The organism is Micromonospora sp. WMMA1363 (assembly GCF_030345795.1).
Taxonomy (GTDB): domain Bacteria; phylum Actinomycetota; class Actinomycetes; order Mycobacteriales; family Micromonosporaceae; genus Micromonospora.
Window position 1 is genome coordinate 5,404,975 of record NZ_JAUALB010000001.1, and the last position, 53,952, is coordinate 5,458,926.

The 53,952-nt window shown below is 68.5% G+C and carries 61 protein-coding genes, 1 tRNA gene and 3 pseudogenes (1 of these 65 only partly in view); 14 read left to right on the forward strand and 51 right to left on the reverse strand.

Annotated elements, in window-relative coordinates:
- The 5 genes in view from QTQ03_RS25310 to QTQ03_RS25330 are tightly spaced (each overlapping or abutting the next) and all read right to left on the reverse strand, a layout consistent with a single transcriptional unit that may run on beyond the window.
- On the reverse strand, positions 1-804 hold the 5' portion of the coding sequence (locus QTQ03_RS25310) for a hypothetical protein (protein ID WP_289280233.1). 93 nt of this gene lie to the left of the window's left edge; the window shows 804 of its 897 coding nt (coding positions 1-804); its start codon is at positions 802-804; the stop codon falls past the left edge of the window.
- Complete coding sequence (locus tag QTQ03_RS25315) at positions 801-1,388, reverse strand: DUF4082 domain-containing protein (protein WP_289280234.1); 588 nt, start codon at positions 1,386-1,388, stop codon at positions 801-803. The genes QTQ03_RS25310 and QTQ03_RS25315 overlap by 4 nt, the downstream gene beginning before the upstream one ends.
- On the reverse strand, positions 1,381-2,250 hold the full coding sequence (locus tag QTQ03_RS25320; protein ID WP_289280235.1) for an NAD-dependent epimerase/dehydratase family protein: 870 nt from the start codon (positions 2,248-2,250) through the stop codon (positions 1,381-1,383). The genes QTQ03_RS25315 and QTQ03_RS25320 overlap by 8 nt, the downstream gene beginning before the upstream one ends.
- Positions 2,247-2,915 (reverse strand): sulfotransferase family protein, encoded by a 669-nt coding sequence (locus QTQ03_RS25325; RefSeq protein ID WP_289280236.1) that lies wholly within the window; start codon positions 2,913-2,915, stop codon positions 2,247-2,249. The genes QTQ03_RS25320 and QTQ03_RS25325 overlap by 4 nt, the downstream gene beginning before the upstream one ends.
- Positions 2,906-3,418 (reverse strand): class I SAM-dependent methyltransferase, encoded by a 513-nt coding sequence (locus tag QTQ03_RS25330; RefSeq protein WP_289280237.1) that lies wholly within the window; start codon positions 3,416-3,418, stop codon positions 2,906-2,908. The genes QTQ03_RS25325 and QTQ03_RS25330 overlap by 10 nt, the downstream gene beginning before the upstream one ends.
- Before the next feature lie 128 nt (positions 3,419-3,546).
- On the opposite strand from QTQ03_RS25330, the gene QTQ03_RS25335 reads away from it, so the two are divergent.
- Positions 3,547-4,965, forward strand: coding sequence for an IS1380 family transposase (locus QTQ03_RS25335; protein WP_502889681.1), 1,419 nt, complete (start codon positions 3,547-3,549; stop codon positions 4,963-4,965).
- Between the two features lie 190 nt (positions 4,966-5,155).
- Here the strand turns inward: QTQ03_RS25335 and QTQ03_RS25340 are convergent, their stop codons facing one another.
- The 32 genes from QTQ03_RS25340 to QTQ03_RS25495 form a co-directional block, all read right to left on the reverse strand.
- Complete coding sequence (locus QTQ03_RS25340) at positions 5,156-5,746, reverse strand: methyltransferase domain-containing protein (protein WP_289280238.1); 591 nt, start codon at positions 5,744-5,746, stop codon at positions 5,156-5,158.
- Positions 5,733-6,431: a hypothetical protein gene (locus tag QTQ03_RS25345; RefSeq protein ID WP_289280239.1), complete on the reverse strand. Its 699-nt coding sequence runs from the start codon at positions 6,429-6,431 to the stop codon at positions 5,733-5,735. The genes QTQ03_RS25340 and QTQ03_RS25345 overlap by 14 nt, the downstream gene beginning before the upstream one ends.
- Positions 6,424-6,648 carry a hypothetical protein gene (locus tag QTQ03_RS25350; protein WP_289280240.1) on the reverse strand — a complete coding sequence of 75 codons (225 nt, stop codon included), beginning with the start codon at positions 6,646-6,648 and terminating at the stop codon, positions 6,424-6,426. The genes QTQ03_RS25345 and QTQ03_RS25350 overlap by 8 nt, the downstream gene beginning before the upstream one ends.
- Positions 6,645-7,394 carry a glycosyltransferase family 2 protein gene (locus QTQ03_RS25355; protein ID WP_289280241.1) on the reverse strand — a complete coding sequence of 250 codons (750 nt, stop codon included), beginning with the start codon at positions 7,392-7,394 and terminating at the stop codon, positions 6,645-6,647. The genes QTQ03_RS25350 and QTQ03_RS25355 overlap by 4 nt, the downstream gene beginning before the upstream one ends.
- 86 nt (positions 7,395-7,480) lie before the next feature.
- Positions 7,481-7,672, reverse strand: coding sequence for a hypothetical protein (locus QTQ03_RS25360; RefSeq protein ID WP_289280242.1), 192 nt, complete (start codon positions 7,670-7,672; stop codon positions 7,481-7,483).
- Positions 7,665-8,195: an endonuclease VII domain-containing protein gene (locus QTQ03_RS25365; RefSeq protein ID WP_289280243.1), complete on the reverse strand. Its 531-nt coding sequence runs from the start codon at positions 8,193-8,195 to the stop codon at positions 7,665-7,667. Before QTQ03_RS25365 ends, QTQ03_RS25360 begins: the two co-directional genes overlap by 8 nt.
- Positions 8,196-8,391: 196 nt before the next feature.
- The gene (locus QTQ03_RS25370; RefSeq protein WP_289280244.1) at positions 8,392-9,852 is read right to left on the reverse strand and encodes a phage major capsid protein; all 1,461 of its coding nucleotides are present in this window, start codon (positions 9,850-9,852) and stop codon (positions 8,392-8,394) included.
- A gap of 3 nt (positions 9,853-9,855) precedes the next feature.
- Positions 9,856-10,590: an HK97 family phage prohead protease gene (locus QTQ03_RS25375; RefSeq protein WP_289280245.1), complete on the reverse strand. Its 735-nt coding sequence runs from the start codon at positions 10,588-10,590 to the stop codon at positions 9,856-9,858.
- Complete coding sequence (locus tag QTQ03_RS25380; protein ID WP_289280246.1) at positions 10,587-11,927, reverse strand: phage portal protein; 1,341 nt, start codon at positions 11,925-11,927, stop codon at positions 10,587-10,589. Before QTQ03_RS25380 ends, QTQ03_RS25375 begins: the two co-directional genes overlap by 4 nt.
- A 17-nt stretch (positions 11,928-11,944) precedes the next feature.
- Positions 11,945-13,369, reverse strand: coding sequence for a terminase large subunit domain-containing protein (locus QTQ03_RS25385; protein WP_289280247.1), 1,425 nt, complete (start codon positions 13,367-13,369; stop codon positions 11,945-11,947).
- Between the two features lie 109 nt (positions 13,370-13,478).
- On the reverse strand, positions 13,479-13,901 hold the full coding sequence (locus QTQ03_RS25390) for a terminase small subunit (protein ID WP_502889822.1): 423 nt from the start codon (positions 13,899-13,901) through the stop codon (positions 13,479-13,481).
- Positions 13,902-14,770: 869 nt separating this feature from the next.
- Positions 14,771-15,094 (reverse strand): hypothetical protein, encoded by a 324-nt coding sequence (locus QTQ03_RS25395; protein WP_289278846.1) that lies wholly within the window; start codon positions 15,092-15,094, stop codon positions 14,771-14,773.
- A 156-nt stretch (positions 15,095-15,250) separates the two neighbouring features.
- The gene (locus tag QTQ03_RS25400) at positions 15,251-15,886 is read right to left on the reverse strand and encodes a hypothetical protein (RefSeq protein WP_289280249.1); all 636 of its coding nucleotides are present in this window, start codon (positions 15,884-15,886) and stop codon (positions 15,251-15,253) included.
- A 122-nt stretch (positions 15,887-16,008) separates the two neighbouring features.
- A complete protein-coding gene (locus QTQ03_RS25405; protein ID WP_289280250.1) occupies positions 16,009-20,667 on the reverse strand; it encodes a DNA polymerase in 4,659 nt (1,552 codons plus the stop codon).
- Positions 20,664-20,891, reverse strand: a complete 228-nt coding sequence (locus tag QTQ03_RS25410; RefSeq protein ID WP_289280251.1) for a DNA cytosine methyltransferase — start codon at positions 20,889-20,891, stop codon at positions 20,664-20,666. The genes QTQ03_RS25405 and QTQ03_RS25410 overlap by 4 nt, the downstream gene beginning before the upstream one ends.
- On the reverse strand, positions 20,888-21,385 hold the full coding sequence (locus QTQ03_RS25415) for a hypothetical protein (protein ID WP_289280252.1): 498 nt from the start codon (positions 21,383-21,385) through the stop codon (positions 20,888-20,890). The genes QTQ03_RS25410 and QTQ03_RS25415 overlap by 4 nt, the downstream gene beginning before the upstream one ends.
- Entirely contained in the window at positions 21,385-23,163 is a 1,779-nt protein-coding gene (locus QTQ03_RS25420; RefSeq protein WP_289280253.1) for a DEAD/DEAH box helicase, read from the reverse strand. The genes QTQ03_RS25415 and QTQ03_RS25420 overlap by 1 nt, the downstream gene beginning before the upstream one ends.
- 92 nt (positions 23,164-23,255) lie before the next feature.
- Positions 23,256-24,020 (reverse strand): hypothetical protein, encoded by a 765-nt coding sequence (locus tag QTQ03_RS25425; protein ID WP_289280254.1) that lies wholly within the window; start codon positions 24,018-24,020, stop codon positions 23,256-23,258.
- A 15-nt stretch (positions 24,021-24,035) separates the two neighbouring features.
- A complete protein-coding gene (locus QTQ03_RS25430; RefSeq protein ID WP_289280255.1) occupies positions 24,036-24,815 on the reverse strand; it encodes a hypothetical protein in 780 nt (259 codons plus the stop codon).
- Positions 24,816-24,968: 153 nt separating this feature from the next.
- Positions 24,969-25,259: a WhiB family transcriptional regulator gene (locus QTQ03_RS25435; protein ID WP_289280983.1), complete on the reverse strand. Its 291-nt coding sequence runs from the start codon at positions 25,257-25,259 to the stop codon at positions 24,969-24,971.
- A 7-nt stretch (positions 25,260-25,266) separates the two neighbouring features.
- On the reverse strand, positions 25,267-25,593 hold the full coding sequence (locus QTQ03_RS25440) for a hypothetical protein (protein WP_289280256.1): 327 nt from the start codon (positions 25,591-25,593) through the stop codon (positions 25,267-25,269).
- Positions 25,590-25,937, reverse strand: coding sequence for a hypothetical protein (locus tag QTQ03_RS25445; RefSeq protein WP_289280257.1), 348 nt, complete (start codon positions 25,935-25,937; stop codon positions 25,590-25,592). Before QTQ03_RS25445 ends, QTQ03_RS25440 begins: the two co-directional genes overlap by 4 nt.
- Positions 25,934-26,659, reverse strand: a complete 726-nt coding sequence (locus tag QTQ03_RS25450; protein ID WP_289280258.1) for a hypothetical protein — start codon at positions 26,657-26,659, stop codon at positions 25,934-25,936. Before QTQ03_RS25450 ends, QTQ03_RS25445 begins: the two co-directional genes overlap by 4 nt.
- Positions 26,656-26,892 (reverse strand): hypothetical protein, encoded by a 237-nt coding sequence (locus tag QTQ03_RS25455; RefSeq protein ID WP_289278830.1) that lies wholly within the window; start codon positions 26,890-26,892, stop codon positions 26,656-26,658. The genes QTQ03_RS25450 and QTQ03_RS25455 overlap by 4 nt, the downstream gene beginning before the upstream one ends.
- Positions 26,889-27,122, reverse strand: coding sequence for a hypothetical protein (locus tag QTQ03_RS25460; protein ID WP_289278829.1), 234 nt, complete (start codon positions 27,120-27,122; stop codon positions 26,889-26,891). The genes QTQ03_RS25455 and QTQ03_RS25460 overlap by 4 nt, the downstream gene beginning before the upstream one ends.
- Complete coding sequence (locus QTQ03_RS25465) at positions 27,122-27,331, reverse strand: hypothetical protein (RefSeq protein ID WP_289278828.1); 210 nt, start codon at positions 27,329-27,331, stop codon at positions 27,122-27,124. The genes QTQ03_RS25460 and QTQ03_RS25465 overlap by 1 nt, the downstream gene beginning before the upstream one ends.
- Complete coding sequence (locus QTQ03_RS25470) at positions 27,328-27,576, reverse strand: hypothetical protein (protein ID WP_289278827.1); 249 nt, start codon at positions 27,574-27,576, stop codon at positions 27,328-27,330. Before QTQ03_RS25470 ends, QTQ03_RS25465 begins: the two co-directional genes overlap by 4 nt.
- Entirely contained in the window at positions 27,573-27,767 is a 195-nt protein-coding gene (locus QTQ03_RS25475) for a hypothetical protein (protein ID WP_289280259.1), read from the reverse strand. The genes QTQ03_RS25470 and QTQ03_RS25475 overlap by 4 nt, the downstream gene beginning before the upstream one ends.
- Entirely contained in the window at positions 27,764-28,282 is a 519-nt protein-coding gene (locus QTQ03_RS25480; protein WP_289280260.1) for a hypothetical protein, read from the reverse strand. The genes QTQ03_RS25475 and QTQ03_RS25480 overlap by 4 nt, the downstream gene beginning before the upstream one ends.
- Before the next feature lie 74 nt (positions 28,283-28,356).
- Positions 28,357-29,100, reverse strand: coding sequence for a phage antirepressor N-terminal domain-containing protein (locus QTQ03_RS25485; RefSeq protein WP_289280261.1), 744 nt, complete (start codon positions 29,098-29,100; stop codon positions 28,357-28,359).
- Between the two features lie 15 nt (positions 29,101-29,115).
- The gene (locus QTQ03_RS25490; RefSeq protein WP_289280262.1) at positions 29,116-29,334 is read right to left on the reverse strand and encodes a hypothetical protein; all 219 of its coding nucleotides are present in this window, start codon (positions 29,332-29,334) and stop codon (positions 29,116-29,118) included.
- Complete coding sequence (locus QTQ03_RS25495) at positions 29,331-29,573, reverse strand: helix-turn-helix domain-containing protein (RefSeq protein WP_289280263.1); 243 nt, start codon at positions 29,571-29,573, stop codon at positions 29,331-29,333. Before QTQ03_RS25495 ends, QTQ03_RS25490 begins: the two co-directional genes overlap by 4 nt.
- Before the next feature lie 146 nt (positions 29,574-29,719).
- Between QTQ03_RS25495 and QTQ03_RS25500 the strand changes: the two genes are divergently transcribed.
- Positions 29,720-30,130, forward strand: a complete 411-nt coding sequence (locus tag QTQ03_RS25500; RefSeq protein ID WP_289280264.1) for a helix-turn-helix domain-containing protein — start codon at positions 29,720-29,722, stop codon at positions 30,128-30,130.
- 9 nt (positions 30,131-30,139) lie between these two features.
- On the forward strand, positions 30,140-31,351 hold the full coding sequence (locus QTQ03_RS25505) for a tyrosine-type recombinase/integrase (protein WP_289280265.1): 1,212 nt from the start codon (positions 30,140-30,142) through the stop codon (positions 31,349-31,351).
- A 436-nt stretch (positions 31,352-31,787) separates the two neighbouring features.
- Here the strand turns inward: QTQ03_RS25505 and QTQ03_RS25510 are convergent, their stop codons facing one another.
- Both QTQ03_RS25510 and QTQ03_RS25515 read right to left on the reverse strand, forming a co-directional pair.
- Positions 31,788-33,062: a L,D-transpeptidase gene (locus QTQ03_RS25510; RefSeq protein ID WP_289280266.1), complete on the reverse strand. Its 1,275-nt coding sequence runs from the start codon at positions 33,060-33,062 to the stop codon at positions 31,788-31,790.
- Positions 33,063-33,211: 149 nt separating this feature from the next.
- Entirely contained in the window at positions 33,212-34,459 is a 1,248-nt protein-coding gene (locus tag QTQ03_RS25515; RefSeq protein ID WP_289280267.1) for a L,D-transpeptidase, read from the reverse strand.
- Between the two features lie 186 nt (positions 34,460-34,645).
- Between QTQ03_RS25515 and QTQ03_RS25520 the strand changes: the two genes are divergently transcribed.
- The 3 genes from QTQ03_RS25520 to QTQ03_RS25530 all read left to right on the forward strand — a co-directional run bounded on the left by QTQ03_RS25520 (position 34,646) and on the right by QTQ03_RS25530 (position 36,378).
- Positions 34,646-34,721: transfer RNA gene (locus tag QTQ03_RS25520), tRNA-Lys, on the forward strand.
- 424 nt (positions 34,722-35,145) lie between these two features.
- Positions 35,146-35,955 carry a MarR family transcriptional regulator gene (locus QTQ03_RS25525; protein ID WP_289280268.1) on the forward strand — a complete coding sequence of 270 codons (810 nt, stop codon included), beginning with the start codon at positions 35,146-35,148 and terminating at the stop codon, positions 35,953-35,955.
- A gap of 75 nt (positions 35,956-36,030) precedes the next feature.
- A complete protein-coding gene (locus QTQ03_RS25530) occupies positions 36,031-36,378 on the forward strand; it encodes a hypothetical protein (protein WP_289280269.1) in 348 nt (115 codons plus the stop codon).
- A gap of 175 nt (positions 36,379-36,553) precedes the next feature.
- On the opposite strand, the gene QTQ03_RS25535 is transcribed toward QTQ03_RS25530, so the two are convergent.
- Positions 36,554-37,987 (reverse strand): ISKra4 family transposase, encoded by a 1,434-nt coding sequence (locus QTQ03_RS25535; protein WP_289280660.1) that lies wholly within the window; start codon positions 37,985-37,987, stop codon positions 36,554-36,556.
- A gap of 275 nt (positions 37,988-38,262) precedes the next feature.
- Here QTQ03_RS25535 and QTQ03_RS25540 point away from each other — a divergent pair, with 275 nt between their 5' ends.
- The gene (locus QTQ03_RS25540; RefSeq protein WP_289280270.1) at positions 38,263-38,703 is read left to right on the forward strand and encodes an NUDIX hydrolase; all 441 of its coding nucleotides are present in this window, start codon (positions 38,263-38,265) and stop codon (positions 38,701-38,703) included.
- On the opposite strand, the gene QTQ03_RS30435 is transcribed toward QTQ03_RS25540, so the two are convergent.
- The 8 genes from QTQ03_RS30435 to amcA (QTQ03_RS25575) all read right to left on the reverse strand — a co-directional run bounded on the left by QTQ03_RS30435 (position 38,666) and on the right by amcA (QTQ03_RS25575) (position 45,827).
- On the reverse strand, positions 38,666-39,262 hold the full coding sequence (locus QTQ03_RS30435) for a histidine phosphatase family protein (RefSeq protein WP_353890647.1): 597 nt from the start codon (positions 39,260-39,262) through the stop codon (positions 38,666-38,668). The two genes, QTQ03_RS25540 and QTQ03_RS30435, sit on opposite strands and share 38 nt — an antisense overlap.
- A 17-nt stretch (positions 39,263-39,279) precedes the next feature.
- Complete coding sequence (locus QTQ03_RS25545) at positions 39,280-40,026, reverse strand: SDR family NAD(P)-dependent oxidoreductase (protein WP_289280271.1); 747 nt, start codon at positions 40,024-40,026, stop codon at positions 39,280-39,282.
- Positions 40,016-41,152 carry a hypothetical protein gene (locus QTQ03_RS25550; RefSeq protein ID WP_289280272.1) on the reverse strand — a complete coding sequence of 379 codons (1,137 nt, stop codon included), beginning with the start codon at positions 41,150-41,152 and terminating at the stop codon, positions 40,016-40,018. Before QTQ03_RS25550 ends, QTQ03_RS25545 begins: the two co-directional genes overlap by 11 nt.
- Positions 41,149-42,090, reverse strand: coding sequence for a glycosyltransferase family 9 protein (locus tag QTQ03_RS25555; RefSeq protein ID WP_289280273.1), 942 nt, complete (start codon positions 42,088-42,090; stop codon positions 41,149-41,151). Before QTQ03_RS25555 ends, QTQ03_RS25550 begins: the two co-directional genes overlap by 4 nt.
- Positions 42,091-42,224: 134 nt before the next feature.
- Entirely contained in the window at positions 42,225-42,779 is a 555-nt protein-coding gene (locus tag QTQ03_RS25560) for a phosphoribosyltransferase (protein WP_289280274.1), read from the reverse strand.
- Positions 42,776-44,680, reverse strand: coding sequence for a nucleotidyltransferase domain-containing protein (locus QTQ03_RS25565; RefSeq protein ID WP_289280275.1), 1,905 nt, complete (start codon positions 44,678-44,680; stop codon positions 42,776-42,778). Before QTQ03_RS25565 ends, QTQ03_RS25560 begins: the two co-directional genes overlap by 4 nt.
- Positions 44,677-45,279: a DUF4254 domain-containing protein gene (locus tag QTQ03_RS25570; protein WP_353890615.1), complete on the reverse strand. Its 603-nt coding sequence runs from the start codon at positions 45,277-45,279 to the stop codon at positions 44,677-44,679. Before QTQ03_RS25570 ends, QTQ03_RS25565 begins: the two co-directional genes overlap by 4 nt.
- Positions 45,280-45,647: 368 nt before the next feature.
- On the reverse strand, positions 45,648-45,827 hold the full coding sequence (gene amcA, locus QTQ03_RS25575; RefSeq protein ID WP_289280276.1) for a multiple cyclophane-containing RiPP AmcA: 180 nt from the start codon (positions 45,825-45,827) through the stop codon (positions 45,648-45,650).
- Between the two features lie 442 nt (positions 45,828-46,269).
- Here amcA (QTQ03_RS25575) and QTQ03_RS25580 point away from each other — a divergent pair, with 442 nt between their 5' ends.
- The gene (locus QTQ03_RS25580) at positions 46,270-47,601 is read left to right on the forward strand and encodes a helix-turn-helix domain-containing protein (RefSeq protein WP_289280277.1); all 1,332 of its coding nucleotides are present in this window, start codon (positions 46,270-46,272) and stop codon (positions 47,599-47,601) included.
- On the opposite strand, the gene QTQ03_RS25585 is transcribed toward QTQ03_RS25580, so the two are convergent.
- Positions 47,598-48,254 (reverse strand): HAD family hydrolase, encoded by a 657-nt coding sequence (locus QTQ03_RS25585; RefSeq protein ID WP_289280278.1) that lies wholly within the window; start codon positions 48,252-48,254, stop codon positions 47,598-47,600. The genes QTQ03_RS25580 and QTQ03_RS25585 overlap by 4 nt on opposite strands.
- Before the next feature lie 139 nt (positions 48,255-48,393).
- Positions 48,394-48,741, reverse strand: a complete 348-nt coding sequence (locus QTQ03_RS25590; protein WP_289280279.1) for an NUDIX domain-containing protein — start codon at positions 48,739-48,741, stop codon at positions 48,394-48,396.
- A gap of 186 nt (positions 48,742-48,927) precedes the next feature.
- On the opposite strand from QTQ03_RS25590, the pseudogene QTQ03_RS25595 reads away from it, so the two are divergent.
- Positions 48,928-49,692 (forward strand): annotated as a pseudogene (locus QTQ03_RS25595) (transposase); the annotation flags it as partial.
- A gap of 173 nt (positions 49,693-49,865) precedes the next feature.
- Positions 49,866-50,321 carry an NUDIX hydrolase gene (locus tag QTQ03_RS25600; RefSeq protein WP_289280280.1) on the forward strand — a complete coding sequence of 152 codons (456 nt, stop codon included), beginning with the start codon at positions 49,866-49,868 and terminating at the stop codon, positions 50,319-50,321.
- Positions 50,322-50,463: 142 nt separating this feature from the next.
- Here the strand turns inward: QTQ03_RS25600 and QTQ03_RS25605 are convergent.
- A pseudogene (locus tag QTQ03_RS25605) lies at positions 50,464-51,120 on the reverse strand (helix-turn-helix domain-containing protein); the annotation flags it as partial.
- Between the two features lie 425 nt (positions 51,121-51,545).
- Here QTQ03_RS25605 and amcA (QTQ03_RS25610) point away from each other — a divergent pair.
- From amcA (QTQ03_RS25610) to QTQ03_RS25625, 4 genes and pseudogenes are all read left to right on the forward strand, one after another.
- On the forward strand, positions 51,546-51,710 hold the full coding sequence (amcA, locus tag QTQ03_RS25610; protein ID WP_289280281.1) for a multiple cyclophane-containing RiPP AmcA: 165 nt from the start codon (positions 51,546-51,548) through the stop codon (positions 51,708-51,710).
- A gap of 17 nt (positions 51,711-51,727) precedes the next feature.
- On the forward strand, positions 51,728-52,054 hold the full coding sequence (locus QTQ03_RS25615) for a hypothetical protein (protein ID WP_502889887.1): 327 nt from the start codon (positions 51,728-51,730) through the stop codon (positions 52,052-52,054).
- Positions 52,055-52,211: 157 nt separating this feature from the next.
- Positions 52,212-52,792: pseudogene (locus tag QTQ03_RS25620) on the forward strand (kinase); the annotation flags it as partial.
- A 37-nt stretch (positions 52,793-52,829) separates the two neighbouring features.
- Entirely contained in the window at positions 52,830-53,717 is an 888-nt protein-coding gene (locus tag QTQ03_RS25625; protein WP_289280282.1) for an arginase family protein, read from the forward strand.
- The last annotated feature ends 235 nt before the right edge of the window (positions 53,718-53,952 follow it).

Consider the following 53,952-nt stretch of genomic DNA (forward strand, 5'->3'; position numbering starts at 1 on the left):
GACGACCCCTTCCGGGGAGTCCTTCCGCCGGTACAACCGGGCTGCCTGCAACAGACATGCCTGCGTGACAACGTCCGGGACCGCCGGCCACCCCCACCGGGCGGTTACCCGCACCCGAGTGATGCTGCTGGTGTGCCACCGTGCGTTGACCCGCAGCAGATCGGTGACCGGCTCCAGCTTCGCCAACGCGTTGGCTGGTCCGGTCTCCCAGCCGCTGGACCCGACGGACGTCCACGTCGTCGACCCGGCCACCCCCACCTCCACCGTCAACCCGGTCGTGGAGGCGATGTCGTCGACCATCAGCCGTTCGCCGTCCTGGTCGCAGACCACCCGGCCGCGCAGCGGGTAGACGCGCGCCGTCGCGGCAGTGTCCGCCCAGTACCGGCGGCCGGTGTACGCGTCGATACTCCGTGACGCTGACGCGATGGCGCTGGACAGCAGGGCGTCCCGGCCGACGTCCATCGCCAGGCTGGTTGTCGACCCCGCCGCCCGACCAGCCAAAGCGAGTTTCAGGGTGTCGAGGTCGACGTAGAGGGTGGGGGCGGTCGCAGCCGCGGTGACATGGCCGTACGCCACATCCTGGACAGCGCCTGTGACCGTCCACGTCCACCGCCACAGGCCCGCCTCGTCGAGGTCGATCGTGTGCCGGTAGACGCCCGTCGACGGGTTGGTCGGCGTCGGCGTCGCCGCGTTGCCCGACGGGTCAGTCACAGTCAGGACCACTGTGGCGGCCGTCAACACACCATCGGGGTCCCGCGACTGGTACTCGATCGGGTAGCCGTCGCCGACATCGCGGACCGTCACGGCGACCTCCCTAACGACGTCTGATGCACATGACGGCCCGCCGTCCGCGCCGACGTGTCCCGGCCCGGGGCGGAGCGGGATACTCTGCGCGGACCCACACCGTCACCGTCACCAGACGGGATGTCCACGACCGGTGACACGTGGTAGTTGGCGGCGTTACCGGATTCGACCCCGGGGAACGCGAGTTCGGTGGCGAGCCATCCGTTGTCGGCGCCGGCGACCAGCGGGTCATCCGTATGCGGCCAGTCGAAGTTCGTGGTGGCGACATACCGGTTGGGGGTGTAGACACCAGCCCGGTAGTTAGTCCCCGCGACCACGGTAACGGCGGCGTCGAAGGAGACGGTCAGCAGCGCCCCACCAACACCTACCGTGAACGTTTTCGACGCCAGCAGCACCTGATCAGACACCCGCCACAGGGCAGCCGTGCACGTCCCGGTCGGCGCCGTATCCGGCACCCTCCACTGCACCCCAACACACGGCAGCGACAAATTCGTCGCAAAGTCGACCGCGAGGGTGTAGTCCTGACCCGGGTCCTCCAGATCCGGCAGCGCCGGTCCGCCGAAGATAAACGCGAACTCAGCCACCTGACAGCGCCCGATCCACGCCATCGGCGAGCGTCACCGCAGGTTTGTAGTACTGGTACAGCCGGGACGGGTCGCCGACCCTGTACGCCACCCCCGCCGGCCTGTCCAGCCGGAACTCGAACTCCGGCTCATAGCCGACCTGCTCGCAGGCCATGCCAGCCAGGTCGAGCATCGACGTGCCGATACCGGTGCACAGGTTGACCGGCTCCTCGGTGCCGGACTCGACGACCGCCAGCGCCCCGGCGATCACGTCGTCGATGTGGATCCAGTCGCGGACCTGCTGGCCGTCACCCCAGATCGTGTACGGGTCCTCACGCCGGCGGGCCCGCTCAACCAACGCCCGGAACGGGAAATCCTCCGTCTGGTCGGCGCCGTAGCCGCTAAACGGGCGGACCACGGTTACCGGCAGCCCCGCCTTCCTGGCGGCGGCGGCGAGCCGCTCACCGGTCACCTTCGCCCACCCGTACACCGCATCGGGCTCCCGCACAGCAGCGAGGGCGATAGCGTCCTCGACCAGAGATCCCCACTTCGGGTCCGTTTGCAGATCCAGCGGGTAGGCCGCCGAGCTGGACAGGTACAGCACCCGCCCCTGCCCGGTGCGCACCGCCCAGTCGAACATGGCCGCATCAAGCTGTACGTTGCGGGCGAAGTGCACCGGCTGGCTGTCGATCGCCGCCCGATGCGGCGATGACGCGGCGGCGTGCACAACCAGATCGAAGCGGTCACGCTCGAAGGTGAACACGTGCAGCGCGTCCAGGCCGTCAACGATGTCGCAGCACTGGACGTCCCAGCCGCGGCGCCGCAGTTCGACCACCATGTGCCGGCCCACGAAACCCGCCGAGCCGGTGACCAGCGCCCTCACGGCGTCTCCCCGTAGCCGAGCGTCCACGCGAGATCTCGTGCCGCCCCAACCAGCTCCCGGTCCTCGAAATCCGCCCAGCCGACCTCATGCCGGCGGCCAGTCGCGTCACGCAGGTTCGGAAAATCGTTCGCCACGTAACCCACCTCCCGCAGCACGTCCGGCGCCCGCGACACATCGTCGACGCCGGCCCACCGCAGCAACCGTGTGAACTGCGCGACACCGAACCGCTCGACCCGGAACAACAGCTCGGCGTGCCGCAGCGCACCCCGGTTCAGCGCCAGCCAGGTGTACAGCGCCGCGTCCTGCTCGCTCGCCTGCTCGTACACCTCCGGCGCGAACCCCCGCAACGTGGCGTGCACAGGGTTCGCCGCCCCAACAACATCGTCGAAAAACCCCAACCCGAGGAGGCTGTTCACCACCCGCAGTGGATGCCGGACAACCAGCACCGTCGGATGCGGGAACCGCTCCAGGAGCGGCACGGCCTGCCACGACGAATCCGCCTGGTAGTGCCGCCAATCGGGGCCGCCGGTAGCGGCAATCGTGTCCTCGGTACGAAAATCAAAAACGGACTCATGCCCGCACGGAATCCCGGCGACGGTGAGCAGCCGCGACAGGTAGGTGGTCCCACAGCGGCCCGACCCGGTGACCACGAACCTCATCGACACGCCCAGATCTGGAAGTTGTACTGGCCGCCGGCGAGACGCATGTCCAGCGACGCGAACACGTCCGGCACGAATCCCGCGGAACGCAGCATCTGGTCCACCGCCGTGGCGTCCCAGCCCCAGACGTGCTCAGGGTTGGTGTCATCGGTTTCGCCGTCCGGCGTCGACAGCAGCAGCCGCTGGGTTTGCGGCCGGATCGCCGCCAACACCGCATCCGGGTCGTCCAGGTGCTCGATCGTCTCCGTGCACAGAAAGAGGTCAACCGATTCGATCTGGTTGATCGTCTCCTCGATCGGGCCCGTGAGCTCGTATCCAGGCGCCAGGTCGCCGAGCACCAGCCGCGCACCATGCGAGCGGCGCAACCGCATGGCGACCGCCGCGTCACCACACGACAGGTCACCCACCGTGGCCCCGTACGCCAGCACGTTACGGGCGACAGCGGTCGTGACATCAACACGGATGCGATGGTCAATCCACTGGTCATGCTGGTGCGGACGGCTGTACATCCGCCTTAGCCTGGGCCCTTCGTTAAGGGCGGTCCACATCGTGGATCATGAAAGGAAAGGTGCCTTCTGACCTGGGAAGATAGGACTTGCTGAGGGTCTCATCTATCCCGAGGGAAGGCACCTGTCAGGTGAAGAGTACCGGAACACGACCGAAGATCATCGTCAGTAGCGATGGACGTGGCGTGGTCGGCCACGCGGGTGCCCGTTTGCTGGCCGACATCGCGGACGTAACCGGGTTGACCGGCGGGTTCAGCGAGGCCCTGGCCAGGCTGCGGCAGCGGCAGGGCGGGCATGACCCGGGTCGGGTCGCCGTGGACCTCGCGGTGATGATCGCCGACGGTGGTGAGGCGATCAGCGATCTGGCGGTGCTGCGGGACCAAGCGGGGCTGTTCGGCGCGGTCGCCTCGGATCCTACCGCGTGGCGGGTGCTGTCTGGTGTGGATGATGCTGTTCTGGCCAGGCTGCGGATGGCCCGCGCTGCCGCGCGGGAGTTGGCGTGGGCGCAGTCGGCCGAGACCCGCGACGGGCTGCCGGTGTCGATGGCGGCTGGTGCGCCGGTGTCTGGGCTGGTGCTGGATCTGGACGCCTCGATCGTGATCTGCCACTCGGAGAAGGAGCAGGCGTCCAAGACGTGGAAGAAGACCTTCGGATATCACCCGTTGTTCTGCTTCCTGGACAACACCCGGGAGGCGTTGTCCGGGCTGCTGCGCGCCGGGCGGGCGGGGTCGAACACCACCGCCGATCACATCAGCGTTCTCGACGACGCCCTGGCGCAGATCCCCGACGTCCACCGGTACGGCACCGACATCCTCGTCCGCTCGGATTCGGCCGGCTGCACGTACGGGTTCCTGCGCCATATCCGGTCGTTGCGTGAGCACGGTATGAACACGTTCTTCTCCGTCGGGGTGGCCATCGGGGAGGCGATCCGCGACGCGATCAAGCAGGCTGCGGGGCACCCCGAGCAGTGGGTACCGGCCCTGAACGCCGACGGCCAGCCACGCGACGGCGCCCAGGTATGCGAGATCACCGGCCTACTACCGGCCGACCTGCGGGCCAACTACCCCGACGGCACCCGGTTCATCGTGCGCCGGGAACGCCCGCACCCCGGCGCACAACTGTCGCTGTTCGACACCATCGAAGGCTTCCGCCACCAGGTGATGGCCACCGACACCGGCCCCGGCAACGGATCCATCCAGCATCTGGAGGCCCGCCACCGCGCTCACGCCCGCGTCGAGGACCGCATCCGCACGGGCAAGGACACCGGGTTCGGCCGCTTCCCATCCCGGGTGTTCGCCATCAACGCCGCCTGGCTGGAACTCGCCTTGTGCGCCATCGACCTGCTTGCCTGGACCCAACACCTGCTGCTCGACGGCGACCTCGCCACCGCCGAACCCAAGACACTGCGCTACCGACTGCTGCACGTCGCCGCCCGCATCACCCGCTCGGCCCGCCGCACGAAGCTGCGCATCGCCGAAGGCTGGCCCTGGGCCGACCAGCTCGTCACCGCGTTCGACCGGCTGGCCGTGCTGCCCCAGCCCGTCACCTGAACCCCAACCCCACGCCCCGACGAGTACCCCCATGGAGGAACCCGGCCACCGCGTCGGGTCCTCGCCGTGCCCATACCCCGATCGATCACCAAATGAAGATCAACAAATGCAAACAGGGCCTTGATCAACAGTTAGCGAAAGACTGAGGTTAGGTCGTCCCCGGTCGGCGTCGGACGCAGCCGCCGGCGCATCACTGTCGCACCGCCAGGAGCACCTGGAACGGGCCAACCGACCGCTGCCGCTGCACCACCCATCCGCCCTGCTCCACCAGCATGCGGTAGCCCTCGTGGTCCCACGCCCACGTGTGATGCTCGTAGGCGGTGCCGGGGCGCTCCTGCCACGGCGACGAGCACACCAACGCCCGGGCGTGCTCACCGACGGTCCGCACGAACGCGTGCGGGTCGACGAGGTGCTCCAGCATCTCCGTGCACACGGCGATGTCCGCCCACTCGATCGGGTCGGTGAGGACATCGCCGTAGCGCACGTCCACACCCCGACCCTTAGCGGCGGCCAGGTTGGCCGGCATCAGGTCGTAGCCCCAGCCGGTCATGGCCGGGCCGAGCAGCGACAGCAGACCACCGTCACCGGCGCCGAGATCAACCACCGTCCGGTAGCCGCGGGTCGCGGCGGTGAGCGCCACGAATCCGGCGGACGCCATGAGCCGCGCCCGGTGTGCGTCCTGCTCCAGGTGCGGTGCGTGCTCGCGGTCTCGATACCAGGCGGCGGTAGTGCACTCCGGGACCGTGCCCGCCGGGAACAGCCTCCACTCATGCGCCGACACGAGCACCCCGCAACCCGGCCACCGCCGCCACATCAGCGGTCATCCGCGTCCCGCAATAGTTTAGGTAGGCGGCCTCATCTTTGGCGTACATCCGCCGGTCGTTGACCCGCTCATACCCGGCGTCCATGTCCGCCTTACCGGCGTACGGGTGCATGTGCTCAACAACCACATCCGGTAGGTAGCGGATACAGCCGGCGGCACGGCCGAGGCCAAGCCAGAAATTGTCGACGTACATGTGGGTGAGGCTGGGTGGGGCCATGTAGCCGAGCGCGCGGATGATGTCGGCCGTCATGGCGCACTGGGTGGGCAGCCGCTCGCCCTGGTAGCGGTCGTCGCCGTAGACGATGCCGGTACCCAACTCGCGCAACGCGTCCAGATACGCCTGATCCCAGCCCTTCGTACGGGGCCGGTGATCATCGCCCTGGAAGCCGACCGCAACGGGCGGTGGCGACCCCAGCAGATCCCTGTTGAGCAGATAGTCCGCTGCGGCGTTCAGTGCCTCGACCATCGTGTGCGTCGGACTCGTGATCTTCCAGCCGGGATATTCACCACCAGTCGAATCCGACTCGTCGACCGCGAACAGCAGCTTGGTATCCGCTATGCACGTGACCGCGAACGCGCGCGCCAGCTCTTCAGCCGCCTGCGGCCGGCCACGCGACGGAACGACAACGACAAGATCAGCCATCGCGGCCCGCCCGCGGCGCCCTCCGACCAGCCAACTTCGGCAACACCGGACGCACCGGCTCCGGCTCCGCCGCCGCGAACTTGTCCCGATTCGCGTCATAAAACGCGCGCTGCTTCGGGTCATCCAAGTTCCACACGTCGCCTGGGTGCAGCCGCACCGAAGTCCCGTTGAAACCAACAAACCCGCTGAACGCCACAATCGCCGTGTTGCCGCTCACTGCACACTCCCTGGCTTCACCGGAGTCAACAAACCCCGCTCAATGAAATAGGCATCCATGTTCAACTCGCGGGACTTGATATGGCCGAGATGCACGCCCGTGTTCACATACACCGGGATCCCAGCCAAAGCGGCTCGCCAACAGAACGTGATGTCCTCACCCACCGGCGTACCATCATGCTCCGTCTCCTGAAACCACGGATAGGCGGCGTTGAAGCCCTTCTCTGGCCTACGCGGATGGTCGAAATCCCGCATGAGCTCCAACGCCGACCGGTGCATCAGCAGACACGCACCACCCGTAGCCGCCACCTGCCACATACAGTCCGGCTTCCACTCGTGATACCGGATCACCTGCGGATGATGCTCATCACCGGCAAACCCATACAAAGTCGGCTGAATATCGCCGTGCTCATCAAAACCGAAACACAAGCCACCCACGATCGGCGCCTTCTGCGGATCCGCCTGATCCAGCAGCCGCTCCAGGGTGTCCGGCCGGAACGTCATGTCCGAGTCGACCATCCACAGCCACTCGGCCTCACCGAACTCCAAGAACTTCTTCACCAAGCCATTACGTGGCCCGGCAACGTTCGTGCCCGCCTGCACCGCCAGCCGACCACCACCGTTGACAATCCGACGATGCATCGCCATGTCATAAATCAGCAGGTCAAGCACACTCTCCATAAACGCGCCGTCGACCTGACCGGGGTGCAGGTAGGCCATGACGACCTTCTCCTGCGTCCTGTCCATAACTTCCTCCCAGGTAGGCGGAAGGGCCCGGCCACCTGGGAGCCGAGCCCTTCCACGACCCCACACGTATTGCGCGGGGAGCTTGCTTACTGAACCGCGTTACCCGCCTGCCGCGCCTCCCGCTCACGGAACGCCGCCGCGATCCGCTCCGCATTCGCCGCAGCGGCGGCGTACGGATTCTGTGCCACCGTGACCGCCGGCGCGTCAAGCCGAACAGGCACCGGAGACGGGGCCGTCGTCGCCTCAACAGTCGAGGCAGACACCGGAAGATCAGGCATCAGAAGACTCCTTCTTCTTCGGCCCAGCAGGGCCGAACAACGGCACCTGTCGGTGTCGCCGGACGTAGCGGGCTGCCGCCTCGATGATGTCGGGGTCATCCTTAAGCATGCCGATAGCGCGGTTGCACGCCTGGCAGAGCAGTCCGCGGACATGGCCGGTCACGTGATCATGATCCACGCAAAAAGACAGGTCCGAGCGGGCCCGATTCGATCCCGGCGAGATACTCCTACACACCGCGCAACGGCCGTCCTGCTTCACCAGCAGTTGGGCGTACTCCTCGATGGTCATTCCATACCAGTCGAGCAAGTTCTTGCGCCGGCGGATGTTGGTCTTACTCCACTCGGCCTGACCGAACGGAGCGCGCTCGCGTTCTGCGCCACCAGCCGATCCACGTCGAAGGACACGCTTACGGTGCATCTGGCAGTGCTGGCCATCGCCGCCAGCAGTGCGATCCCGGCCGCACCCTTCAACCTTGCAGATTCGCTCGTGCTCGTACTGCCTGATAGCGATCTCCATCGGCATGCCCTTGTCTCGCCGGTAGAGATGCCCACTGCATAGACCGTGAGCTTTGTGCTTGCGGTCGCATCCCTCGATGCTGCACGTCTTACCCTGGGACATGTCGGGTACCTCTCACGTAGGCGCTCGGCGGAGGCCGGAGAGATGCACCTCTCCGGCCTCACCATGGTACACCTACTGGAGGCCGTGTCTAAGGTGGACGCTAGCCAAGGGCAGTCGCTGCCGCAACCTCGTTGAGCTGCAAGAGACGGAATGCCGACGCGTCAACCACGTCGGCACCGACACGCCAAAAACTGTACCATCCGCCCTGTCCGGTAGGCCTGCCATTGCCCGTGGACTTCACCATTGGGTCGTAGATGACCGACATGCCCACCCTGTCCACAATGTAGTATTCGGCGAAGTTCCCGGCGAGGAGGATGTTCGCGCCAGTGCTGACCACGCTGGTCATCGTCGAGCACTCGTACTGCGGCTGGCCAAGCAGCTGATTCGGCACGCCCATACCGAGGTTCGCCCAGAAGGCGCTGCCGCCGGAGGTGTCGAACTGCCGAATCAGGGAGAAGATCTTCTTGTTGGCGATCCAGCTTGCCTGCGACGCGTCGCGAGCCCGCAGCGCGTCGGACGTGTTGTACACGTCGCCGACCACAAAAGCGTTGGTCGTCAGTGACGTGACAATGGACGCGGTAACGGCGGCGACCGCGGCGACGACACCACGCGGAATGGTCGCACCGGTGTTCGCCGTCGCGAACGCCGCCTCCTCAAGACGGACCTTGGCGTCGGCGAGGAGCCGGCCCAGTTCGGCGGCGAACCCGCTGTCGGCGAGCACCTCGTAGGAGCCGAACACCCAAGCGTCAGCCTTCTTCGGGGTGATCGTCGGCTGGGCCAGGGTCGGCGACGCGTCGGCCGCTTCGACGCCTTCCGCCGTCCACTCGGCGCTGACGCCGGCGGAGGTGACGCCGTTCCACGTGTCCGTCGCGATCGTCTTGATCGTGGAGATCGACCGCAGTGGGCCGGCGATACCCGCGTTGGTCAAGATGATCGTCGGATCCAACGTGAAGGGGACCAAATACCCACCATTTGCGTCTGTAAGGGACATAGCGGCACGCAGCGCCTCACCAACATAGGTGCCACGGGAGGCGACGTACTCGCGGAACTGCTCGTGGTACTCCGGGCTTCCGGTGAGGAGCATGTGCCGGGCGATCAGCGGGGCGTGCCGGTTGTCCAGGTGGACCAGGCCGGTGAGCCGCTCCTTGGCCCGGTCGTCGACATGCCGGGGGGCACGCTCGATAGCCGCGTCCGCGCGAGAAATCGCGTCGGTCGAGTTGAACGGTCCGTGGCCCCACAGGGAGCGGACCAGCTCCTCCTGGTTGAGGGACTCGTACGGGTCGACCTTGCGCATCACCTCGGGGCCGCGTCGGCGAGCATCCGGCGCGGAACCCTCCTCAACGTTGGCCGGCTTGAGGGCTGCGCGCATCACCTCGGCGACCTTCGCCTCACGGTCAATCGCTTTGTCGTAGTCGGCCTTCTTGGTGTCCCATTCGACGAGCAGCGCCTCGGCGCGGGCCAGCTCGTCGTCAGTCGGCTCCTCGGAATCCTCGATGACCTTGATCTCGGACCGGAGGATCTCCATTTCCTCGGCGAGCGCCTCGGACTGCTTGCGTGCCACTTCTCAAACTCCTCGTTCGCGGAGCCCCGCCCGCAGGCGGAGCAGACGTTGCCGTCCGGAGTGCCCCTGCTGGGGCGGGTCCTCGGCGCCGAGTCCCGGGGCGGGAGTGGCAGGGTCCTCCTCCGGGTCCCGGACCACCTGGCCGGGAGTGGACGAGGCGAGCATTTGCAGCGCACGGACCGCGACGATCGCGGCGTCCGTGTACGCGGGTGTCGGGGTGGGCCCATATTCGGTGAGGCCCAGCTCGGTGCGGGTGACGGTGGGCAGCCGTCCGGCTTTGGCTTTCGGCACCCGGGGCGGGTTGGACTGGTAGATCGCACCCCGGAACGAGTAGCCCTTGATGTCGCCGTTGCGGATCGCCTCCAGGACGCTGTCGGCGAGGGGGGAGCGGTTGAACCGGGTGACGGTGCGCAGGCCGCGGCTGTCGGCGCGGACATCGACGGGGGAGCCGATGGGGACGCTGCCGAGGTCTGAGGGGGTGCCGTGGAGGGTCATGGCGTGGTGGTAGTAGACGCCGACCCGGTCCAGGCCGTGTGACAGGGTGCGGTTGAACGCCCGCCGGTCGATGACCTCGTTGTAGTGCCCATACCGGTCGGTGATCTCGGTGGGGGTGTCGAACACAGCCGCGTACGCCTCGACGGTGCGGCCGTCGCCGTAGCCGTCGGCGGCACGCAGGATGTGGATGTCGTCCAGCGCCCACGACCGGGCGTAGTCGAGCGGCTCGGCGTGGCCCGTCATGGTTGTGTCCCTCCCGCCGTAGCGGTGGCCGGAGCTCGGCCGTTCATGGATGGTGTTGTTGCGCCGGCGGGCTGCAATTGGACGCTGTAAAGACCCGTGTGAATCAGGAGCGACATGTCGCGGGCGTTGATGGCGGTGGCCACCGACTCCGGGGTGTAGCCGGCCTGGACCAGGGACGCGGCCGTCGTCGCGTCCGTCGCGAACGTGTCCGCCTGGTCCCGCTCACCGTCCTGCAACGCGGCCACATCCGCAGTGTCAAACCACAGTTCGGCACCCGGCGGCACCTCCACCAGCTTCGACAAGGCGGCGCACGCGGACCGCCAGTTGGGGCGCATCTCCAAATCGGCGAACGCCCGCATCGCAGAGTCGTAGTTGGCCAGCGTCGCCGCCGCCAGGCCCTCCTTGAGGCCGACGACGATCGACGGAACACCCGCAGCGACCGCGATCCGGTTCTCCCCGGCTGCCTGCACGTTGGCGAACACGTCGGTGAGCTGCGCGCCGACGATCATCGGGTCGGCGCCCTCGTCGAGGACCATGGTCCGGTATGCGTTGTCGGGGCCGGCGTGTCGGGCGGCGACCGCCTCCGCCAGGCGGGTCTTCTGATCCGGCGACAGCTTCATCGCGTACTTGAGGATCAGATTCGGTGTGGCCGCGTTGCGGTAGTAGGCGTCCCGGTGGGCGGTCATCGCCGTATCAGCGTTGATCTCCCGCAGCACCGGAGTCAGCCACGACATGCCACGCCAGTTCGCGAGAGGGTCGGGGATCGGTGACCAGTGGGCAACCTCGTCGACCGGGTAAAACTCGACCTGACGGTCGGTGTCGTCCTTCGGGTCGTACAGGTAGCCGACCACCTCACGGATCTGCCGGCCCTGCTCGTCCTCGACGACCTCGGAAACGATCGTCACCCAGTCGGGGCGCAGCCGCTCCAGCCAATTCCCGGCATCCCGAATGTAAGCGTTCCCCGAGAGGCTGACGTCCTGCTCCATGCGCGCCCACAGTTCACCGGCCGACCCGTTCGGCCACGGCTCCTCCAGCCGCTCCAAAGCCGGACCACCGAACAACCGTTTCGTCGCCAAGTTCCGAAACTTGAACCGGGCCTCGGAGAACAGTTTTAGCCGCTTGTTGATGACCCCGAACACGACCGCATTGGCGCCGTAGGCGAGCTGCGCGAACTGCTGAAACGTCGGCTCGACCCGCTCCGCATCCGGATGCCCGTACGTGTAACCGATCAGCGACGCCGCATCAGCGGCAGCCAGGACCGCCGGGGATGGTTGGGCGCGGGTGGCGTCACGGAGAGCGGCCCACGCCGCACGGACACGACCACCGATGCTGGCCACCTCCCGCCCCCTTCTGTTCAGACCCAAAACGCCGACGGGTCACGCTCTTCTGTCACCTTGTCGACGAGAGTCACGAACGCCCAATGGGCGTTCGTGCTGCCTAACAGTGGTGCGGCGCCTTCATCTCTGTAGTCCCATGCCGTTCCACCAGACAGCGGGCGGGTATCCGCCGGCGCTAGCGCCGTATTCAGCGGAGCCTCATCCAGGTGCCACAGCCGGTGCTCGTTGACTGCATCGATCCACAGCCCGTACGCATCGGCAATGTCGTCGGCCCACGGGATGGCAAGATCGCCCCGTTGTGGTTTGTCGCGGTCCTCTGGTGGTTTCAGGCCAGCCTTCTCCATGCTTTCGAGGAGACTGCCTGTGGGGCCCTTGTCTTGCACGGCGATGGCAATAGGGTTCCACCGCTGCTTGAGTTGTACTGTGCGCTCCACCACCCAGTGGGTTCCTGGGCGGTAGTCGACGATCGATGTCAGCAAGCCACCAGACGGCCGCCGGCCCACCGCGACGATTGCCGTGTGTGTACGCTGGTAGTTGACCTGCACTGCCAGTGCGATATCGGACGGTCGCTCACCGGTTGTGTCGACTTGCCCTTGCCAGAGCTCCTCGGCGATGACCCGCCACTCCGGCTTCAGACTGGGCACCCGTTGGCATAGGACCTCTGTACGGAAGATCGGCTCCGGATCCGTGGACAGCGCGGACGCGATCGCCTCCTCGGTGATCGTGTAGCCAAGTGACGGGTTGGCTTGCGCCCACGCCTGCCGGTCCTGTAGGCGACACCGATCTGTGTGCGCGTCGCCTTCATCATGACCCCGGCCGCATGTGCACTTCACGTCATCCGGAGCGGACCATTCAAAAAGGCCGATGCTGGATTCCGGCGCTTCGGCGACCGCAGCACCGCGGCCCTTCGCCTGCAAGTCGTTGAGCACCACCGACCGGTCATCGCCAGCATTGGAGAACGCCCATACCTGCGGATTCGGCCGGGCCATGGTCGTCTTCGTTACCGCAGCCCATGAGTCCCAGACATGATGCTCACGCAGCTCATCAAGGTTGACGTCGTCACCAGAAAGGCCGCGACCACCCTTACGCGACGCAGCGGCAACCTTCCAACGGCAGCCGTTGGCGAGCTTGAAGAACTTCTTCCCATTCACCTTGTTGACCTGCGTCAACTCGGCGTGCAGCTCGGGGACACCTTCGATGATCTCGACGGCCTTGTCCCATGACTCCTCGGACACGTCAAGGTTCTGTGCCGTGCCGATGACAAGCCGGACCTGTAAAACGAACAACTTCCACAGGTTCTTGACCTCGACGATCGTGGTCTTGCCGTTCTGCCGGGCCACCAACACCAGAACGGTCCGGTACCGGAACCGGCCATCGCGACGTAGCTCCAGCGCATGGATCAACAGCCAACGCTGCCACGGCAACGGCTCAATCTCCAGCACGTCACGAGCAAAGTCAACCGCTGAGAAGCCGAGGGATGTTGCCGGCGTCAGCGCGCAGCCACAACCACACGGTCCAGGCTGTCCCACCATGATCGGTGGAGTCCAGATCCTAGGAGTCGTGCTGCCCAGCAGCGGACCGGAGCTGCGCAAGACGACCTCCGACTGGCTTGTCCGCAGTCAGTTGCTTCCGCGCACCTGGGGCACCGCCGAGATCCCGCAGCACGCCTTGGAGTTGAGGACCGAGCCAACCAACCATCTTCGACACGTCACACTGCGCCTCCAGCGCCTTGAGCCGCTTCAATGCCCCGTCATCGTCAGCAAGATCCCGACGCAGCGCCGCGAACTCCTCAGCCCGGTCGATCGCCTTCTCGATCTCCTCCGCCTGACGAAGCGCCAACGCCTTCATCGCATCATCGGCTGGCGTCAGCCATTTCATCTCCTCGACTGCGTTCCTGACGGCATCCCGGAGATCGGGCGCGCGTTCCCGCGGTGGCGTAGACGGGACAGCAGCAAGCTTCCTACGGGGAGGCATCGCGGGAAGTACCTCCTGTCACAGACCGGGTACGGGGGTGCCGGAGGGGGATGCCTTCTCAGTTGGCGCGGGGTGAGAGGTCTACACTTTTATGTCCGATTCACCCACCCCCCAGGGGGGAGTCTACAGATCACCAGTCGATCGCTGGCCTGAACATGCTACTCACCGGCTTCGCGCCGCGCTCGGTATTGCACTTCCTGCCACACGTCGGGCATGGATAGTTGGCGCCGTGAGCTGGACGCAACGCACGCGGATCAAGCGGCTGGTCTGGATCGACAGACAGCGGCACTAGATGGTCAGCTTCGCCTGCTCCGCCGTGCCCGCAGATGTGGCAGGTGTAGCCGTACATGGCGTGCATCTGCGCCTTAGCTCGTCGCCATGGCGGGCCGCGGCGGTGTCGGTTGCTTGCCATCGGTCACCTGTCCGATAGCCGGTGTGGTGGTGGGCTGTCACACTGCGCGGGATGCGGTGCGCCTGGGATGCGCCGCGCTTATTGGATCGGAGCCGATCATGTTTCGTGTGCCGGCCAGTGCCGATGCGCCAACCTTTGATCAAACTTTTCGGGTCGGTTTTTGGCGGTGGCTGACCAGTAGCGGCAGTGAGCGTAAGGAGTGGGCGAGGCGGCGTAATGCTGCTGCCCAGTCGGCGGCGAGTAATCAGCGGGCGCGGTCCAAGGAGTTCACGGATCGGAAGATCGCTGAGGCTCGGGAGCGTCGGGAGCGGTAGGGGGTGCGGGCAGGCCGCCGCCACAGCGGCCTGCCCGCTTTTCCCTCGCCGCGTCCCGCCTCTGGACGCATGTCAGCCCGGGAGCGCTTGGGCGCTCGACCGGGCTGTGGGCACACTCCGCCTAGTGGGAGTGACTGGTCAAATCATGCGGCTACCGGGGTGTCATGGTCAAGTCGACGTGGCCGGCCTTTGCTGCCGAGTCGCTTGTCCCGCTCGATGGTGCGGGCCTCGTCGAGGGCGTGGTAGACGCTGCGACCGATGCGGTAGCGGGGCAGCCCGTCGAAGCGCCGCCAGTTGATGACCATGTCCTCTGTGACGTCGCCGTTGTCGCCGAGGTTGTGGGCGATCTGGGTGGCGATGCCGTAGCGGCGGCTGTCGAGCGCGAGTAGGGGCGTGGTGCCGGTGCAGATGCCGCTGGCCGGGAGGACGGCGCGGCAGGTGGGGCAGCGCGCCGGGCTGCGGATCATGGCGTCTCCGGTCTGATGTCGTCGGTGTGGGTCATGGGGTCGATCGTCCCTCTCGCTTGCGCTTGGCCTCGGTTTCCCGACCGGGTGAGTAGGGATACACCTAAAGGCGGAGGCGGCTGGCTGCGGTGGTCATGGCTCTCCTTTGTGTCGGTCGGGTCAGGGTCGGTGTTTGGGTCGTGTCGGTGCGGCCCCCGCGACCGCGCCGCGTGGCCAGATGTGTCGTACGCCCTCGACCCCGCCGGGGCATGGGCAGTCGGGGGTGTGCCGGCAGTCCGCCACGCACACCACGGTTCGCGTGGTGGCGGGTCCGACGGTGGTCACCTCCAGGCACTCTCGGCGCCGGCAGCCGGGGCACTCGCCCGGGATACGCGTGCGGTAGGGCGGTTGGTTGATCCAGCCGCGGGCAAGCTCGTCCTCGTCGGCGAGGTGCAACGCGAGGAGGCCGAGGGGGCGGCCGTGGAGGCCGGGCAGGGCGGTGTGGATGCGCTGGAGCGGGTCGGCCCCGGGCGGGAGCCGGTACATGTCGGCGATGCCGGCGAGCCGGTCGTTCAGGCGTGTGAGCCGCTCCGCCCACGTCGTCACCCTCGCCCGGCGCCGCTCGGTCGTGAGGGTGGCTGTGGGGTCGGCGTGGCCGCCGGCGGCGTGACGCTGCCCGTACACGGTGGACCGCAGCCCGTCCGGGACGTCCGGTGCCGTGGTGGCCTCGGCGGCGGCGAGCACCTCCAGCCGCCGCCGGGCCTCCCGGATGGAGTGGGCGGCGGCGATGGCGTGGAGGTGGTGCGACGAGGTCACAGGCGCTCCCTCAGGCTGCGTGGATGGTGTCGATCTAGGCGGGCTGTATGTCGGCTGGCGGGTAGGTGGCGCGAATCTGATCGACGTTGTCTGCTTCTCACACCCCGTCTCTACGTATCGGTCTACGCCGAGTCTCGCCACGCGAATGACGGCTCACTCGCTTCGGCCACGATCTGGATCCCGAAGAGCGTCCGCGTCATGCAGCAAACCAACTCCGCCGTCGCTTCCTCCGCGTCCGCTGCCGGCACCGTCGCCACGATCTCGTCGTGCACCGGCAGCACCGTGGACCCCGCCCATGTCGTCTTGTCCCATTGCAAAAGACTGTCGACTAAAAGCTCTCTTGCTGTGCCCTGGATGCAGTAGTTCGGTGCCTTATGCGGGTATTCGCGCGGTAGGTGGATGACCCGGCCGGCGTAGGTGGGCATCTGGGTGGCGCCGGAGCGCACCTGCCGCTTTACCGCGTCGGCCCACTCGACATAGGTGGGTGCCACCAGGCGTAGGGAGTCGACGATCGCGGCCATGACGGACTCGGAGACACCGAGCTGCCGGGCGAGGCTGGGGATCCCGCCGCCGTACGCCCAGCCGAACACGCCCCGCTTGGCGGTGTAGCGGTCGGACTTGGTCCACCCCGGGCCGAACGCCTGCTCCGCGACCATGGCGTGCAAGTCGGCACCCTCAGCAAGGATCTTGATCAGGGTTGGGTCCTGTGAGAGCGCGGCCATGACCCGGATCTCCACGCCGGAGAAGTCAGCCGAGACCAGGACGTGGCCGGGGTCGGCGGTGATGCACGCCCGCACGCCGCCTTGGCGGGGCAGCTGCTGTAGGTTCGGTCGCACGCACGACATGCGGCCGGTGTCGGTGCCGAGGGTGTAGACGGTGGGCCGGGCCCGGCCGTCGCCGCTCTCGCACAGCACCCGATACGGCTCGAGGAACGTGGTGAGCACCGTCTCGTGGTGCCGGTAGTCGAGCACCGACTTGATCAGGTCACCGGCGGCGCCTTCAGCCGACTTCAGCCCGTCAAGGACGCCCGCCGCGACACTGGCCTGCCCGTCGGGGTGACGGCTGCTCGGCTGGGTGCGGGGCAGGATGACGCCCAACTCGGTCAGTCGCTCGGCAAGTTGCCGGTCACTGCCGGGGTTCTCCACCCCGAGCACGCGAACCCGCTCGGCGGCGGCGGCCATGGCCGGGGTGTGCTCGGCCTCCAGGCGGGACACCTGCTCCCGGTCCACCCGCAGACCCCGGTGGGCGACCCGAGCGGTGATCCGCTGCACGGTCCGCTCCCGCTCCACCACCTCGGCGGGCAGTTGCGGCAGCCGGGTGGCCAGGGCAGCGGTGTCGAGGACGTCGGAGGCTGCGTAGCGCAGCATGGTGGCGCACGTCGAGTCGACCTGGGCCCAGCCCGATCGCTCGACCGGGGTCAGGGGCTTCGTGTCGGTGAGCCAGCCGTTGACCTTGAACAGGTGGGCGCGCGCCTTGTCGGCGTCCGGTGCGGTCGCCTGGCCGGCGAGAACCGTTCCGGCGAGTTGCTTGAGTCCCGGGTCGCTCCCCGTGCTGGTCGGGTCGGCCAGCTTGGCGGGGATGACTGTGTCGTGCATCCGGTCCCAGGCGGACTCGTCGGTGAGGCCGGCAGCGGCCAGCGGGACCAGGTCGGCCGTGGCTGAGTGCGCGTGCAGTCGTGGCGCCGAGGCGAGCGCGGTCCGGATCACCTCGGCCTGAGCCGGGTCAGCCGGATCGAGCACCACGGCGGCCAGGTCGTCGCCGAGCTGCACGGTGCGCAGCGCGTAGTCGGCGTGCCCGACCGGGTAACCGGAGGTCTCCACGTCCACGGTCAGCGCACCGGAACGCGTCAGCGCGGACGTGACCGCCTCGTCGGCGGCGGCCAGCGTCAGCCCGGTGACTGCTCCGTCACGCCCCACGGCCGCCGGGAGCGGAACAACCTCGCCTGCGGCGTCCCGCCGTGCCCTGGCTCGCTCCGCCTCCTTCTGCGCAGCCTTGGTGATCTTGGTCGGGGTGAGTGTGCTGACGGGCTGAAGGGTTGAGGGGGTGTCTCCCCCTGCGCTCTCCTGTGCGTGTGTGCGCGCGTGTGTAGCTGTAGAGGGGTATAAACCCGTCAACCCGTCAGGTCGGGTGTTGATTTCGGTCCTGACCTCGGGTTCCACACCTGACGGGTCACTGAGCGAACCCGTCATAGACCCGTCAGCCAAACCCACCAACCCGTCAGGCGCAGGGCGCTGAGGCGAGGCGGAGGGGGCTGACCCTGACGGGTTGGTGGGTTTGGCTGTTGGGTTGCTCTGGGTACCTGCTGGCACTGGTCCAGCCGTCGGCAGCCACCCTCCCCCGTGCTGCCGCAGGCGCAGCGGGCGTCGCTTCCCGTTCTCTGTGTGCCAAGACGGGAATCCCCGCCGGGTCAGCTCGCGGCCCCACTTCGTCTCGCTCGTGGTGTTCCAGCCGGCTGGCTTGCCGACCCTCGACCACACCACGAACGCCTCGTAGAGGGCCCGGCTGCGCTCGCCGTACTCGTCGGGCTCGGTCTCCTCGTCGAGCCACGTGGCGATCGGGTCCTGCTCAGCCGCGATCTCCTCGGCACGGAACCGGTACGCCTCAGGGGCAGCCGCCGTCAGTGCGCTGGACGGATCCGCCAACCACCGCGCGGCCTCACGGACCATCTGGGCCAGCACCCCGGGCGCCTCGGCCCGCCATGACTTTCCGCTGGGATGCCCGATCGCGGCGCGGGCGGCGATGACCTGCTCCGGGTCGCCCTCGCAGGGGATCAGCCGGACCCGGCTCCGCACAGCAGGGTCAGTCAGCAGGGGCTCGTCGTTGGCGGTGAGCACCAGCGTGTGCGTGGGCGACCAGGTGACCGGGTTCTGGTTCATCGCGTTACCGGTCAGCTCGCCCCCGCCGGTGAGCTGCTTGAGGCGTTCCTGACCCAGCCGGCCCTCGCGGGGGCCTTCGTCGATGAAGGACAGCCGTCGACCCATCAGGGCGTAGATGATGCTGGCGTGGGCCTTGTCCACCCCGCCGAGCAGCCGGGCGTCGGCCGCGTGGGCGTAGGTGCCGAGCACCGACATGATCAGAGCGACGACCTGCGTCTTACCTCGGTCCTTCTCGCCGATCATGATCGGCAACACCTTGTCGCTGTAGCCGGTTACGGTCACCGACAGCACCCGCAGCGCCCACGCGCGCAACTCGGGATCCGGCCACACCGCCTCCAGGAACGCGTCCCACAGCGGCGTGGGCCGCAGATCCGGGGCCACCGCCGCGCTGTGCAGGTGCGGGGTGGCCGGGTCCACCCACGCCGGCCGGGGGGCGTCGAGGCTGGCACGCAGGTCCCACGCCACCCCGCCGGCCCACAGCAGCCAGGGCTCCCGGTCGAGCTTGCCGAGCTTGAGGGCGTTGGGGTGCACGCCGCCGGCCACCCGGTCGCGCATCTTGGCAGCGATCCCCCGGCTGGCCGAGGCGGTCATGAACTTCTTGCGCCGCTCGGCCTGGTCGCGCGCCTCACTGCCCTTCTCGGCCTCCGGGTCGCCCTGGGGCGTCCGGTCGGCGAGCAGGGCCACGGCCCAGCCGGACAGCTCCGGGCGGACGTCCCACACGTCCGGTCCGCGCAGCAGCCACACCCGGGCGTCGTGGGCGTACCGCAGCACCGGCTGGGTGCGCTCCAGCACCGCGTCGGCCAGCGTCTGGTCGAGGAACCCGTGCGGGTTGAACTCGTGGGCGCCGATGATCTCGAAGGGGTGCAGCTCGCGCTCGGGCTCGATCGGCTCGGGCACGTCGTACCCAGGCTGGTCGCCAGGGGTCCGGTTGTCCACCGGCGCCGGAGCGGCCACCGGGATCGATCCGACAGCGAAGCACGGGTCCCGGTCTACCGGCCGACTGCCGACGACCGTGACGGCCTTGCGGGCGGAGGTGAGCAGCATCCGCTCGAACTCGTCGTCACGCCCCTCGCCTGCGGTGAGCTGCTCCCACTGCTCGCGGAGAGCGGCGAGGGCCTGACCCACCCCGGGGTGCCCGGTCGCGCCGAGCTGCACGAGGTGGTGTGCCCGTCCGGTGGCCGTGTCGTGTCGGCTGCCCGACGAGGCTGCTGTCAGCTCAGACTCAGCCTTGCGGGCGGCGTCAGTCACCTCCGCGCACGGCTCGCGCAGGTCGGCCAGCAGAGCGGACAGCAGTACCTGCCCCCGCCCGATGTCGGCCGCCGCCGGTCCCGCCTCGGTCGCACCCTCGCGCAGGCCGGCCACCCACGCCTCGGGCAGCTCGGGCAGCTCGTTCGGCTTCGGCACGCTCGCGCTCACCGCGCCGGACGGGTCGTACCAGCGGTAGTCCGCGCCGACCTCGTGGTGCGGGCTCGGCCAGACCACCGCGTACCGGTGGTGCCGCTGGATGATCTCGATGGACTCGCCCAACTTGGTGGCGTACCGCCCGGCCGGCACCCGGTAGAACCGGATCCCCGACGGCAGCTCCCGCGCCGACGAACGCCACGTGGCCGGCAGGGGCCCCCACCGCCGCTCGTACTCGGCCAGGGAGTCACCGCCGCGCTTGTCGACCGACCCCTTGGCGTAGTGGTCCACGTCGATCCCGATGACGCCGTCGGGCATCCGGAGCGCGATCGAGTGCCAGGCGTGTGTGCTGGCCCAGGTGACGAGCTGCGACGCGTCGGTGTCCCGGCCGTCGGCACCGGTGAACCCGACGGGCGGCGGGTGCTTCGCGGCCCCGGGGACAGGCAGGATGCACGGCCACCCCGCCAGGGAGTAGTCGGCTACCGTGTCAGCGAACGGCTTCACGGGCGAGCCTCCGGTCCGTACGGATGGCGATGCGGCCGATGTGCTCTCCGACAGCGGGGACGACGGCGTTGCCGAGAGCTTTGATTCGGGCTGCGTCCAACCCGGCGGGAACCCCTGGAGCGACCGAACTCGTTGATCTCCACCTGGCCGACGACGGTCATCCCGTCGCGTTCGAGGCCGAGGGACAGGCCGCCGATCCCGGCGAACAGTTCGAGGGTGTTCACCGGGCACCGGCCTTGCGGCTCAGTGGGTCGGCCAGGCCGAAGTCCCGGACAGCGCAGTACAGGGCGTGACGAGCACCGTCGCGGGCGTGGCGCATCCCCTTGGTCGCCTCCAGCAGCCCGGCGGCGTCGAGCCGGCCATCGGTGGCCCAGGGCTTCACCTCGGCGGCGGACCACCCCCGGCACGTCACCTGGTTCCGCTTGGCCCAGTGCGCGATGACCCCGACCAGCTCCCGGGTCACCTCACCGGAGCCACCGTGTGCCGACCGCGCGGCCCGGGGACCGACCACGAACCGTTCGACGGCCACGACGGTGGCCTGGGGCACCACGACGGTCAGCAGGCTGTCCAGGACGTACGGGACCAGGCCGTGGGTGACCTGGAGGGCCTCGGCACCCAACAACCTGGTGGGAGCGTTGGCGCTACCGACGGCAGGGCCCTGCGTGATGAGGAGAGCGATCCCTGTGATGGGGCCCGGATCGATGCCGATGACGTACATCACGCTGCCTTTCGAAGGGTGGATCCACCCAGGAGCTGGGTGACGATTCGCTGGTCCTTGAGCAGGTCGGCCAGTTGCCCGGCCTTGTCGTGCAGCACCGAGCGGACTCGGGCGTCGATGGTGTCGGTGGCCACCACGTCGATGACCTCGATGGAGTCGTGGATCTCCGAGCCGATGCGGTGGCACCGGTCCTCGGCCTGGGTCGCCTCGACGAGCGACCAGGGGCGCTGGAGAAACACCACGGTCCGCGCGGCGGTCAGGGTCAGGCCCACGCCGCCGGCGCCGGTGGTGACGCAGAGCAGGTCGAGCTTGCCTTTCTGGAACTGCTCGACGGTGTTGGTGCGCTCGCGCATGGACTGCCCGCCCATCACGTAGCCGACCTGCAACCCCGCCTTGGTGGCCTGCTCTCCGGCGAGGGCCATGAGCTGGCGGCTCGGCGCGAACGCCACGACTGGGGAGCTGGGCCGCTCGGCGAGCACCTCCAGTAGCGCGTCGACCTTCCACGACGGGGCCTTGAGCCTCACCTGAACGTGGTCGTGTTCCTCGCCGTCCGCTCCGGTCTCCCGGGTGGTCGTGACGTCGGCCGCGGCACTGGCCATCTGGGACAGCCGGGTGAGTTGGGCGAGCACCGACATGACCGACAGTTCCTCCCCGTCGGGGAGTTGCGCGATCATCTGGTTCTCCAGTTGGTCGTACGCCTTGCGGTGCGCCCAGGGCAGCTCGACCTGACGGACGCTGTAGATCTTCGGTGGCAGTTGGGTGAGTACGTCGGCCTTGGCTACCCGCCGGTGCTGGCCGAGAAGGGTGACGCGGAACTCCGGCTCGGCGGCGGTGTTGAGCCCGATCACCCGGGCGCTGTAGTCGCCGGGGACGGTCACGCAGTACCGGGCCTTCCACCGCTCCCCCGAAGGCCACGCCAGCGGGGCGAGGGCTTCGAGGGTCGGCCAGAGGTCGCCGGGGTGGTGGGTGATCGGGGTACCGGACAGTGCGACGAAGTTGTCCGCTCGCTTGGCCAGTCGCCGAGCCGCGATCGACCGGGCGGCGTGGCTGGACTTGATCAGGTGGCACTCGTCGACCACCACGGTGCGGGCGCCGAGCCGGTCGAGGGGCTTGCCCTTCGCGGCGTCCATGCGGGCGGTGTCGTAGCTGGCCACGACGACATGCGCCGCGGTTCCGGCCGGCCGGGCCGCGAGCCGCCGTCGGTGGTCCGGGCTGCCACGCCAGGCGTTGACCCGCCAGTCGGGGGCCCAGGTGCGCCACGCCTCGACCCACGGGTCCACCACCGACGCCGGGGCGATGACGACGACCGGGGCCACCTGGTGACCGCCGGCGGTGCGTTCCAGCAGTCCGAGGATGGTGGTGATGGTCTTGCCCGCGCCGGGGTCGTCGAACAGCAGTGCCCGGCCCAGGCTGGCGATCATCCGTGCGCCCTCGACCTGGTACGGGCGCGGGGTCAGCCCGTCAGGCAGGGTCACGGTCAGCTCGGCGCCGGGCCGGGTGCGCAGTCGCATCTCCTCGGCTAGCCAGGTGAGCAGTCGGGGGCCGGGTCGCCACGCGGTGCCGAACAGGTGGGATAGCTGTACGACAGCCGCCCAGGTCGCCGGGAGCACGAGCGCGCCCGGCGGGTCACTGGGCTTGATCAGCGGGGTGGCGAGCTGGAGCTGGGCCGCCATCTGGGCGATGGCCGGGTCGGGGCCGACGCCGATGAGCACGATCTGCGTACCGTCGGCACTCAGCTCACCGTGGAGCGCGGCCGACGGAGGATCTACGTACGTCACGGTCACCTCCGTGGTGGGAGTAGGGCGGGTCGGAGAAGGTCACCGCCCGGCCCGGAGCGGGGGAAGACACCCCGGGCCGGACAGTCACCCGCTCAGGCCGCCGGGGGCTGGCCGGTGAGCTTCGCGAACAGCGCTGCCTGTTCCTCGTTGAAGCCGGCCGGAGCCGCCGCCGGGGACTGCTGGGGGGCTGCCTGCTGCGGCGGCTCCGGCATCGGCTGCTGGACCGGTTGCTCCGGAGCAGTCCCCGGCGGCGGCTGCATTACCGTGCCGGGGTAGGCCGGAGCGGGCGCCGGAGCCGCACCGGTCGGGCGCACGTACTCCACCCGGTAGAGCAGCTGCGGGTTCATGTTCGGCACCGCCCGCTGCCCGGTCAGGGTGACCCGGATCGCCGCCCCTGCCTCGGGAGCACCCGCCGGGGCACCGGCCTCGGCCATCGCCCGGGCCAGCTCGTCACGCGCCTGGCCCTTCACCCACCAGCCGGCCACGCCATCCGGGTACTCCGGCGACGGCTGGACCTGCATCGGCACGACCATGACCAGCTTCGGCCGGCCGTCCTTGTAGGTCTGGGGGACACGAGCGTTGTTCGTCTGCGCCCGGACGTCGGCGTTGGTGACCGGGCGGGCCACGATGCCGGCGTACGAGGTACCGATCGGCCTGCCGTTGAACTTCCAACTCGGACCACCACCCGAGGACGGTTGTGCGAAGAAGCCGTCGATGGTGCCCTGCGGCAGCGGTTGCTGCGGGACGTACTGGGGGCCGCCGTAGACTGCCGGGGCCTGCGGAGCCGGAGCCTGCGGGTAGCCGGGCTGCTGCGGGAACTGCGGCATCATCGGCTGAGTTGGGTACTGAGGCTGCATGTCATTTCTCCTTGGTCAATTGCGCGGCCCGGGGCATCCGGGTCCGTTGTCGCGCTTGGACTGAGGCCTGAAGTACGGACAGAAGAAGCAGGTGTCGTCATCAGGTGTACTGGGGATGTCAGTGAGCGTCTTCAATCCGCTGAGCAGTTCCTCTGCCATGGCCTTGCGGCGGTCAGTGAGCCGGAACACCTCCTCCAGCAGCGCGTCGTCCTGGGGCCCCGTGGCCCGCTCCCAGACGTAGAGGCCGTCCAGGCTCGCGGCGGTGCGGGGATAGGCGGCCAGCGCGACGCGCGTCACCGGCAGCCCGAGAACTCGGTAGCCCTTGCCGTAGAGCAGGAGCTGAATGACGTAGTGAATGGGCGGCCCGGCGGCACTGCGGACCTTCGCCATGGAGGACTGGCCGAGGATCTTGTGATCTACGACAGCCGTTTCCTGTGCGTCGTACAGATCCGCCGTGCCGGGGTGCTCCGGGTGCGGGGTCACCTTCTGCTCGGCCAACCAGCGGGGAAAGTCAAGTCCGGCGTTGGCTGCCGTGAACGCGTCCGCCAGCCAGGCGTGTACCGCGGTGCCGATGACGCTGGCCCACGGGTCCACTACGTGGTTCGTGGTGGGCAGACCTGCCAGCTTGCCGACCACCTGCCGGTCGCAGGGCGAACCCAGCTCAGACGGCCCCAGGTGCCGTTGCAGGTTACGGTCACTGCTGTTGGCCTGCTCGACCACGACACGGCGCAGCTCGGCGGCGTACCGACCAGCCCAGGACGTGTTGCCCTCCAGCCTGGTGGGTCCGGTGCGCATGAATTCAGCTACCGACTGCATGAGCAGGCACCCCCCGGGGGCTCCCAGTTACTGTGCTGAGCACTGGCCCGCGCGCAGATACGGCAGTCCATTCCCAACAACCGTTCTCGGTAATCAGGTACTTGGCGCGGAAGCGCGCCTCCTCGACGCTGGTCATGCCGCAACCTCCACAGCCCGCGTAGTGCGACGCTTGAGCTTGCGGCGCTCCCGCTCGGAGAGGCCGCCCCAGATGCCGTACCGCTCGTCGTTGTCGAGCGCGTATTCGAGGCACTCGGTCCTGACCTCACACCGTCGGCAGACCCGCTTCGCCACGTCGGGCGAGCCGCCCTTGTCCGGGTAGAACGCTTCCGGGTCGGTCTGCGGGCACTGTGCCCGTTCCTGCCACTCCTCGGCGGCGGCGAGAAGGTCGTAGATGTCGTTACGGTGAGTCGTGGTGAGCCTCATACGCATGTCAATCTCTTCCGCGTAAGGTGGCGTACCGGTCGGCGAGACCCGGCCGTGTCTCGCCGACCGGGGTGGGGCGGATTGTGTCGCCCAGTTCGGTGAGCAGGGCGGTTACGGCCCGGTCCGCGTCGAATCCGTCCGCGCCGCCGGCCTCGGCGAGGGCGAGGCCGAGCCGCCAGTCGTGGCCGGGCTCGGTCAGCCAGTCGGCGAGTGCGGTCAGGATCAGGTCGGCGCGGTGGGCGGCGTCGTCGCATGTGCCGCAGTCGGCGTCGGGGCAGTCGCTGGTGTGAGGCGAGACGATGGCGACGATCTGATCGCGCAGTGTGGCGGTCACCGTTCGGTCCCCTTCGCTGTGGCTTCGCGGGCGGCGAGGATGCCGACGCGCAGCTGCTGGCTGGTGGTGAGCGCCCGGTCGCGTTGGGCGCGGAGGTCCCGGTTCTCACAGGCCAGGCCATCGGCGACCTGCCGCCATTGGCGGGTGTGCCGGGTCAGCCGGTCGCAGGCGGCGTGGGCGATGTCCAGTTGGTCGGCGAGGCGGTCCCGCTCACCGGCCAGGCCGTGGTTGATGCGGGTCAGGGCCGCGCTGTCGGCTTCGGCGACGGTGCGGCGCCGGTTGGCCTCGTCGAGGGCGGCGCGGGTCAGCTCGAGGGCGGCGGTCAGCTCATCGACGGCGGTCACCGGTCCACCTCCGGCGGCTGGATCAGCGCGCTGTACAACTCGATAGCGGAGCGTTGGAGCTGGTCAACGGTCGGTTTCAGCGCACCCCATGCCGCAGCCCCGGCCGCAGCCCATGCCGCAGCCCCGGCCGCATCCCATGCCGCAGCCCCGGCCGCATCCCATGCCGCAGCCCCGGCCGCAGTCCCGGCCGCAGCCCCGGCCGCATCCCTGGCCGCAGCCCTGGCCGCATCCCTGGCCGCATCCCTGGCCGCATCCCTGGCCGCATCCCTGGTCGCAGCCCTGGCCGTATCCCTGGCCGCCGCAGCCTTGTCGTAGCCGACCCGAACGACCGGCCCGGCGGCCTGCGCGGCAGCCAGGTCCACGATGCGCCGCAGATCCCGCAGCGCACTCGCCTCCACCGTCAACCCGGCCAGGTCCAGCCACGCCGGGGTGTACGTGCGGATCAGCCAGTCCAGCGCCATGTAGCTGCGGCGCTCATCCAGGCCGTCGCTCCTGGTACCGACCAGGGACGGGATCAACGGCACCAGGGACTGCCGCTGGTCGTCGGGTAGCACGTCGTTCAGGCCGCGGCCGAACGCCCCCAGCACCGGGGACACGCATCGCGGAGCGTCGTCGTGGGGCTCGCCGGCGAACCAAGCGACGGCCTCCAGCAGGCAGACGCCGTCCTCGCGGTCGTTGTGGGCGCCCTTGTCGAGGGTGATGACGGTCAGGTCGATGGTCATGTGAGGCTCCAGATCAGCAGGGCGATCAGTAGGTAGAGGCACACGCCGATGGGTAGGCCGATCAGCAGGCCGGTCCACACGCGGGCGTCCAGGGGGTAGGTGAGGCGCCGCCGGGGTGCGGGGGCGGCGGGGCAGGCGGGGCCGTGGGTGCGGCCGGGTGGGGTCCAGCAGCCGCGGCAGCAGCGGGGGCCGTCGTGGATGGGTCCGGTGTCGGGGCGGTGCCGGCCGGTCACGACCGCGCCTGACCCGGGTTGGCGGTCGTCCGGGCGGGCCGCTGCCGCCGCGGTTTGGCGGGCTCGATCAGGCCGAGGATTTCCGCGATGTCACCGGGCCCGTCCAGGCCGCGGCGGCGTAGGTAGGCGAGTGCGTGTGCCTGCCGCTGTTCGCGGGCGATGCGGTCCTGTTCAGCGGCGGATAGGCGGGCGGTGTTGGTGCCGCCGTCGATACGGTCGATGCCGACCATCACGCCACCTCCCGCAGCGCTGGGTCGGTCAGCGGCTCCAGGCCGGGACAGTGCCGGGGCAGGTGCACCGTGGCGCCGATAGCGGCCTCCACGTCAGCCACCGTGGCCCGGCAGGCATCAATCAGGTTGTCGGTGTCCGCGACGAGCTCGGCAAGACGGACGAGGTCGGTGTGTGGTCCGGCCGTGGCCGGCCATGTCGGGGCGCTCACCGGGCACCGTCCTCGATTGTGAAGCTGCCGCCGTTGCTGAAGCCGCAGGTGATGCCGCCACGCATGTGGTCCATGCCGACCCACACCTCGACATCCTTGGAGATCAGGAAGCGGCGGGCGTAGCGGTAGATCTGCTCCGCCAGGTGGTCGGCATCCACGGCGTGCGCGTCGAGCGGCGGCACATCTCGCGTACGCCCGATGCGATCGAAGACGATGCGGTAGTGCGTCATGCTGGTGGCGCTCATCGCTGGCCTCCGGTGGTGAGCGGGTGTCGGCGGGCGTGCTCGGCGGCGATCAAACGGCGGGCCTGCTCGGCGTAGTGGCCGGTTTCCACGGCGTGTTCGGCGGCGACCTCGGCCAGTTCGGTGTCCGACAGGTCGGGTAGGTCGCGGGTGAGGTGCCGCAGGACGATGGCCTCCGCCGCTGCCGGGCTCACCGGGCACCGTCCTCGGCTGTGATCCGGTCAGCGAGGCGCTGGATCGCCGCGAACTGCCGCTTGGCGGCGCGGCGCCAATAGGTGTACATCTCCTGCGCGCCGGGCTCCCCGTCGCGGGCGCGCCTCTCGGCGTACGCGGCGGCCTGCCGCGACGACCCGTAGCGGATGGTCATTTCCCCGATGGCGTCACGTAGCCGGTAGGTGGCGAGGCGGTTGCGCACAGTGTCCGCCGGGTCGGCGGGGGACTCCCAGTAGTCCGGTTCCGGCTGGCTGATCGTGACCGTGCCGAGAAGGCGGTCGTCGCTGTCAGCGATGTCCACAACTCGTCCGTCCCTGCTGATGATCAGCGTGATGTCGCTGAGGTCGTAGCCGGCGGAGCTCAGCTCGTCGCGGATCCTGTCGAGGATCTCGTCGAGGTCGGTGGTGGCGGCGACCTGGGCGGGCGAGATGTCGAGGACACCGAAGTCAAGGGTGATCGGCTGGTTCGGGTTGAGGTGGGTAGGCTGCTGGTGCATCTGGACTCCTTGGTGATCAGGTTTGGTCCGGGTGTTGGGCCCCTGCCGGTGGTGCGGTGGGGGCTCGTCTTGTGTCAGGCGTCGATTTGCTGCCAGGCAGCGTCGAACAGCGGCCGATCCCGCTCCGTGTAGCCGGCGACAGCCCGTAGGGCCCCATCCACGAACCGCTCGACCTTCGGCGGTCCCGTGTCGTGTTTGAGCTGGTACAGGCCTTTCACCCGCTTACCGAACGTCGATGACAGGGATCGCAAAGCCGATCCGGTGACGCCTCGATCCGTCAGGTACTCCCCGACGGTCAGTGGCCTGGACGCCGGGTCGATGTCGGGTTCCTCGCCGAGGGCTCGGGCGGCGACGTGGCGTGCTTTGGCCTCAAGCCAGGCGGGGTCGACGATGCCTCGCAGTTCGGCGAGGACGGTGGCCTGTGCCCGTGCCCGGTCGATGATGTGGGTGAGTTGATCTTCGGTGGCGCAGGGGTTGATGGCGCCACCGTGGGTCCAGTACGCCTCGATGGCGTCAGCGACCTCGTTTTGGTAGGCGACGAGTTTGGGGCGGATGCGGGCGGCGACACGCTTCTCGTCGATCGTGGCGAGGAGCATCAGGAAGGTACGGACGTCGACCGTGGTCATGTCGCGGTATTGATCTTGCGTGGGGCTGGTGCCTACGGTCGCCCAGGACTTGGCCTTCAGTTTCCTGAGCTGGGTCGCATAGTCGATCCCCAGAAGCTCAAGCGCCGGGCGGAGCACGATGTGCGGCTTGCCGTTGTGGTCAACGGCGAGGATCTCGTCACCGTTGAACGGGATGCGGATCAACTGGCTCATGGGGCTCCTCTGCGGTCAGGCGGCGCGACTGCGTGTCTCGGCGAGTGGTCCGTTGAGGGCTGGCTGGTGCCCGGCCGCCTCAATCGCGGCCACGTCGGCGGGAGAGAACCGCACTAGGCGGGACTCGGGGTGGCGGGTGAACGGCCACTGCCGCGTTTGCACACGGACCTCGACGAACCGCTCGGAGACGCCGAAGTACGCAGCGAGCTCCTCCTGGTTCAGGTGCCGGTTCATGCAGCGTCCTTCAGCAGGGTTCGGCGTTGCCGGGGGCCGGTTAGCTTCAGCGCGGCACAAATCCGGGCGTAGACCGGAGGCGATACCCGGCGGCGGTCGCCACGCTCGATCTGAGATAGGTACTGGAGGGTGATGCCGCAGGTCGGTGCGAACTCGCCCAGTGTCTTGCCCTGGAGCTTGCGAAGCTCTCTGAGCTTCTCGCCGTCGATCCCGATAGCTGCGGGCCGTGGTGTGTCCATGAAGACAACCTTAGCCAGAAGTCAGCAAGAGTCAACAGGAGTAAGCAGGTATCGCCCGTTAACATGTGCAACCATCAGCCGAACGGCTGGTTCTGGGGGGTGCTGGCAACTGTTCTCAGCCATATTCCGCTGGCAGAATGCCGAGCATGGATGAGCTGCGGCAGCGTGATCGACTGGCTAGCTTGGTTCGGTCTAGACGGATGGAACTCGGATTGAGCGTCAGCAAGGCTGCCCAAGCAGCAGGTATCGACAGGGCTACCTGGACGTACCTGGAGAACGGCAGCCGGCGGACGGCTGAGTTCAACTACGCCGGCATCGAGCGTGCGCTTCAGTGGAAGGCGGGCAGTATCGGCGGCGTCCTGGGGGGTCGACAGCCAGAGTTGGCTGCTCCAGAGCCTGAGGTCGACGAGGAGTTGGAGCTGGTTCGCACCGATCCGCGTCTCACTTCCGCCATGAAGGAGAAGATCATTGGTCTCATCCTTGAGCGAAGAGAGCGCGACAGAGCGTCCGCGATCGAGGACACTCGACGAATGATCGACCTGTTCCGGCGAGGCTGACCCGTGTGGGTGGAGAAGAACGGACCGACCTGGCGCATCCGTGACTTCGTAGACGGCAAGAAGGTCACCCTGGAGATGGGTTGGCCGAACAAGACGTCGGCCAAGAAGAGGCTGACCACCCTGCAAGCCGACCGGCTGCGTGGCGACTTCATTGACCCGCGGGCCGGGAAGTTGACGGTGGCCGAGTGGGTGGCCGAGTGGTGGCCCGGCCATGAAATCGGCCTTAAGCCGACTTCCCGGCAATCGGAGGGCAGCCGCGTGCGGATGCACATCGTGCCGCTGCTCGGACACCTCACTCTCGATGAGGTCGACAACCTCGTCATTCAGGCTTGGATCACGAAGCTTATGGCCGGTCTGCCCGATCTGGATCGACCCGGGAAGTGGGTGCGCCGCCCAATCTCCGCGAAGACCGTGCGGTCCTGCCACGGGCTGCTGCACAGCATGATGAGCGCCGCTGTGCGTGCCCGGAAGATCCGCACCAATCCGTGTGCAGACACGAAACTGCCGAAGCTCACGCCGCGGGAGATGCGTTTCCTCACCGAACCGGAAGCCGGTCGGCTGCACGCTGCCGTGCCGGAGCACTGGCGGCCATTGGTGTTGCTGCTGATCTCTACCGGCCTGCGCTGGGGCGAGGCTGCAGGCCTCCAGATCAAGAACCTCGACGTGTTCGACGGCAAACTAACCGTGGAACGGGCGATGCACGAGATGGCTGACGGGTCGCTGATCTTCGGCACGCCGAAAACGGTTAGGGGTCGGCGCACGGTGACGTTCACGCCCAAGGTTGCGCAGATCCTGGCACCACTGGTCGTCGACAAGGGCCGAGACGACCTGGTTTTCGGCACGCCGACGGGGAAGCCGGTGCGGGCGCGCAACTTCCGCCGGGGCTGGCTGGAGTGGACCAGCTCGGCCGGGCTAGCCGGGCTGCGTATCCACGACCTACGGCACACCCAGGCCGCGTGGTTGATCTCGGCCCGGCCACCGGTGCCATTGTCGGCAATCTCCCGGCGGCTCGGGCACGGGTCGATCGCGGTCACCGATGGTCTGTACGGACACCTGTTGCCGCAGGTCGACGCGGGGATTCTTACCGCGGTTGCGGACGCCCTAGAGCACGTCGACCCGGCGGTCATCGCTGCTGAGATTGCTGACGAGACGGCCGACGATCTGGAGTCGCAGGAGGCTGCGAGGCGTAGGGGAGAGGTAGGGGAACCGACGTGCGCCTAGATGGGCCTCCACGTGGTCCGATGGGCCTCCATCGCAGGTCACGCCACTCGTGGACCTGTGACCTGGGGCGTAAGGCGAGTTCAATTCCCATCAGTCACCCCACTTGTGGATCTCCTCCACGACAGGTCAGGCCCCCTCGAACGAGGGGGCCTGACCTGCAGGAGGGGCAATTCTGGGGAAACTCAGCTCCGGTCGCTGGCTCTGCGTCGCATGATCCTGTCGGTGTACCCCTCCGCGTAGCGTTGCCGCCCTGCCTCCTCGACCAACCGTGGAAACGACGGGATACCCCGCCTGGCCGTGAGGCCAGGCGGGGCGAGGGCAGGCTTGCGTCAGAGGCCCCGCAGAACGCCAGCAGCGGCGTTCTCATTGCTGGTCGGCGCCGTCGGACCCTACCGGCGCGGCACCTCGTACGACGCTACGGAGATCCTCGGGAATGTCAGGGAGTCGGGCTGACCCCCGGATCGGCGTCGTCGTCGGCCGCCGGCGGCTCGTACGGCAGGGCACTGCCCTTGACGTACTCCGCCCAACTCATGTTCCAGTCGGTCCAGCCGTTCCCGTTCTGGAGCTTGCGCTCGGTTCCCTTGACGGTGATCGGGTCCCCGATTCGGGTGTTGCTGAACAGCCACGCGCCGTTGGTCATCGAGACGTTCACGCAGCCGTGGGAGACGTTCACGCTGCCCTGCTGGCCCTCGGACCACGGCGCGGCGTGGATGAACTCGCCGCCCCAGGTGAGCCGCTGCGCGTAGTCGATCTTGGTGCGGTAGCCGTCCTCGGGGCCCAGTTCCTCGAAGGTGTCGAAGACCGTCTTGCGCAGCTTCTCCATCACCACCATGGTGCCGCTCGATGACGGGGTGGACTTCTTGCCCAGGCTGACCGGGATGGTCTTGACCACCGAGCCATCCTTGGTGACGGTCATCCGTTTGGTCTTGTTGTCGACCTTCATGATCAACGAAGGGCCGATCCTGATGTCGACGGTGAGGTCGTTCCGGCCGTACCACCCGTCGCCGAGGGGTAGGCCGCCAGCCTGGACCCGGTAGGAGACGGTGCTGTTCGCCCTCCAGAACTCCTTCGGGCGGTACCGGACCTCGGTCGGGCTGACCCAGTGCCAGATGCCCTCCTGCGCCGGCGTGGACGTGACGGTCATCCGGCGCTGTAGATCGTCCCGGTAGTCCTCCGGGATCGCCCGCCCGAACTTCACGACCAGCGGCATTCCGACGCCGACCACCTGGTCGTCACCGAGGAAACTGCTGATCCGGACCTGGTTGGCGGGCTCGGCCATGATGGTGAAGGTGCTGGTCGCGGTGGCGGGCAGGCCGTCGTCCCCGGTGGCGGTCACGGCCGCCGTGTACGTCTCGCCGTACTTCAGCGTGTCGGCTGGCAGCCAGGTCGCGCCGTCCGTGGCCAGCGTGCCCTCGACGGCCTCGCCGGAGGAGTCCTTCAGCTCGACCGTGGTCTCCAGCGCCTCCTCGGTGGTGAAGGTGAGGCCGGTGGACGCGGGCACGTCCGTCGCATCGGCGGCCGGTTCGACGATGGTGACGGCGGCCTTCGGATCAGGTGCGGTGTTCGGGTCGCCGTCACGCCACCCGGACGACCCGTCGCCCCCGCCGGACGTGCAGGCGGCGGTGAGCGTCAGCGCCGCGGCGAGTAGCCCGGCCACGAGCGCGCGGTGCCGCGCACCGTGCCGGGCCGGCTGGTCCTGAACAACTCGCATAGTTCCCCCACGTTCATGGTGACCGACTGCCCATCCTCCCTCACCGACGCACCAGGCCACATACCCGTAGCGCGGGGTGAACCGAAACACAGGGCTCAAGCGATCCCCGACCAGCCCCGCGTCGGGCGGATGCCGCGCCCCGTCGCCGGTCAGAACGTCGGGCTGGCCCCGCCCTCGGGCACCGGCAGCGCGCTGCCCTTGACGAACTCCGGCCAGCTCAGGCTCCACGCCGTCCAGCCGTTACCGGCGGCCAGCCGCCGCTCGGTGCCGGTCACCGTGACCGGGTCGCCGATCTTCGTCTTTCCGAACAGCCACCGCGCGTGCGCCGTCGACACGTTCACGCAGCCGTGGGAGACGTTCCGGCGCCCCTGGTCGCCCTCGGACCAGGGCGCGGCGTGGATGTACTCGCCGCCCCAGGTCAGCCGCTGCGCGAAGTCGATCTCGGTGACGTAGCGGTTCTCCGGGTCCGGCTCGTCCCGGGTGTCGAAGACGGTGGACTTCTTCTTCTCCATCACTACCATCGTGCCGCTGGAGGACGGCGTCGACTTCTTGCCGAGACTCACCGGCAGGGTGCGGATGACCTGCCCGTTCTCGTACACCGTCATCTTCTTGGCGGCATTGTCGACCTTCATCTCGAAGGCGCTTCCGATCTTCACGGTGGCGGCCCGGTCGACGTTGCCGTGCCGGCCGTTGCTCAGCGGAATGCCCGCCAGGGCGATGCGGACGCTGAGCGTGGTGCCCGGCTTCCAGTACTTCGGGGCGCGGTAGTAGGCCTGCGTACCGCCACCGAGCCAGTGCCAGGCACCCGGCTGTGGCGGGTCGGTCTGCACGAACATGCGCTTCTGCACCGCAGCCCGGTCCTTCTTCGGGATGCCGGGGTGGAACTCGACGACCACCGGCATCGCCACGCCGTAGACCTTGTCGTCGAAAAGGTAGAGGCCGGAGCTGATCATCGACTTTGGTTTCGCCATCGTCGTGAAGCTGCTGCTGCCCTCGCTGGTGCCGCCGTCGGCGGCCGTCGCGGTGACGGTCGCGGTGTAGCGGGTGCCGTACTCCAACGGCGCCGACGGCACCCACGACGAGCCGTCGGCGCGGAGCCGACCCTCGACCTGCTTCCCGTCGTCGGCGGTGAGGGTGACACCGGACACCGTCGTACCGTCCGGCAGCGTGGCGCCGATCTCCGCGCTGACCGGCCGGTTCGTCGCCCCGTCGGTCGGGCTGACGGTCAACGGTGGGCCACTCACCTCCGCCGGTGCGTCCGACGTGGTTCTCGCAGTCGGCGAACCACCTTCGACGAACCGCGCCTGCTCTCGATCGCCGCCGCACCCGGTCAGCCCCAGCGACGCCATCAGGCTGAGGACGCCCAGCACCGCCCCGGCCCCCGCGAACCTGCCCATCCCCACCCCTGTTCTCACGTAGCTGGCGGACATCGTGCCGCATCGCCGCCATCCCGTACGGGCCCGGCCCTACCTCCGGTGGTCGTTTCACCCTTTTCATCCGATAAGCTCGACCGTAGGGTGGACCAGGGATCGGATTGGAACCTGACTGACGGTGCGTGCTAGTGTTTCCCCCGTTGTCAGCGAGCGCCGCTAGCTCAACTGGCAGAGCAGCGGACTCTTAATCCGCGGGTTCGGGGTTCGAGTCCCTGGCGGCGCACCAACGAGCAAAGCCCTGACCTGGTGTTTCTCACTGGGTCGGGGCCTTTTCGCGTCTTGTGGCGGGTGGTGGTGGCTCGGTGGGTGCTCGGGAGCCGATGGACCGGGGTGGGTCCGGTGGGACGCGGGGGATGCTCGCGGACGCCGGTCGGTGGCTGCCGGCGGCGGGATCGTCGGCGGCCCAGTGATTGCGGCTTCGGTGGTTCCGGTTCCAGGTCGGTATGCGCGAGTGCGCAGTGAGCCGGGGTGAGGCGATCTTGGCGGAAAGCGATATGCCGTTTCTGCGGCTTCCGACGTCAACTCTTCGGCCGATTCGGTGAACAGTGATCATGGAAAACGTCTCACAAACCCCGTTTTGAGGGTGCGGGATTTCCAGCGGGGTGTCGCGGGGGACGGCCGGGCGTCGCTGGGTGGGGGATCATCGATGGGTGGCCGGTGGTCGTGAGCTGACGCCTCGGCGGTGGCGGATCCTGTCGTTCCTGGCGTTGCACGGCATGGCGACCACGAGCGACGTCGCCGTGGTGACGGGGGTGCCGCGATTGACGGCGCACCGGGACCTCACCTGGCTGCACGCGGCGGGTCTGGTGGGCCGGGAGCAGTCGGCGGAGGACCGGTCGCACGCCTGGTGGTACCGGACCACGGATGAGGGCGCCGAACTGCTGAACCGTGATCTCGTCGCGTCAGGGCGGCGGGTGCCGCTGTGTCTGGGTCAGCGGCACTGGGGTGCGGCGCACTATCTGTTGTTCCTGCCGCTACTGGCGGCCTCTCGGCAGGATCCGGGCCGGTGTGGGTTGTTCCAGTGGTTGACGACGGTGGACACGTCGGTGTGGTTGCGGGAGCGGGGCCTGGCGCATCTGCGCGCCGACGGGTACGGGGTGTGGGTGGAAGACGGCCGGTGTGTGCGGTTCCTGGTGCATGTGGATCCGGGTCCGGTGGGTGGGGTGATCGCCGAACGGGAGCGGTCGACTGCCGGGCTCGCCACGGTTCTGGCCGGCTACCGGGGAACGGATTCGGTCGTGCCGGTCGGCGCGGTACTGGTCATCGCCCAGGACGCCGCCCGCGAAGCCAACCTGCTCGCGGACCTGGTGAGCCGGCCGCTGCGGGCGCCGATCGCGGTCACTACCGTCGACCTGCTGCACCGCCACTGGCCGCACGAGCAGGTATGGAGGATTCCGGCGGCTGGCCCCGCACGTCACCGCTTGGTCGGCCTTCCACTTCCGCCGGAGCTATCCCGATAACGCCGGCTGAGCCGCTGCCAGTGGTACTTGGCCTGGCTGGGCTAAACTCTGCGCCGCGACGGATCCTTCTTCGGAGTGGGGCTGGTCAACATGGACGACGCCGGTGCAGACGAAGTGAAGACGGCGCTGGGCATCGACAACTGGCGCAAGCTCAGCAAAGACCACGTTCTGCAGTTGGTGGCCATGATGCCCGACTTTGACAAGGACGTCCGGCTGGCGGTGCTTAAGCAGCTTCCCGAGCTTCAAAAGATCGTCGGCAAAGCCATGACCGCCGCGCGAAAGGTACACGAGGCCACCCTCGCGTCCAACGACAAGAGCCAGGAGAACGACTACCAGGGGCGGCGGGAGGCCAGGGCGTCGATCATCGCTCAGCTCGAGCGCGACGACCTGGACCCGCAGACCCGCAGACCCGCATGCATTTGAACGACCGGCTCGTACAGCTCAGCGACAAGGACGCGGAGAAGGACTCCGAGAACAAGCGTTACCTCGATCGGTGGATGACCAAGGCGACGATCGGAGTGACTGCCGCCGTTGTGTTGACCGGTGTAGCTATCGGCGGCAAAGTAGGATTTGGGTGCGGCTCCTCTGAGGTGATCGTCTATTGTGGGATGGCACCGCCGAGGTAGCGGCTGTTGTGGATGCGTTGTTGTTCCTGGGCCAGGTGCCAGGTCCAGTACTGGTCGAAGTCGCCGTTGCTGATCAGGGTGCGGAGTTTGAGGATTGCTTCGGCGCCGTCGAGGCCCCAGCGAGCGCCGGTGACGTCCATACGATCTTTGACCAGGTGGCGGCAGGCGCCTTCGATCACCCCGGTGGCGATCGGCCACCCGTTGGCCAGCGCGGTCGGGTAGTCCAGGTACGGTTTTTTGGCCAGCAGGTAGGCGGCGGCGACATCGGCGGGTTTGCGTTTGCCGGGGTCCAGGCCGTGGTAGGTGGCCTTGCGTCGGATGGCTGCGGCGACTATGCCGGCCCGTCCGGCCAACACCTGCCGGGCCTGGGCGCGGACCCACCGTTCGGCGTTCGGGTCGCCCTCCGGGTGGAAACACCAGGTGGCCTTCCAGAGGTACTCGATGACGTGGATGAAGTCCACAACAACCGGCAAGGTGATCTTGCGGGTTTTGGCCTCGGCGTGGATCCGGTCGATCTGGTGGGTGTTGCCGTCGACCAGGGCGATCCAGGTCCGAGCGTGGTCGGGGTCGCGGCGGTCGGCCTCGGCGAACCCGGCGGCGATCACCGCCGCGGCGTCGTCGGTCACGCTGGCGTGCAGCCACTTGCCGGAGGTGACCGGCGCCGGGGTAGCAGTTTGGGCCGCTTCGGGGTCCTCGGGCAGGATGTCGGCGATGGTGCGCGGCTTGCCGGTCACGTCGAAGACCGCGGCGACCTCGCACATCCGCTTGCGGTTGCGTTTCTCGCCCTTGGACCGGCGGCCGGCCAGTTTCTGGCTGACCGCGGCCTTGGCGGTGCCCGCGCGGAGCCCGTCGGGGCGCATCACCACCCCTTTGGCGTCGAAGGACAACGCCAGCACATCATCATCGGCCGACCAGTCCGGGGCGTGGGCGGTGTAGAAGGCATCCACATCTATCGCCGCTGCGGCGGCCAACGCCTCGACCTGCCGTTTCCCGATACGCACCGTGGTGGCCCGCTCAATCGCGGCCGCCGCGTCGGTGAACGAGCCGCGGGCCGCCTCGGCCGCGGCCAACCGGCGCAGTCCATGCGAGTGCTTCTCCACGGGCAGGTTCAACACCGCGTCCGCCGGGTTCAGATCGGCCCGCGCCCGCGCCCGGTAGGCGATACGCGTCACCACCACCTCACCGAACCGGGTGGCCAGCGTCCGCTGCCGCCCCCGCTCGGCCCACCCCCGCAGATGGCTATCGGCGTCGGTCACCTCGTCGAGCCGTTCCTCCCGACTGGCACGAAGATCCAGACTGTCCTGCAACAACTGACACAGCAACCGCATGCCATCGGTATGCAGCCGCTCCTCCAGTTCGGCGTGAGTCATCCCCGCCGCATGCTCACCGGACAGGAAGTCCACCATCGCGCCGAACCGCACGGATGAGCCGGCGAAAGCATCGTCCGCCGTCTCGGATGCGTACTCTTGCACCGGGCTCCCTCTTTGCTGATGTTCGTGTCTCGCAACCGACGAACATAGCGGGAGGATCCCTTTCACCATCACAACCAGTAACACATCCCCAGGCCACACAGCGTGTCGCCGCACCTCACCAGAGCCGCACCCGTAGGATTTCAGCAAGGCGGCCCGCTGCGCAATTCATGATCCTCTGTAGGTCGTGCGGGAGCGGATAGGGGCAAGTGGTGCGTGAGATCGTGCGCAGGTCGGTGCGGGCCATCCTTCTTGACGAAGAAGGTCGTTTGGTGCTGATCAAGCGGGTCAAGCCCGGCCAGGCGCCGTACTGGACGACGCCGGGGGGTGGCCTGGAGTCGACGGATGTCTCCCTGGAAGCCGCACTGCGCCGCGAGTTGCACGAGGAGCTCGGCGCTGAGGCGGATCAGTTTGCCCAGGTGTTCCTGTTCACCGCTCCCGCCGGCGAGGGCGTGTCCGTCCAGTACTTCTTCGCCTGCCGGCTGCTCCAGATGCAGGAGGACGCCCGCACCGGGCCCGAGTTCGCTGATCCCTCGCGTGGCGATTACCAGCTCGACCGGGTGACGATCGACAAGCTGCCTGCCGTGGATCTCAAGCCTGATGCGCTGAAGGAGTTCATTGCCGCCAACGAGGAGGCGCTGCTCTCGCTGTAGAGCAAGCTGGCCACAGCATCGCTGGGGCGAGTTCGAAGTCCCGAGCTGATCGGAAGATTCCTTGCGGGCTTCGGGCGCCGTCCAGGGTGGCGGCCACGACGCCGATGAAGACTCGGTGCGACACGATCAGCACTTCGCCCTCCCGGGCGGCTTCGTGGGCGCGCGATACGGCTTCCGTCGCTCGCTGCCGTAACGCGGTCAGGCTCTCCCCACCGGGCAGAGCCGAATCTGGATCACGAAGGCGCTCGCTCTGCCACTCCCGGTACTCGCTCGGATAATCGTCGGGACTCAGGCCGAGCACGCAGTGGGGGGCGCGCCATTCGGCGTAGAGCTGATCTGGCGGTGCGATCGGTGCGCCAAGGATCTCGGCCAGGATGCGAGCACTTGCCGTTGCCCGTGGGAGCGGGCTGGTAAGGATCACATTGGGCTTGAAGCCTCGCCGGAGCAGCCGACGGGCTGTGCTGACGACCTCGGCGATCCCCCGCGTTGTCAGCGGCGTACCGGGTCGGGCGTGGGCATGGGGGCGGCAGAGCCCATCGAGGCAGGTGCCGTGGCGCATCCAGAGAACGTCGTCGCTCACGACAGGTGCCAACCGCCGTCGACGTTGAGCGCCTGGCCAGTGATGAACCCGGCGGCGGGGGAGAGCAGGAAGGCGACGGCGGCGGCCACATCGGTGGGTTGGCCGCGACGCTGGATGCACTGCCGGTCGAGTTGGCGTCGCACCATGGCGGCGTGGTCGTTGACGACGGCGTGCTCGGCGGGAACTTCGATCGAGCCAGGGCGCACTGTGTTGATGGTGATGTCGTTCGGGCCGAGTTCGCGGGCCAGTGCGCGGACGAGGCCTTCGAGCCCGTTCTTCGCCGCGATGTACCCGGCCAGGTCGACACGGCCGAGTTGGGTCAGGACCGAGGAGACGGCCACGATGCGGCCGCTGCCTTTCGCGATCATGGTGGGTGTGACGGCGCGGATGGACGCGGCGTGGGTGACCAGGTTGAGTTCGAGCTGACTGCGGAAGGCGTCCAAGTCCAGCTCGTGCCAGGGAATTCGGGGATAGGCGCCCGCATTGCTGACCAGGGCGAGCAGTCTGTCGGCGGTGGCATCGACCGCTGATTGGAACTCCTCCTGGGTGGCGGGCAGGGTCAGATCGCCGAGGACCGTGCTGGCGTGCGCCCCGCGCTGCCGGACTACCTCGATCACCTCCCTAAGGGCCTCATCTTCCTCGATGTGTGTGAGGACGAGGTCGAAATCGAGGGCGAGACGAGCGGCGATAGCAGCCCCGATGCCGCTGCCTGCCCCTGTCACGATCGCTACCTCACGCTTCATGCATCGTCTCCTCTGGTGTGGTGACGAGTCCCAGCAGTTGGGTCAGGTCAACTTCAGGTGCGTACAGGTCGGCGAGTAGGCCGATCGACAGAGCGGCGTCCGCCGACTCCATCTGCTGCAGCGGATATACGGCCAGCAGGCGCATGGCGAGGTATGGCCGAAGCCACGCCGGTAGGTCCGCCCCGATGCCGCTGGCGAGTGGTTGGGCAAGCTCAGCGAGGTAGCGAGCGAGGGTGTGTTGGCGCGGCGCCGACGGCCGGTGCTGGTAGTCGATCGTGATCGTTCGGGCCGTCGGTCTCGCCAGCCGTAGCTGGGGTTTGACCGCATCGGCGAGTGCCCGCTGGTGGTCGGTGAAGGCTCCGGGGTTGTAGCGCGGCACGAGCCATGCGGCGTGTAGCCGCTGGTACCAGAGGAAGCAGGCGATCTCCCCGGCGAGGGCGTTGAGGCCGGCTGTGTCGTAGTCGAACCAGACGGCTCGGTTCTCGCCGTCAAGACCGATGTTGAAGTCGGTGGGGTCGCCCTGGGTCAGCGCCGCCCATACCTGCTGGTCCGGGTGCAGGGCGGTACGAAGATCGGTGACGAGCGCGTCGAAGTCGAGTCGTCGTGGCTGTCCGTTGATGACGAGGGTCGCCTCGCGAAGGTCACCGCATCGGATGCCGGACCCGTCAGGCATCGTCAGCAGCGTCGGGTTGTGGGCGTAGTACCGATGGAGCCGGCCGCCAGGCTGGGCGCGGTCGCGATACAGCTTGCCGATGGTCTGGGAGGCGGGCACCTGACGCATCGTCGCGCTGATGACGTGCCGGTAGTGGCCGATGATGGCGTCGAGGCCGCGGTCGAGATGGGTGCGGGCGCCGATGCCGTCGGCCGTGATGGCGTCGAGTAGCAGGCCGGTGTCGGGCTGGTCGGGCTGGTGGCGGTCGTACACGGTCACAGTCCAGCGGCCGATGCGGCGATGCACATGTAGGGCCGGGACCGGGTAATGGCTGCGCATCTGCTCGTACCCGACGATCTCGACGGCAGCCTCGGAGCGGTTAGGGTTGATCTTGACGAACAGTCGGCGTGAGCCGATGTCGAGATGAAGGGTGTGGTTCGCGGTGAACCGCCGGTGGCGGGCGATGCGGATCATGAGTCCCACCAGCCAGCGCACTGTCCGGCGAACCGGGCGATGAGCTCGGCCGGTACGGCTTGTAGGTCACTGGCACTGGACCAGATGGTGTCGTCGTAGCCGTCCCGAACCGGGCAGGCGTCGGCGATCGACATGAGCTGCGAGAACGGCGTGGCTACCGCGTGGTGACGGGTCGAGCCGGTGATCCACTTGGTATGGGCGTGCCGCCCGTACAGGCCGACGACGGTGGGCCCGGTGCCGTCCGGTCTTATGGTGAGGGCGGCGAGGTGGGTCAGGCCGGTGTCGTTGCCGACGACCAGTTCGGCGGCAGCGAACAGGTCGAGGCATTCCACGGCCGTTGGGCCATGGAGTACCTTGACCTGCGCGACGGGCGGCGGCGCCACTCGATCCGGCGCGGTGATCAGGCTGAAGCGCCAGGGTGCGTCAGGCCGTTGAGCAGTGAGACATCGTGCGATTGCCTCGAAGTTCTCGATGCCGTAGTCCTTGCGCTCTGGCCGGCTGGTGGTGGACACGAAGACCACGTGGTAGGGCGTGTGGGTGGGCACGATGGTGCGGAACCGTGGGCACGGGTCGCTGTCAGCATTCAGCCGTACCCCGAGGGTTTGCTCGACGTCGAGGTAGTAGCGCATCGGTAGCGCGGCGTGGACCTGAAGGACGTTGGCGCCGACGATGTCGAGCCTCGTCGGCGGGATCTCCGGAACGGCGGCGAAGGTGCGGGGTGTCGGGCTCACGGTACCGATCGAGTGATGGCCGCTCGCGGAGGTGATGCTGAGCGGCAGGGTGCATCGGGCGAGTAGATCCGCCCGGGGGCCGACGTAGGCCGGCTGGGGGAACTGGTTGCGGGTGGCCTCGTGAAGCCCTTGGGCCAGGGCAAGACCCAGCAGCACGTCGCCAAGCCCGCGTGTTCCGAGGTCGAGGTGCCAGCCGCTTTCGCGCACCGCACGGAGCGCTGCCTGCGGTGGTGGCGGTGCACCCGCTGCGCGTCGGTATGGCAGGCGCTGGCCAAGCGGTGCCCGCTCACGCCGGACGATCGTCGGCCCTCCCCGCCAACAGATCGGGCTGTCGGCGGTTCTCAGAGCGCGGTCAGAACGCACAGCGGGACCTCGTGTTGTTCGAAAAGCTTCCGTCCGCCTCCGGTCGTGTCCTCGACCAGGCAGAGCACGCCTGTGACGTCCGCTCCAGCGTCGCGGAGCGCGGTGACGAGGTTGGTGAGGGTGAGGCCAGTCGTGATCTCGTCGTCCACGATGAGAACGCGCTGACCCTTGAAGCGGCCGTAGGCGAAAACCTCAAGTCGTCGCGCGTGGGGCTCGTGGAAGACGAGCTTCTCCGGCAGGTCGAGGTTGACCTTCCAGGCGATGCGGTAGTGGCTGCCGCTCGCCCAGGCGACCGCGAGCGTGGGGATGATGCCGCCAGCGTCCAGGCCGAGCAGTACGTCGTGCGGCCGGTAGGCGGGATGCTGGCGCCAGCGACGCCAGAGGTGGTTGCCGGCGGCCATCACCTGCTCGGGCGCGGTGTCACTGCGCACACCGTCGAGTTCGTGAACGATCCTGATCGGGCGGGTCGTGTCTCCGACGCCGAGGCGGGTTACTCGGCCGGCGGTGAGTACCTCACGTGCGGTGGCCGTCATTGTCGTCCGTCGTCCTTCCAGAGTCGGGTTTGTGGGGTGGCGCGGCCGAGCGCCTCGTCGTAGGCCAGCAGGTCACTGGCGGCGCAGCGGATTCGTTCGGTGAGTTCGTCGTCCGATCGCCAGCCGGCGCGGCTTGCCTCAGCGACCGAGGGCAGGTCGACGTGGGCGGCAGGATGTCGGCCGGCGAAGACTTGACGGACATCGTCGCTGTCGTCCAGGTCAATGCCGTCCGCTCGGAGCATGATCTTCATGGTGAGAACGACGTGCTTGTAGAGCGCTCTGACGTCGGCATCGGGTCGGGCCGCCAGCCGCCGCAGCGTCATGACGACCAGCGGCAGGTCACCGCGAGCAGCGCGCTCGTCGGCATCCCGATCGAGGACGTGAAGTACGAGACCGGGCCGGTGATACAGCAGTCCCCGGCCGTCGTGCGCGATCTGCCGCAGTGCGTAGAGCAACCGTGGCGGCAGCCTGCCGGTGCGGGTCTCGTCGGTGGTAAAAGCCGACAGCGCTACCTTCGCCCCGTCCGGGCCGGTTCGAGGGAGCGACCGACTGGCGAGCCAACGCACCGGGAGGGTGTCCCGGACGACGAGGACATCAACGTCGCTCCAGCCAGGCTGCCAGTCCCCGTAGGCCAGGCTTCCTGTCACCGCCACCAGTGCCGTCTCATCGTCGACCAGTTCGGCGGTGTAGGCGTCCAGGAAGCCTTGCAGTGCCGATGGCACTGAGGTCTCACGTCGGGGCGGGTGTCGGTCGCCGGAGGCACGGTGCACCATCTCAGCGACCGCTCGTTTCAGGCCAAGGAGGCTGCCCGTGTTGTCGATGACCGTGTCGGCGATCGTGGCGATGCGTTCGGCACCCCGGCTTCGCTTCGTCAGGTCCCGTGACGCCATCGAATCGGGTGATTCGTCGGTGCGGCCCAGGCGCACGGCTGGCGATGCGTCGAGGTAAACAATCTCGCAGCGATCTCCCCAGATCTGCCGTACGTGCCTGGTTGCCTCGAAGCGATGCGCGCTTTCGATGCTGATCCGGCGGGAGCCGGGATTGAGCGCGGCGAAGCGGAGGATCTCCTCGGACAACATCTGTGCCTCGGTCAGCTCATCCCATGCCTGGTATGGGTCGGTCACGCCCACCCGATCGGCCGCGAGGCGGAGCAGGTACCCGATCTTCAGCCGTGTGACGGCGTGGTCGGTACGGAGTAACTCCCCGACGGTGCTCTTACCGCTCTCGGACATTCCGGCGAGGACCCAAAGCCGGTGCACGCGGTCGGGGGGCAGGAGGGTGATGGGCGCGCCGAGCTCGGCGACGGCCTCGCGCACCTCACGCTGCACCGCGAGCAGCGGCCGATCCCCACGCACGATCACCCTGTGGTAATTCCCCCTCTGCAGCTGGAGCTCGATGGCTTCGGCCAGGTGGCGCTGGTAGGCGGCGTACCGGTCGGATGCGGGAGCCCCGTCCCGGGCCAGTGCCTGCTGAGCCTCTACAGAAGGGTCAAGATCGTGCCGTAGCAGTATGTGCAGTTCTTGCCTGTCAACGGGCAAGTAGCGGCGCGCTCGGTCTTCTACCCTGGCGAGCGCCTCACCGATCGGCGTTCCGTCCTTCACCGCTGCCGTTGCCGCGCAGGTGGCGACGAGCATCGGGCGACCCCGGTCCTCGAGCGCGAACCGCCCGCCTCCCTGGCATCGGGCGACGTAGGATCGGAACACAAGATCGACATGCTCGTCGGTGGTGCTGTCGACGAACCACCATCGGCTGAAGTCGTCCCGCGACACCTCTGCCCATCGCGGGTCCCACCGATCGATGGTTCCGGTCAGCGTGGCCCCCGGCATGGCTGACGCCAGCCAGTGCGCGTTCGTGGACTTGCCGACGTTGTCCGCGCCGTTGAGAGTCACCGCGAGGTTCATCGGCGCTCGCCGTAGTTCTTGAGGGCGCGCCAGCGAGGGATCCGTCGGTGGCCCTCACGCACGTCCTGAACGAGATCGTCGTACGCGCGCGCCAGCTCCCGGAACTGCCGGGCAGCCGAGCCGGCCGGGGTGTCGCTCGGATCTCCCCGCTCGTGGTCGGTGAGGTGTTGGCAACGTACCCAGGCAATGGCCAGCCGGTCGACCACCGAGCCGATCGTCTCGGTGTGGAGCGGGCCAGTGCCGGGATCACGCAGAACGCGGTCGACCCACGTATCTATTTCCGTTACCAGGTCCACCCGGACGCGGTTCAGTAGGTCAATGGACCGCTTCGCGGCGGCCACGACATGATCATCCGCGCGCGGGTCGCGAGAGATCAGCTCGGCGGACCATTGGTCGTCGTGGTGCGCGGCCAATCGTCTGGACGCTCGTAGGGGAACCTGCCAGACGGACATCAAGGACGCGGAGCTGTCTTGGAACGAGTCGACGATCAATCCCGCGGTCGGCAGAAGATCCGGCCCGCCGAGCTGGCGTTGAGGGTTGGTCGGGTGTGGCGCAGCATCAAGGGGCACGATGAAGTCTCCAAACAGCTTGTCCGACATGCTGTGCAGTGCTCGGGCATAGCGGCGTTGTCGTCACGCCGACCACCACGAGCCCCGCACTCCGATCCGCCGAGCACCGCACAGCTCAGGGCGGGATGCGCCGGGCGTACGTCGGGGCAGCCGCAGCGACAGGTAGAAAGCGTTCGCAGCGCGCTCGTGCTCGGGACACGGACCCGGTACGTCGCACGTGAGGCATCTCCCGTCGGCACAGGACACGACATGGTGTGCCAGAACGACCTGCGCCTCCTCGATCTGCTCGCCGCCGAGATACGTAGCCATGAGTCACCACCCGCATCCGTCTGGCCAGAAGCGCGTAGACGACATGGGCACCGATGAAGCCGACCTCGCAGGTGCCAGCATCTGCGTCATTACCGACGGCCGTCGATGCGAGCCGGCTGTGGCAGCACGCACTGCCACACGAAGGTCAGCAGAGGAGAGTCGCCTTGGAAGACCCTCTGCCGGCCGGTGGCCGGCATGCCGGGCTGGGCCGCCCGACCGAATGCACCCGTTGCCCCGGCGGAGGCGTGCAGAGAGAGATACACGGTCATGACGTCACCGTCTGACGGGTTGCGTCGGACTCCCGCGGATGGGACCTGTCATGGCGGGCCCGCCGAGGTGCCGGCGGGCCCGCCGTGGTGAGGCGGCGGCTGGGAGCACCCCGCCGGTCACCCGCCCGCGCAGCCCCGATGGCAGTACGCGGGCGAGGAATCAACCTCACGACTGCACCTCCGGCCGCCGCCACAACAAGCGGCGCCTGCTTGTTGATCGTCCTGTCCGATCTCTTCACCGTGAATCCCCTGGCGTCGATGACATTGGGTTGGTGAGCTGGAGCCGCCCAGCAGCGTCCGTCGATGCTCGTCAACAGCGAACCGCCCAGCGAGCCCGGTCGGTACCGTCCACGACCCGTCCGCTCGCAACCAGGTAGTGACGCGCGGTAGCGGAGATGGCTAACGTGACCGTCGTCGACAGAGGACGCACGGAGGTGCTCGCATGGCCGGACGGCGCTACCCCGCCAATCGGCGGCTAGCGTGGGAGAGGCTCCAGCGGGGCTGGTCCTACGAGGAGGTCGCCGAGCGCATCCGCACCGAGATGAGCCATGCCGGCGAGACCGATACGGGGCTGAACGCCAACACGGTGCGGCGGTGGGAAACCGGTGAGCGGTGGCCCGACCCGCGCTACCGCAAGCACCTCGTGGCCATCTTCGACAAGCCGGCGAGCCAGCTCGGTCTGCTCACCCCCGACGAGCTGGCGATGCGTCCGCAGGCGGAGACGCTGCACGAGTTCAGGAGGTTGTGGGAAATGATCACCGGAGGCGACGAGACCGGCTGGGACCGGGCAACTGTTCTGCGCGCGTTGTTCGGCGCCAGCATGCTTCCCCTGGTGGCGCCCCTGCTGTCACTCGATCCGCAGGCCGCGTACGCCCAAGCCAAGGCCGTAGATCCAGACGCATACGCCGAGATCGTGCGGTGCCAGCGCACGCTTTACTGGACCAGCCCCGCCCGGCCGCTCTACGAGGCCGCGTACGCCCACACCCAGCTCGGCAGCGGACTCGTCCGTGCGGCCACCGGCGCCAGCCGGGCGACCCTCGCCGGCGCCCTCGCCGAATCGGCGCTGCTCACCGCACGACTGGCATTCTTCGATCTCAACCAGCCCGCCGTCGCGCAACGCTGCTACGACGTCGCCCTGGCCGCCACCCGTGAGGCCGGAGACCACGCCCTGGCCGCCGCGGTCCTCGGCCACATGGCCTTCATCCCCGCCTTCGGACATGATCCGGCCGCAGCCCGGTCACTGATCGACGCGGCGCTTCAGCACACCTGGCACGGCGTCAGCCCCGCCGTTCGCTCCTGGCTGCACTGCGTGGCCTCGGAAGTCGAAGCTCGCGCGGGTAGGGGAGCGGCGAGTCGGCACCAGATCGACCTCGCTGCCACCGCGCTCGAAGCGCGTCCTGAAGCGCCCGCTTGGTTCGACTACTACGACACCGGCCGGCTGCACTCCTTTGCTGGCTATGCGGTTCTCGCCGCTGGCGACCATGCCGAGGCCGCCCGTCACCTGGCCGAGTCCCTGGCTGGCTTGACCGCGACCGGCGCCAAGCAGCGCAGCGTCGTCCTCGCCGACCTGGCCTCGGCGCACAGCAGCGACGGGGACCACGCCGCCGACTACCTCAACCAGGCCCTGGACGCCCTGAATACCGACTGGTACGGCACTGGGCTGGAGCGGGTCAGAGCGGTCCGGCAGGTACTCGGTGACAGCCGGGCAGGCCACCAGCTCGACGACCGCATCGCCGCCCTCGCGACCAGCCGGGCCGCTCTTCCGGGGAGCTAAGCCGCCGACTCTTTGTGCCTGCGCACCAGCTCGGGCAGCTCCGCCAGCGAGTCGAGGTGGAAGAGGCAGCGGTCGCCGACGGTCTTGTCGTCGAGGATGTATCCCCACGGCCCACGTCGTACCAGCGCTGTCGCGAGTCCGGCGGCCTGTGCTGGTCGGATGTCGTTGTCGAGCCGGTCCCCGACGTAGAGGACCTGGTCGGCGGGGCAGCCGGCCTCCGCGACGACGCGGTCGAAGAACGCGGCCGACGGTTTCTCGACGTTCCAGCCGTCCGAGGTGCCGATCACGTCGACCGGCAGGTCCAGGGCACGCAGGATGGTCTCGGCTCGGGCGGTCTGGTTGCCGGCCAGGCCGACCTGCACACCCAGCTCCCGCAAGGCCGCCAGGCAGGGCCGGGCGTCCGGGTAGAGGTTGTCCTCGGAGAAGTGTTCGGGCTGCCCGGCGTCGGCCCGGCGCTGCCGCTCCTCGGCCAGGTCGAAGCCGGGCCGGAACACCTGGAACGTCTCGCGGTAGTCCAGGCCGCGGGCGATGACGGCCCCGAAGACTGCCGAGAAGGTGTGCCGTGGGACGCCGAGCCAGTCGGCCCAGGTGCCGTACTCCCGGGACTCGTCGACGATCGTCTCACCCACGTCGAAGAACACGCTCGAGATCATCCTGGGATTGTGCCTCTCGGGCTCAACCGGATCAACGTGCGCCGCAGGCGGGGCCGTCGCGGGTTGTGGTGCCGCAGCGGTGGCAGAGAGCCACCGCCGCTGGGCATGCCCTCCCCGCTCAGCGAGTCAATCCGGCTCGCTATCTGGTGGACGGCGCGGTTCCGTCTTCGAGGTAGACACCGCCCCGCCCGAGCGCGGTGACCGCCGCGGCAACTCGCCGAGCCAGCCGGGGGATCAACACGTCGCCCCGGCGTTCCAGTTCGACGAAGTCGAACCGGTCGAGCTCGTCCGGGCACAGTCGCATCGTCGCGATCTGGTCCGGCGTCAGGACGCCGCCGTCGAAGACGAACATGAGGCCGCCGTCCCATGGTGGGCTGGGGGGCACCCAGTCGACGCAGAGCAGCGCTCCTGTCGGCATCGACAGGCCCAGTTCCTCTCGGATCTCGCGGGCGCAGGCGTCTGCCGGTGACTCGTCCGCCTCCACCATCCCGCCGGGGATCTCCCCACACGTCCTTGTAGGTCGGGTGGACTACCAGTACCCGGCCGGCCTGGTCGCGGAGGATCACGCCGGCTGCCGCGCGGACCCGCGTGACGCTGGCGATGTAGGAGTGGTCGGGTTCGGTCGGCGTTTCGGCCACGCGACCGACCCTACGGGCTGGTTCCCGGCAAGTAGCTCGCCCAAGCGGTCGCGCAGGTCCCCGCACCGCACCGCCGGCACCTGCTCATCCGCGGTGACTCCGCGGCGGCCACCCACGCCGTGCTCGACTGGCTCACGGAGCAGGACAGCAAGCGCGGCCGGCGGGTGGAGCACTCCCTGGGTTGGTCGATCGGCGAGACCGAACGCGCTGCCATCACCGGCCTGCCCACCTCCACGTGGTCGCCAGCGATCGACGCCGACGGCGGTGTGCGCGACGGCGCCGCCGTCGCCGAACTGACCGGCCTGCTGCACCTGCCCGGCTGGCCGACCGGGATGCGGGTCATCGTCCGACGGGAACGCCCCCACCCCGGCGCCCAACTGACCCTGTTCGAGGAACGCGACGGCTGGCGCTACACCGCGTTCGTCACCAACACCACCACCGGCGCCTTGCAGTGGCTGGAGGCCCGCCACCGGGCCCACGCCCGCGTCGAGGACCGGATCCGCTGCGCCAAGGACACCGGCCTGGGCCGGCTACCCTCCCGCGAGTTCGCCATCAACGCCGCCTGGTGCATCACGGCGGCGATCGCGGTCGACCTGATCGCCTGGCTGCAGATCCACACCCTGCACGGCGAACTGGCCAAAGCCGAGCCCAAACGGCTGCGCTACCGCCTGCTGCACACCGCCGCCCGACTCGTGCGCGGGCAACGCCGCCGCTGGCTCCGCGTTCCCGCCACCTGGCCCTGGGCCGAACAGATCACCGCCGCGTTCACCCGGATCGCGGCCATCCCCGCCCCCGGCTGACCAGTTCAGCCGCTGCCCCAACAACCCGGAGGACCCAGGAGACCACGCCCGCCGCCGCGACAGACGGCCCGCCACCATGCCCGGAACCACAACCGCATCGATCAACAGCGATCAGACCTGCCGGGCGGAAGGAACCGGCGTCAGGCGCGAATCATCGAGGCTAGGGTGATGAAATGGTTGTCTTCACCGTCCTGGACGACCTCTGCACGACGGCGAAGGCCGACGGGGTACAACAACTCGTCGTCGGCGCGGTCGTCGCCGAAGACGATGCGGTCCTGCTTCTACAGCGACCCGCCGATGACTTCATGGGCGGCATATTCGAACTGCCCTCCGGCAAGGTCGAGCATGGCGAAGCGCTTGACGATGCCCTGCGCCGGGAGGTCGAGGAAGAAACCGGCCTGGCCGTCACCGACATCAACGAGTACCTGGGCAGCTTCGACTACACCTCGGGCAGCGGCAAGAAGACTCGCCAGTTCACCTTCGCCGTCGCAGTTGGCATGACCGAGCCGGTCCGCCTTACCGAGCACGACAGCTACCAATGGGCACCACTAAACGGTGACGTGCCGGTAACCGGCGCGGTGTCGACCCTGCTGGATACCTACCGGCAACTGCGCCCGCCTGCTCTCTGACCCACGCCCACCCCTGTAGGAGCAATGCTGATCGCGTTCGAGGGACAAGACGGCGCAGGCAAGACCACACTCCTCAATGCGGCATACGAACAGCTCACGGCCGACGGAGTGGACTGCCTCATCGTGGAGGAGTTCTCGACAAGTCGCCCACCTTCAGCAGGACGCTGCCAACGACGTGGTACAGGTCGGCGGCCAGGGCCTCGACCCGTTGCCGCCGCTCGCCATCCGCGCCGGACTTCACCGGTTCGAGGGACGGCAGCAGCGTCACGAGCCGGTCGAGTACGCGCTCGTACCGGCAGGCCTGATAGTCGACCTTGGCGGCGTCGACGGCTCGGGTGAACTGCGGAAAAGTCAGCGCCGCACCGTCCGAGTGCGCGGGCGAGAAGAGCGCGTCGAGCAGCGGCGCGACGTTGGGTGCGGCGGCGACGCCGATCGCCGCTCCGCGTAGAAGGTCCCTCCGTCGCACGTCACCATCCGAGCCCGAGTCACCACATCCGTCATCGCCAGTATCCGCATGCGCGCCGGCATCCGGCCGCGCAGCACCCGCAGGTGCACCGCTGGTGCCAGCCGTCCGCAACGCCTCGAAGCGTTCCCGTACCTCAGGCGTGGCTCGGGCCAGCACGGTGTCCAGCGCGGCTTGCATGTCCGCGCGGGGGAGCACCTTGTCGCCCTGGCTGCTCCACTTGGCCACGGTCCGCCGCGCCGCGCCGAGGTGCTCGGCGAAGGCGGTCACGCTCATCCGCAACGCATTCCGGAGCGCGTTCGCGTCCTGGCCGGTCCAGGTCGTCACCGTAGCCATCGCACGTCCTTCCGGAACGGACAGTCATCGGTGGAGGTGATGGTAGCCGCGCATGGGGTGACGGCAGGTGCACTGCGGGTGCACCGGCGCGACATTCCGTCCGTCCACCGCCCAAGCCAGCCTGAATGTGCCGACGCGCCGCTCCCCAGCGGTGCGCCGGTGGGCCAGCGGCAACCTCACGGCAGGGAGATCCAGATGGACGTGCCGATCGGCGACAGGCCGGAACGCGACCCGACGCACCGGCACGTGCTCGCGCCGGGCACTCCGTCGACCGCACGGGTGACTCCCCGTTCGCGTACCGCCAGCAGGGCTGCGTGGGCGGGTGACCGGCGGTCTGCTCCCAGCCGCCGGCCGACGGCGGTGGGCTTGCCGGCATGCCGGCAAGCCCACCGCGCACAGGGGCCAGCGCCGACCGGTGGCCGGCTATGACGGTGTATGTGTCGCGGTACGCCGCGACCGGCGAGCTGACGCCGGACCGCGCAGCGGCGGTTCCGGCGCTGGCACGGTCGGGCTCGACCGATCCGCCACTGCTGACGCACGTTTGGAAGATCGTGTTCGCGCGGAAGGCGCGGGAGAGCGACCGTCGATGACCATGAACGGCGACGGCATGGCTGCCGCTGGTGCCGACCGGTCCTTGCCCGCTCGCTCGGGGCATTTGCCGCTACGTCCGCTCTGGCTGTGCCGGGCGTGTGGCCAGCCCTGGCCGTGCGGACGGGCCAAGCTCGATCTCCTGGCCAGCTACCAGGAGAGCCCGCTCAATCTGCTCATCTACCTGGCTGGCCTTCTGTGCGAAGCGATCGACGACCTGCACCGCCTCAACCCGAGCACCACCGGCGACGTCAGGGACTTGTTCGACCGGTTCCTCGGCTGGCCGGCCCGGAATCGCGGCTGCCGCCCGTCCACGACCCACCTGCAGACACCGGAGGAGACATGAGCGTCCGGGACGTCGGGATCATCGCTACAGGACAGCCGGCCATCGCCGCTGCCTTCCACACCTTGGTCCTGCGACCCACCAGCTTCTGCAACCTGGACTGCTGACCGTCGCCGCCCTCGACCTCGCCGTCCGCAACGACTGAAGCAGAAGAGGCAGCATGCTCGCTGAACCCACAGGCAGCCCGGACACGATCCTCGTCTGCGTCCGGCTCGGGCAAGAGCAGCATCGCCCGTGAGCTACGACGCCGGCACGGCCGAGGCTGCGCCCTGGTAGACACGGCCGGGGCTGCGCCCTGGTAGAGCAGGACTACCTGCGCCGCATCCCGCTGCGCGAACGGGACAAGCCCGGCGGCGCGGCGCCGGCGTTGATCGCGCAGACCGTTCGGTTCGCGCTGGACCACGGCTACCACGTGGTGCTGGAGGGCATCCTGCACAGCAGCCGCTACCGCAGCATGCTGACCGCCCTGCGGGACGACCACCGGGGCCGGTCACTGTTCTGCTACCTCGACGTCTCCCTTGCCGAGACCTGCGCCGGCACCTCACCCGCCCGCAGGTCAGTGAGTTCACCGCCGAGCACATGAGCGGTTGGTACGCCGCCCACGATGTCCTGGGCTGGCACGACGAACTCGTCCTACCCGAGACCACCGGCCTGGACGAGGCCGTCAAGACCATCGCCGCTGCCGCCGGGCTACCCCAGACCGGACGGCAGCGGCGATTGTCGCAGCTGATGAGTTGGCCGCCCGGTCGATGTCCGCAGCGGGGTTTACGCTGGATCGATGCGATCGATCACGGTTCTTGACGCCCCGTCCAATCTCGGCTTGCGCGCTCCAGCCCCCGGTCTCGTCCCCGGGTGTTACAAGCTGGCCGGTGCGCTTCGCGATCAGGGCCTGCTCGACCGGCTCGGGGCGCGCGACGGCGGTGTGGTCGTCCCGCCGCGCTACGACGTCCGGAGCTGGCAGCCGGGGGACGGTGTACTCAACGCCGACGCCCTCGCGAGGTACACACGCCGACTCGCGGAGCGGGTGAACGTGGTCCTCGACAACGCAGGTTTCCTGATGCTGTTGGGTGGTGACTGTTCAATCCTGTTCGGGGCCGCGCTCGCGCTGCGCCGACGTGGCCGCTACGGCATCGTCTACCTTGACGGTTCGATCGACTTCCGCCATGTTGGCAACAGCACGCATGTCGGGGCGTCCGCCGGCGAGGGCACCGCCATCGTCACCGGCCGGGGTCAGCCAGACATTGCCGACATTGACGGGCTTGCGCCGTACTGCCGGGAGGACGATCTGGTTGTGCTGGGCGTCCGCGACTACGACGGTGAACTCGACGAGGTACGTGGCCTGGGTATCGCGGTGCATACCACGCCCGAGATCATCGCCGAGGGCCCGGCCTCGGTCGGTGAGCGTGTGTCACAAGGATTCGCCGCCTGCGACGGCTACTTCGTACACCTCGACGTCGATGTGCTCGACCCGGCGGTCATGCCGGCCGCCGACGCCCCCGACCCTGGCGGCTTGGACTATCCGAATCTGGTTGAGCTTCTCCGTCCGCTGTTCGCCAACCCAGCCTGCGTCGGCCTGGAGGTCACGATCTACGACCCGGACCTCGACCCGGACGGCCGCTACGCCGCCGCGCTCGTCGAAATCCTGGTTGACGCCCTGCGAAGCTGATCGATCGGATTGGATGGTGGCGGCGGGCGCGGCCACCCGGATCAGCCCGCCACGACCCCGTACCCGTCCGGCGGCGTCGCGTGACCAAGCGGCCGGGACCGAGATCCGTACGCCCTTGCTCGCTGTCCTGACGCTGAGCACGCTGGCCGCCCTACCGGAGCGGCAATGCGATCGAGCGGCCCGCGGGGTGCGGCCGACGACGCCCCGTGCGAACCGACCCCACCGTCTCCGGTGT

What these genes read in the sequence shown, in the direction of transcription:
- QTQ03_RS25515 (WP_289280267.1), bottom strand. Translation starts at nt 34,459, where the DNA reads ATGGGCAGGTTCGCGGGGGCCGGGGCGGTGCTGGGCGTCCTCAGCCTG.
- QTQ03_RS25590 (WP_289280279.1), bottom strand. Translation starts at nt 48,741, where the DNA reads ATGGTGGAGGCGGACGAGTCACCGGCAGACGCCTGCGCCCGCGAGATC.
- QTQ03_RS25550 (WP_289280272.1), bottom strand. Translation starts at nt 41,152, where the DNA reads ATGATCCGCATCGCCCGCCACCGGCGGTTCACCGCGAACCACACCCTT.
- QTQ03_RS25460 (WP_289278829.1), bottom strand. Translation starts at nt 27,122, where the DNA reads ATGGTCGGCATCGACCGTATCGACGGCGGCACCAACACCGCCCGCCTA.
- QTQ03_RS25345 (WP_289280239.1), bottom strand. Translation starts at nt 6,431, where the DNA reads ATGGCTGATCTTGTCGTTGTCGTTCCGTCGCGTGGCCGGCCGCAGGCG.
- QTQ03_RS25470 (WP_289278827.1), bottom strand. Translation starts at nt 27,576, where the DNA reads ATGAGCGCCACCAGCATGACGCACTACCGCATCGTCTTCGATCGCATC.
- QTQ03_RS25485 (WP_289280261.1), bottom strand. Translation starts at nt 29,100, where the DNA reads ATGAGCCAGTTGATCCGCATCCCGTTCAACGGTGACGAGATCCTCGCC.
- QTQ03_RS25615 (WP_502889887.1), top strand. Translation starts at nt 51,728, where the DNA reads ATGGCTGCCGCTGGTGCCGACCGGTCCTTGCCCGCTCGCTCGGGGCAT.
- QTQ03_RS25585 (WP_289280278.1), bottom strand. Translation starts at nt 48,254, where the DNA reads ATGATCTCGAGCGTGTTCTTCGACGTGGGTGAGACGATCGTCGACGAG.
- QTQ03_RS25560 (WP_289280274.1), bottom strand. Translation starts at nt 42,779, where the DNA reads ATGACGGCCACCGCACGTGAGGTACTCACCGCCGGCCGAGTAACCCGC.
- QTQ03_RS25500 (WP_289280264.1), top strand. Translation starts at nt 29,720, where the DNA reads ATGGATGAGCTGCGGCAGCGTGATCGACTGGCTAGCTTGGTTCGGTCT.
- QTQ03_RS25580 (WP_289280277.1), top strand. Translation starts at nt 46,270, where the DNA reads ATGGCCGGACGGCGCTACCCCGCCAATCGGCGGCTAGCGTGGGAGAGG.
- QTQ03_RS25625 (WP_289280282.1), top strand. Translation starts at nt 52,830, where the DNA reads ATGCGATCGATCACGGTTCTTGACGCCCCGTCCAATCTCGGCTTGCGC.
- QTQ03_RS25415 (WP_289280252.1), bottom strand. Translation starts at nt 21,385, where the DNA reads ATGTACGTCATCGGCATCGATCCGGGCCCCATCACAGGGATCGCTCTC.
- QTQ03_RS25495 (WP_289280263.1), bottom strand. Translation starts at nt 29,573, where the DNA reads ATGGACACACCACGGCCCGCAGCTATCGGGATCGACGGCGAGAAGCTC.
- QTQ03_RS25430 (WP_289280255.1), bottom strand. Translation starts at nt 24,815, where the DNA reads ATGCGCACCGGACCCACCAGGCTGGAGGGCAACACGTCCTGGGCTGGT.
- QTQ03_RS25425 (WP_289280254.1), bottom strand. Translation starts at nt 24,020, where the DNA reads ATGCAGCCTCAGTACCCAACTCAGCCGATGATGCCGCAGTTCCCGCAG.
- QTQ03_RS25365 (WP_289280243.1), bottom strand. Translation starts at nt 8,195, where the DNA reads ATGCCGATGGAGATCGCTATCAGGCAGTACGAGCACGAGCGAATCTGC.
- QTQ03_RS25600 (WP_289280280.1), top strand. Translation starts at nt 49,866, where the DNA reads ATGGTTGTCTTCACCGTCCTGGACGACCTCTGCACGACGGCGAAGGCC.
- QTQ03_RS25435 (WP_289280983.1), bottom strand. Translation starts at nt 25,259, where the DNA reads ATGAGGCTCACCACGACTCACCGTAACGACATCTACGACCTTCTCGCC.
- QTQ03_RS25490 (WP_289280262.1), bottom strand. Translation starts at nt 29,334, where the DNA reads ATGAACCGGCACCTGAACCAGGAGGAGCTCGCTGCGTACTTCGGCGTC.
- QTQ03_RS25355 (WP_289280241.1), bottom strand. Translation starts at nt 7,394, where the DNA reads ATGGACAGGACGCAGGAGAAGGTCGTCATGGCCTACCTGCACCCCGGT.
- QTQ03_RS25535 (WP_289280660.1), bottom strand. Translation starts at nt 37,987, where the DNA reads ATGGTGGACTTCCTGTCCGGTGAGCATGCGGCGGGGATGACTCACGCC.
- QTQ03_RS25395 (WP_289278846.1), bottom strand. Translation starts at nt 15,094, where the DNA reads ATGATCCGCAGCCCGGCGCGCTGCCCCACCTGCCGCGCCGTCCTCCCG.
- QTQ03_RS25390 (WP_502889822.1), bottom strand. Translation starts at nt 13,901, where the DNA reads ATGCCTCCCCGTAGGAAGCTTGCTGCTGTCCCGTCTACGCCACCGCGG.
- QTQ03_RS25565 (WP_289280275.1), bottom strand. Translation starts at nt 44,680, where the DNA reads ATGAACCTCGCGGTGACTCTCAACGGCGCGGACAACGTCGGCAAGTCC.
- QTQ03_RS25510 (WP_289280266.1), bottom strand. Translation starts at nt 33,062, where the DNA reads ATGCGAGTTGTTCAGGACCAGCCGGCCCGGCACGGTGCGCGGCACCGC.
- QTQ03_RS25450 (WP_289280258.1), bottom strand. Translation starts at nt 26,659, where the DNA reads ATGACCATCGACCTGACCGTCATCACCCTCGACAAGGGCGCCCACAAC.
- amcA (WP_289280276.1), bottom strand. Translation starts at nt 45,827, where the DNA reads ATGACCGTGTATCTCTCTCTGCACGCCTCCGCCGGGGCAACGGGTGCA.
- QTQ03_RS25375 (WP_289280245.1), bottom strand. Translation starts at nt 10,590, where the DNA reads ATGACGGGCCACGCCGAGCCGCTCGACTACGCCCGGTCGTGGGCGCTG.
- QTQ03_RS25330 (WP_289280237.1), bottom strand. Translation starts at nt 3,418, where the DNA reads ATGTACAGCCGTCCGCACCAGCATGACCAGTGGATTGACCATCGCATC.
- amcA (WP_289280281.1), top strand. Translation starts at nt 51,546, where the DNA reads ATGACGGTGTATGTGTCGCGGTACGCCGCGACCGGCGAGCTGACGCCG.
- QTQ03_RS25570 (WP_353890615.1), bottom strand. Translation starts at nt 45,279, where the DNA reads ATGTCGGACAAGCTGTTTGGAGACTTCATCGTGCCCCTTGATGCTGCG.
- QTQ03_RS30435 (WP_353890647.1), bottom strand. Translation starts at nt 39,262, where the DNA reads ATGCGCCACGGCACCTGCCTCGATGGGCTCTGCCGCCCCCATGCCCAC.
- QTQ03_RS25360 (WP_289280242.1), bottom strand. Translation starts at nt 7,672, where the DNA reads ATGCCTGATCTTCCGGTGTCTGCCTCGACTGTTGAGGCGACGACGGCC.
- QTQ03_RS25545 (WP_289280271.1), bottom strand. Translation starts at nt 40,026, where the DNA reads ATGAAGCGTGAGGTAGCGATCGTGACAGGGGCAGGCAGCGGCATCGGG.
- QTQ03_RS25480 (WP_289280260.1), bottom strand. Translation starts at nt 28,282, where the DNA reads ATGCACCAGCAGCCTACCCACCTCAACCCGAACCAGCCGATCACCCTT.